Origin of the sequence: Psychrobacillus lasiicapitis, from assembly GCF_006861795.1 — a bacterium.
Lineage (GTDB): Bacteria > Bacillota > Bacilli > Bacillales_A > Planococcaceae > Psychrobacillus > Psychrobacillus lasiicapitis.
The window spans coordinates 1-57,671 of the sequence record NZ_VDGH01000002.1 but is presented as its reverse complement, the minus strand read 5'-3'; the positions used below and the strand labels follow the sequence as shown (position 1 = coordinate 57,671).

Here is a 57,671-nt window from a genome sequence, read left to right as displayed (position 1 = left end):
TACTGTAATGATGCGTTTCATTCTGGCTTCACTCCAATCATTTCGTGTAGTGCCGTACCTGGTACAACCATTGGGTATACTTTTTCTTTTTGAACTACTCTGCAATCGATCAATACCGGTTCGTCAGATTCTAGTGCTTCTTTTAATTGAACCTTTGCATCCTCGTACGATTCAATTTTATATCCTTTTAAATCGTAAGCTGCTGCTAGTTTCACAAAGTCTGGTTGAACAGGGATTAGAGAATGTGAGTACCGCTCGCCGTGGAACGTTTCTTGCCACTGACGAACCATTCCAAGTGCTTGGTTGTTCAAAATGACTATTTTTACCGGAATGCGCATTTCTTGAAGTAGCGACAATTCCTGCAGCGTCATTTGGAATCCTGCATCTCCAACGATGGAAACTACTTTTGCTTCTGGCTTTGCAAGCTGTGCGCCAATTGCTGCCGGGAAACCGAAGCCCATAGTACCCAGTCCGCCAGATGTTACCCAGTTATGTGGGTGATTAAATTTATAGTACTGCGCTGCCCACATTTGATGTTGCCCTACGTCCGTTGTAACAACTGCATCTCCGTTTGTATATTCGTGAATGAGCTCTACAACTTGCTGTGGAAGCAGACCTTTTTCTTCACTTGCTTCATAAAATAACGGATATTCCTTTTGATTAATTTGTAAGCTTTCTAACCACGCTGCCGTATTGCCATTTGGAGCATTTTGTTCTAGAAGCGCGAGTAATGCTTCTTTTGCATCTGCGACAATCGGAATTTCGGTTGGTACATTTTTTCCGATTTCTGCAGGATCTATATCGATATGAATCACTTTTGCATTAGGTGCAAAGTGAGCTAAGTTTCCGGTTAAACGGTCATCAAATCTAGCTCCAACGTTAATCAGTAGATCACAGGTTTGAATCGCCATATTTGCTGTGTATGTGCCGTGCATCCCTGCCATCCCGATAAATAATGGATGATTTCCTTCAATTGTTCCTAAACCGAGTAAAGTGTTCGTTACAGGAATTTGATATTTCTCAGCTAGCTCCACTAATTGATCGGATGCTTTTGCAAATAATACACCTGCACCAGCTAAGATAAGCGGTTGTTTCGCCGTCGAAATAGCATTTGCTGCTTTTTGAATTTGTAAAAAGTTCGGTGTTGTCGTCGGTTGATAACCTGGAAGATTTACTTCCCCAGTTGTTTCATCAGTTGGACTAAAAATCCCTGTAGCCATGTTTTTCGGAATATCTACGACGACTGGTCCTGGACGACCTGTGGAAGCAATATGAAAAGCTTCGTTAACTATTCTTGGTAAATCTGCTACATCTTTTACTTGGTAATTATGTTTTGTAATTGGTTGTGTAATACTGATGATGTCCGCCTCTTGGAAAGCATCTGTTCCAATCACCGTTGTTGCAACTTGCCCTGTAAAAACAACGAGTGGAATCGAATCCATCATTGCATCCGCAATCCCTGTGACAACATTTGTTGCTCCCGGGCCACTTGTTGCAATGACTACTCCTACTTTTCCAGAAACTCGTGCATATCCTTCCGCTGCATGGATTGCTCCTTGCTCATGACGCGCTAAAATATGTCTGATCGGGTTTTTGTGTAGCGCATCATAAATCGGTAATACGGCTCCACCTGGATAACCAAAAACTACTTCAACCTGGTGCTTTTTTAATGTTTCAATTAAAACATCTGCACCATCCAATTGCTTCGGAGCTGCCGAGGCTTCGGGCTCTTCATACATTTGTTCTGTTTCTTCAACAGTCATCTTCATCATAATTTCCTCCTTTTGATCAAATCGTCCAGTGTCACAGAAAAGCGTAAGGCGCCCGCTTTGCCGCGACGAGCGAATGGCGATTTCCGAGGAGGCAGCTCCTCAGCCACCGCAGGAAATTGACATTCGACCTCGAGCGGCAGGCGCCTGGAGTCTAGACAGTAACTGAATAGACAAGTCTTACTTTCTTACATGTTATTTATAGAAAAAGAAAAGAATTTCACCCCACACAAAAAAACTATCGTTCTTTTGTATAGGGATGAAATTCTTTTCATGGTACCACCCTAGTTCGCAGCGCAACCGCTACCTCGCAGACAACCAACCAAAACAGCCAACTGTCCATTTTTAACGAGAGTAGTCAGTAGTACTACACCCGGAAGTATCTAATAGGTTTCCCATTCAACACTTCACTCCGAGGGGATGTCGCTAAAGGTTGTATTGCCGGCTCCCAGCGCTACCGGCTCTCTGTAAATACAAGGTTCCCTTAACTTTTGCCTCATCATAGATTTCTATTATTATCTTCTTAGATTTTCATAACTCCGCCTGTACTAGCAGATGTTACGAGCTTCGAGTATCTTGCTAAATAACCTTTTTTAATCTTCGGTTCAAATGGTTGAAGTTTAGCTCTTCTATCTGCCAATTCTTCTTCACTAACCTGCAACTCTATTGTTCTATTAGTCAAATCAATTACGATAATATCGTCATCTTCGACTAACGCGATCGGTCCACCATCAGCTGCTTCTGGAGAAATATGTCCAATGGAAATTCCTCTTGATGCACCTGAAAATCTACCGTCTGTAATGAGTGCCACTTTCGTTCCTAATCCACGACCTTGAATCGCTGAAGTTGGAGCGAGCATTTCCGGCATTCCCGGTCCGCCTCTTGGGCCTTCGTAGCGAATAACCACTACATGACCTTCTTTAACCGTACCGTTATCAATTGCTTCTTGAGAAGCTTCCTGTGAATCAAAGACAATTGCTTTTCCAGTAAACTCTTTTATAGAAGGATCCACTGCGCCGACTTTAATAACTCCGCCTTCAGGTGCAATATTTCCGAATAAGACGGATAAGCCACCTACAGGACTATATGGATTTTCTTTTCGACGTATGACTTGATCATTAGTAATCTCAGAATCTTTTACATTTTCATAGAGTGATTTACCTGTAATCGTCATACGATCCGGATGAACCGCTCCTGGAATTTCGCAAAGTTCTTTTATAATGGCACTGACTCCTCCTGCAAGATGAACATCGTGCATCGAGTAATCAGAAGCTGGCATAATTTTCGATAAATAAGGAACACGCTTCGCTACTTCATTAATCTCTTTCACGTCGTATTCGATTTCTGCCTCATGTGCGATAGCTAATGTATGTAGTACCGTATTAGTAGAACCACCCATCGCCATGTCTAGTGCAAATGCATCGTCAATTGTTTCTTTCGTGACTAAATCACGCGGTTTAATATCTTCTTTTATCATTCTGACAAGATGTTGTGCTGCTTCTTTAATAAGGCGATGACGCTCGTCGGATGTAGCAACAATTGTTCCATTACCCGGAGGTGTCAACCCTAGCATTTCCATTAAAGAGTTCATCGAGTTAGCTGTGAACATCCCTGAACATGAACCACATGTTGGACATGCATTTTGTTCGATGTCTAGTAGTTGTTCTGCTGTCATTCCACCTGATTTATAAGAACCAACACCTTCAAAAACGGAAGTAAGTGAAAGTTGTTTTCCGTCAGCTGAAGTACCAGCTTCCATCGGACCACCTGATACAAAAACAGATGGGACATTTGTTCTTACTGCTGCCATTAACATTCCTGGAGTGATCTTGTCACAGTTTGGAATGTAAAACACACCGTCGAACCAGTGGGCATTAATAACCGTTTCCGCTGAATCTGCAATCAGTTCACGACTCGGAAGTGAATACCTCATCCCGATATGTCCCATTGCAATCCCATCATCAACACCAATCGTGTTAAACTCAAATGGAATTCCGCCAGCTTCACGTATTGCTTCTTTAACGACCTCTGCAAATTTATTCAAATGCATATGGCCTGGAATAATATCAATATAGGAGTTACAAACGCCAATAAATGGCTTATCTAAATCTTTTGTTTTGACCCCAGTTGCATAAAGTAAACTTCTGTGTGGGGCACGGTCTACACCTTTTTTAATCATGTCACTTCTCAATTTCAATCGCTCCTATACTTACCGCTTATCTAGCGTTTAGCTTTGCAGCTTCAGACTATTTTTAGTCTTTTTTAGTTTGTGAATTTTCTCACAATATTTAATATATTGTAGTTATCATATCGCCTTTAAAATGCCCCGTCAACACCCTTTTTTAAAATAATCTGTTAGTTTGGAATATTCATATTCTATGTAATCGTTTACATTTGCGATATATCGCACTTTACACGCTTGAAAAATAATTGTGAATTTTTTGTTCAAAATAAAAAACCTCCTCACATCGGCGGTGAGAAAGGTTCTCAAAGGGCTAATCTGTCTGTGTTTTAATGAGTTATTGGATTACTATTTGGAGGAGGGGCGAGTGGAATTATTTTCTATTAAATAACAAAATTAAGCTAAGGGAAACTAATTTTTATGAAGAAGCAACCAATTTTGACCTAAGAGCAACCAAGTGTATTAATTTGCAAAGAAAAAGCCCTCCTATAGACACAGGAAGGCAAATATTCACCATAGATTCGGCTTGGCTACCATAAACCAAAGCATGATGAGTAACAATAAAATATAGAGCCAAACAGAGCGACGTAATTTTACTACAAGCGTATTCAAATCTATCTTCTCATCCCGAAACAATCGAATATTCGGCTTAAAAGCTCGTGCCAGAAAAACGATCGAACTCACCATTACAACAATCGTCATAATGACCCACGACGTCGACCACGGCCAATTTCCTTGCCACATCAGCAAAATCCCAGATACAACAAGCACATGTCCTGCATGCTTCACAATACGGATAGCAGCCTGAAACACCTCTAAATGTGAATCTAGCACCTCTCTATTTTGGAGTTTCATCCTATTTAATAACGGAAAAAGTACAAAAAACGGACCAATAGACAAAATTGCGCTCAATACATGTGCAAATACTATAAATTTATACATAGAATAATCACCTAAGTATATTATACGGTATTGTGTCGGAGAAGGTTGTGTCTAGTTGAGGAAGATTTTATGGTATTCGGGGAGGTTCGCTTACGCGCAACAGAGAATAAGTTTCTCCCAACAATCTAGTGCTTACTCGCAATATTTGAAGTCAGTATAAAAATTGGACATGTTCAAATACGAACTTCATACTAACAGAAAATAAAGAGAGCGTGTCTTTGATTGCAGTTCAAACTAGAGAACATGCGAATAGTTAGCGAAGTTGAAAGTGGAAGAAGAGCTGCAAGAGGAAAGTGAAATCATAAAAAAGGTCATGCATGTCTTCGTCCAAGGTCACACATGTTATTTAAGCTCATGTAGGGACATCAAAATGAATATATATCGCGTGGTGAAGTTGTAGAGGATTCTTCCGTGGATATTACAAAAGGATTAAAGGCAAAAGCGAGACCAGATACTCGGGGAAATAAAAAAAATCAACCTGTGTTATAGAGGGTTGATTTTTTACTTCTAGATACACAAGTACCCAGAACTATTATTATTTTACTATGCTATAGGAGCTGGAACTCCCGCTTCTTAGAGATAAAAGACTAATTAGTGAAAATCCCTAATATTCCCTAGAGAAATTAAACATATACGTATTTGATTGCACATATACATAATAAAAGGGCTATCTCTATCATTTTACGCCCTAAAAAACTGCACCATTTATGGAGGTGAATACAAATGACAACATACGAATTGCTAAGCTTACTCATTCAACTATCTGGCGGTTGGATTGCTTTTATGTCGGTGGCGTTGTCAGTTATCTTTTTCTTATCAAGAAAGAAGTAACCGCCCCCATCGGCAGGAGTGTGGACAATTACTTCTTTCTTCTTTAGCCAAAAGCTTTTTCTGCCCAACTAATTACGTCGTCGTACGATGCACAAAATCGACCATGATTTTGTCTAGCAGTCTACCATTTAGGACTGAGTGCTGAAACACTCAGTCCTTTTTATTGTATGTTAGGTTTATAATTATATGATGAATTGTTGTTTGAAGTGTAATACGATATCACTAAATTCATTAAGAAACCTAGATTTCTTTATACTTCGTTATTGTGAAACAATAAAGCTTGCGCATAGGACTTACTACAACTCCATATGTGAGTAACTTTTATCTATAGTATGCAACAAGCACCAATAATAGAAACAATACTTTTAGTATTTTCCTAGAATCAGTAAAATGTGCTCAAAAAAAGTATTTATTTTTAGAAATCTGAAGAGAATGGAATTTTAGTAGTTATCTAGATCACTGTGATTTATTAAACCTGAAATGATATCATGGAGTGATTTCGAACAAAGGTTTGACATAGGGATCTGCCGCAATATGTTCCGGGAAAATAAAACCCATTGGATCGCGTGAAAGCTCTATTTCCAATTGCTTGTAGCATTCGTCTACAAATTCAGAACACATATATTCAAAATCCTCCGTATGTCTTACGATTCCTAGACTTATGCGTGCAACAATCTTGGCTATCTCGTCTTTGTCATAATTTCGATTAAGCAAATCAATCGCTTTTCCACACATACTTTTTATTTTTTCTTTATCAAAATCAGAACTATCAACAACTACATGTCGGGCTACATACATTTCTCCATTATACTTTTCCTTACTATTTTCATAATTGTAAAGATAATGTGATAATGGGACCACCCTGACACCGTCGTCTTCCACACTTTCCAATACAAGTACACGCTCATTCCAATATACTAACAAGGCTACATGACTGAATACAGAGTTTGATAGTTTTTTTATCATCTCACTGACTAAATAGCGACCGCTACAAAAAAGAATATCTCCTGTTTTTATTTTACTTTTTGCTAGTTGATAGGAAATCTGATTTATTCCATTAAATTTACTAGTCCCCATTTATAATCGCTCCTCAAATCAATATTATCTACCTATATTAAGGGTTATAGTTGGCCCAGTGGTAGAGCCGCTACCACTAGGGGAACAATAGCTAAATTTTAATGTTCAAATTTCAGAGTTTTATATCCTCGGGTGCATCAATGACATATCCTATAGTCGATTCTAATTGATTGATAGGATCGTAATTACGTAAATCTTCAAAATCAAGACCTGTAGTCTCCTCGATTTTTGAAATGGGCACTTGGTATGTTTTATATTCACCGAAAGCAAATTCCAAATCCTCAATAAGATTTTTTTGAGTCTGCAAATAAGCAGTTGCAGAGAGGTTTCCATCTTTCTTAACAATGACTGCTATTTTCCAAAATTCTGCCGGTATCTGAACGCCTCTGTAAATAATGTCATCCATCCTAAAAACTGGTCCAGTAAACACCGTTACTTTAAGATTCGAGTTTTCGGCATTATCTAAAATATAATTCTCCAGATCCAACCAGGTTTTTTGATTCAACTTACTTTGCTGAGGAGCACAATTGGTAAAGTGGAACGTATCCTTATTTGCCCTTTCCGCCGAATCTCCCCAAACAGGATCAAGCCGGCGGACAAGATGTCCCCGATCAAGCGGATTATTTTTATATAATTCAGGACCGCACTGGTACTCTATTTCGATGCGAGAATCGAGATACCACTTGTCATTACGACCAATCTTCCTCAACTGATTGCCGTCAATATTAACCACCGTATAATATGCTAAACGGCGTGATTTGCTCATGACAATTGAAAAATGCGTATAATGGAGCACATTGCTTCCGTCTTTTAACTGGGCAACATCCTGTTCAAGATCAGACCTGAATATCGGATGAGGAACTTCATAATCGTCACCAAGAAATTGAGTGTCATAGCCGGTCGAACCTTCATACCATGAATCGCTTAACTCCTCAACTACCATCTCTTCAGTAGTAGGACCTTGGACTTCCCACCCCTTCACAATGTCATTTATTAATAACTTTTGATCTTCACCCAAGTTGGCGCTTTGCTCCACGACAAACTGGATAATACTGCTTATGCGAATCCCTTCATTGGCAATAAATTTAGCCGCATCCTTTGGATCTGGAACGCCTGCATGGTGGAGACAGATTACAATCCATTCGTCATTATATACAGGTGAACCAGAGGATCCGGGCATGGTATCTGTGGAGTAATGAATATAGTCGTCAAATACATCCATAATTTGATTTTCTCTAATCGCCACAGCTTTAGGAGCCCCTGAAGGATGTTGAATAATTGATACATATTCACCAACCAATCCTTTGCCCGTTTGCGGAATGAGGGGTAAGAACCCAAAATCACTTACTTTGGCGCCATCAGCAGACATATCCTCTATCGCGACCAATGTGAAATCAAGCTTCTGATCCGTTATAAATAAACGCTCAGGTGTTAAACGGAAGGTTTTCATCGGACGTTCTTTCAAGTCAAGATCAACTTCATAGTTGAATTGTGCTCGACTAAACTGAGCACTATCGTAGTTCTCCAAAACATGATTATTTGTAAGCAATAACGAAGGTGATACAAGAAAACCTGTAGCATGTCCAAGAACCCTGCCTATTCGATCTCGAATTTCGATTCTACAAACTGGTCTTGCTGCTTGCAGACCTGCTTCAAGATAAGAGATAGGAAATAGATCATCTTGACCAATAATACGCTCTATAGCAAGTCCATCACGTGGATCTATAATTGCTTTACGAAGTGTAACTCGCTCAGGCGTATCTACTTCTAAAGGATTTTTAGTTTGCAGTTCACTAGCAATTCTTTCACGTTCACTAGAACGCGCGATATAACGCTTTAATGCTTGTTGTTGTTGCAAATCTACAAGATTCATATTATAGCTTTGAAACTTTTCAAGTCGTTTAATAGACATGTTTATCCTCCTTGAAGTATATTCATTTCGTTTTGATTATTCTAACATTTCAATTATTTCATTGGAAGTTACTTTTTACGGGTATTATAATAAATTTTTAGTCCAAAGACTCAATAGCTATTTATCGGTTACTCGCATCATCTAACATGTACTAGTTTTAGAGATATTTCTTTATATTTTAAACTTTAATAGTGAATAAGCGCTAAATAGGATATCTCTCAAATAAGTCTTCTGAATCTATTATTCAAACTACTCAATATTAATTTGACAGAATAATCAGACAATGATAAGATTTATTTTACAATACACTATCACTTCTAATAGAAACAAAACTATTAGTAGATTCCCCATAACAGTAAGTTAATGATAAAAGTTTTTGAATAAGTTTCCAATAATACTTTGAGGAGGTATAAAATGGATAATTTTGTTCACGTAATTCCATATGAAGTGATTGTACAAATGACGGAGACCAATGAAATTCCTACAGGCGTAGAATTAATTCAAGCACCCAAGATTTGGGACAAAACAAAAGGAAAAGGTATTACGGTAGCTGTCCTGGATACAGGATGCGATAGTAGTCATCCTGATTTACAAGAACGGATTATAGGCGGTCGGAACTTTACGGACGATGATGGAAGCAATCCCGATATATTCCTCGATTATAATGGACATGGCACTCACGTTGCCGGAACGATTGCTGCACAGAAGAACGATAAAGGTGTAGTCGGAGTAGCTCCTGAAGCAAATTTACTTATCATAAAGGTATTGAATAAAAAAGGCTCGGGACAATATGAGTGGATTATCAATGGAATCAATTATGCCATTGAACAAAAAGCGGATATTATCTCCATGTCGCTAGGCGGTCCAAATGATATGCCTGAACTTCATGAAGCGATTAAAAAGGCTATCAGTAACAATATCCTTGTAGTTTGTGCTGCTGGAAATGAGGGTGATGGCGACGATTCAACTGATGAATTCGCCTATCCAGGCTGTTATAACGAAGTCATTAGTGTAGGTGCAATTAACCTTGAGCGTCGCTCTTCCGATTTTACCAATTCTCATAATGAAATAGATTTAGTTGCTCCGGGAGAAAAGATCCTCTCTACGTATTTAAAAGGCAAGTATGCAACATTAAGCGGAACTTCAATGGCTGCACCTCATGCCTCTGGGGCACTTGCTCTCATAAAAAGCTTGGTCAACAACAATTTCGGTCGGGAACTATCAGAGCCTGAGCTCTATGCTCAGCTAATTAAAAGGACGATTCCACTAGGTTTCTCGTCCAAGCTTGAAGGTAACGGCCTCGTTTATTTGACGGTAATCGAACATTTGAGCGGTGTATTTGAGAAAGAGAGTAAAGAGTTGGTTTTGAGTTCACAATAATTATGATTAAAAGTGGTGGACTTCCTATTTTTCGGACATTTATAATCATAAAACGCGGCCCGAAGATTTCACGGAACGCGTTTTATTGTTTTTGATAACTTTGAACTTTTTATGTGTAACCTAGAACCCGTTTCTCGCAATATTCTCAAGAACCGCAAGATAGACTGACTGAATCGCAAGATCATAGCTTAAAATCACAAAATACTCGCCCCAAATCGCAAGGTAGCAACCCAGAATAGCAAGATACCCCCTCCGAATCGCAAGATACTCTTCTTCCATATAAAAAAGCGACCCCAATTTCTCGGAGTCGCTACTAAACTATCTATCAAATTTTAAAATGGCTTACTTCTGATTGAAGTGTTTCTGCTAGATCTGCTAATGTTTGGGCATTAGCTGTGATTTCTTCATTGGCCGCAAGCTGTTCTTCGGTAGCCGCACTTGTGTCGTTTGCCCCGTCTGCAGCTACAGATGCTAGCTGTTGAACCTGATGAACACTTTCTGTTACGGACTCAGTCATCGCATGAATTTGCTCAATTGCTACAGAAACAGATTCTACTTTAAATACTACATCGCCCACGCCGTTTTCAATTTCTTTGAATACTTGAATGGACTCTGTTGTTTTAGATAGACCTTCTTCTACTTTTGATCCGCCTGTCGTAATTGCTTTTACAGCTTCACCAGAGGCAGATTGGATTAATTGCACCATGGATCCAATTTCAGATGCAGAGTTTTTTGATTGCTCCGCTAGTTTACGCACTTCTTCTGCTACTACTGCGAAACCTTTTCCGTATTCCCCAGCACGCGCTGCTTCAATTGCTGCATTTAGTGCAAGAAGATTTGTTTGCTCTGAAATATCAGTAATTAGTGATGTGATAGATTGGATTTCATCGGAATGCTTCGCCATGCTTTTCATGATTTCTGTCGTTTCATTAAACGTCGTGTGTATTGTATCCATTTGACTGGCAACGTCTGATACAACAGATGATCCTTTTGTTATTAGGTTTTTCACACCATCTGTCGATTGCAACATTTCCTCGTTGTTTTTCGCGATTTTTCCAATACCTTGTTGCAATTCTACGATAGATTTTACAGAAGAATCCATGTGATTCATTTGTTCTTCACTTGCAAGCAGTTGACCTTCCGCAGATTTCGCCACCATTTGAGTAGATGCTAAACTTTCTTCAGAACTTGCAGAAAGTTCCTCCGCGTTTGCGGCAAGTTGCATCGAAGAGTCTCGGACATTAGAAACAATATTTCGAAGGTCGGTAATCATCTTATTAAAAGCAACAGCCATTTCGCCAACTTCATCTTTGTTTTTAATCTTAATAGTTTCAACTACCAAGTTACCATCAGCTATATCTGCAAGACCTGCAGTAACCTTTGTAATTGGTTTGGAAATGCTTCTACTGATGAAATGAGAAACGAGTACACCAATAATAATGCTTAAGATAGTTAGTATCATTGTGACTGTATTTGTAAGTTTTACATACTCATCTAGATTTTTTTGTGCCTGATCCACGTTTGCTTGTTGTATTTGTTCTAATTGTGCCAATGTATCCAATATAGTTTTGTTAAGTTCCTGAGAATTTGCTGCATATTGAGCAAACATACCATTTTTTCGTTTCAAATCAATTATTTTATTATTCGATTCAAATAATTTAACTGTATCGTTTTTAAGATCTTCCATTAATTTTAATGAAGCTTGATCATCAGCTAAGCCATCAATCAGTTCCTGTGCAACTTCAGATCCCTCTTTCATTTGTCCATCTAATTTCTGAATGGAATCTTCTTTGCCGAACATAACAAATTCTAAAACAGAGCTTGACATATCCTTTTGAATAATTTCTATTTCTTCTAAAAGATCTACTCTTCTCATATCTTCGTCAATAATTGTTTTATATCTATCCGTAATATCAATAGTTGAGAAGATAGATAAAGCACTTGCAATTATTAATAGGAGCAATACCGCCAAAAATCCAAACCACATCTTTCTACTAATCGTAAATTTCATCCTATGACTCCCTTTTTTCCTATAAACTTATTTTATATATTAATTACTTAGTAACTATACTATTATACATTTGGAAAGGTATTTTGTCATATTACATAATCACAAAAATAGCCTTAAATCGAATTCTCGACTTAAAGCCATTGATATTTCTTTGTTAGATTTTAAAATGGCTAACAGTACTTTGAAGCGCTTCCGCAAGGTCTGCTAATGTTTGAGCATTGGAGGTAATTTCTTCGTTGGCAGCTAATTGTTCCTCCGTTGCAGCACTTGTATCATTTGCCCCATCTGCAGCACGTGCTGCCAAACGTTGTACTTCAAGTGAGCCTTCTGACACAGATTCCGTCATCGCTTGGATTTGCTCAATAGCTGCAGATACTGATTCAATTTTAGAACCAACAACTCCGACCGCTGTTTCGATTTCATTGAATACATCAAGTGAATCATTCGTTTTAGCAAGACCATCTGCCACTTTGTCTCCACCAATCATGATTGCTTTCACTGCATCATCGGAAGCAGTTTGAATGATGTGGATCATCTTTTCTATTTCAAAGGCAGAGTTTTTAGACTGCTCTGCAAGTTTTCGAACTTCTTCTGCTACTACTGCGAAGCCTTTACCATACTCACCGGCACGTGCTGCTTCAATAGCCGCATTTAACGCCAACAAATTCGTCTGCTCAGAAATATCCGTTATAAGTGCAGTAATTGACTGAATTTCATCTGAATGTTTCGCCATGCTATGCATTATTACCGATGTATCTTTGAAAGTCGAATGGATCGTGTCCATTTGACCAGCAACATCTGAGACTACATCTGAACCTTTTTTCACTAACTTAGTCACATCATCCGCAGCTTGCAACATTTCTTCATTATCAACAGAAATCTGTTCGATTCCTTGTGCTAATTCAGTCATTGAGTTAACAGAGGTGTCCATATGGCGTACTTGCTGTTCACTTGTCGCCATCTGTGATTCTGCAGATTGGGCAACCATTTGGGACGAAGCTAAACTCTCTTCGGCACTTGCTGAAAGTTCTTCCGCATTTGCTGCAAGCTGCATTGATGAATCGCGAACATTGGAAACAATTTCACGAAGATCCACAGACATCGCGTTAAACGCTGATGCCATCTCTCCAACTTCATCCTTATTTTTAATATGGATTGGCTCAACGGTTAAATTGCCTACTGCGATTTCCGATAAACCAGCAGTCACACGCTTTACCGGTCTAGAAATACTTCGACTGATGAAATAAGCTAATATGATTCCTAATAATACTGCTGCAACTGTCAATAAAACAGCAAAAATTTTAGCTCCTCGTTCATAACCTGTTATTTCAGTTCGCATGCTTTCCATATCATGTTGTAAAAACTGTTCCATTTCCCCTAGGATACTTATTATACTCTCACTAATCGACTTTGCTTCCGTAGAAAGCTTACTAACCTCCACGGTATTGTTATTCATCTTCGCCGCAATAATTTCTTCATTATTTTTAGCATAAAGCATCATTTTTTTATCAAAATCATTTGACAGCTCAAGCATTTCGGGAGAAAAAAGAATACCTTTTAATTGTTGCGCGAGTTCTGTTGTTAATACATGATTTTCAGATATGCTTTTCTTCGATGCATCCGTATTAGATAGTAAATAATCCATTACACTTCTAGTAGTGTCCTTTTGAGCCATTTCTATATCTTTCACAAGATTCACTTTCACAGCCTGGTCATCTAATAGAAATTGATATTTACTACTCGTGTTCATCATCGCCATAATGGTAAGCACAGCAACGACAATTAGTAAAAATAAAATAGCAGAAAAACCAAGCCACATCTTTTTCCCAATCGATATTTTCATAGGAAATCTCCCTCCAACTAATCCGCTACTAATTCACTTACTGCATGAAAACGTTTAAAGGATACAAAATGCTCTTTCCAATAAACATTACTTAACTTTGTAATCTCAACGCCTTTTGAACCCGCATGTATAAACTCATCGTTGCCTATGTAAATGCCCATATGAGAGATTCCCTCTTTATATGTATTTTCGAAAAACAATAAGTCCCCAATTACAGGAGTCGAAACAGGTGCACTTTGAGTAAAATAACTTTCACTGCTTTGTCTTGTTATATTCAGACCTGCTTGTGTATGTACAAAATAAATAAATCCGCTACAATCAAACCCGGCAATCGTATTACCTGCATACAAATACGGAGTGCCTTCCAATAGTTTTGCAAAATCTACAAGCGTACTGTAAACAGCTTGTCCACTCGTTGAAAGAGCTTTTGCTTCTCCTTCTAAAGGTGTAGGAGATGTTATTAGTGTTTCTGCCTTCACTTGCACTGGTTGTACAACCATTTCTGTTTTAACTTGTGTTACAGGTTTTGTTGCTACGACCGGTTGTGTCACTTTTGGCGTTGTCTTTGCTGCCACCGGCTTTTTTACTACCAATTTCTGCTTCACATAAATACTCTCTTTTGTGAGCTTATTCCACGTTTGCAGGTCTTTCACGGAAACTTTATTTGCTTTTGCAATTTTCGTTAAAGTATCCCCTTTTTTCACTTCATACAAGGCAGTAGTGCTTGCAGAGGCTATGGATGTAAATGAAAATAAAAGAACTGTTACTAAAAGCACCTTTTTAAACATATATACTCTCCTCCTATAAGACTAGTAATTTTATCATAGCATTAATTTACTATTTTCTCACTATTAATTTTGAAAAGATATTTCCTGGGAAATAGCCTTTTAAAAAGCTCCAAGAAAAGGGATCTTCTTGGAGCTTTATTATTAACTAATGTAAATAGTTTATTTTTTCTTATCGTAAAAAGTGCCATCTCGATAAACTTGATTATAAGGATCCATATAGGCATTTACGGACACTTTTTTCTTTTGCTGCTCAGATATATCTAAACGGATATCTTTTAGATAAACTTTAAGCTTCGCTTGAAGTTTTTTTTCTAAAGGAAGCAGCTCCTCACCGAACATTTGTTCCTCATCAGTGAACGGAGCTTGAATAGCAGGCTGCAATTCTTCGCGTTTAGTTAGAAGTTTATCAACTTGTTCAATTACCGCATCTCGCTTATCTTCTTCTCGAACGTCTAATATCCTAGTTAAAAGCTCTGTAACCTTTTTCCATTCTTTTAAACTTTCTCGAATCATACCTCACCTGTTTGACCATATTGCTTTTGTCGATTAATTTGAATGACTTGTTTCCACGTATCACGGAACTCAGTCGTATATCCAATCACTTCATCTACCTTAGCAGTATCATTTTGAATATTAGCCTCTACTAATCGATTAATCATATATTCATATAAAGAAGCCATTGATGCAGAAACCGCAACCGACATATCTAACGTAATCATCAATTCACGTAAAATATTTTGCGCTTTTTGGATATTCGTATTTTTTAGTTCAATGTCTTTTGTTTCGATTCCTTTTTTCGCTTGGTTCAAAAACTTCAAGCAACCATTATACAACATTAGTGTCAATTCACCCGGTGTCGATTGGGTTACACTATTTTGTTGATAAGCTTTATATGGATTATTTACAGCCATGTTTACACTCCTTATTTTTTCACGCTTTGTAAATTATTTATTATTGCCCACCGAATGCATTCATTAAATAAGATGATTGGTTATTTGCTCTTAAGATCGCTGATTCCATTGCAGAGAATTGTTTGTAGTAGCGCGTTTCGATTAACTGAAGACGATCTTCAAAACGTGAAATTTGATCTTCAAAACCTTTTAATGTACGGCCAAGCGAAAACGTAGTATTTACTGCTGTATCCGTACCAGCCTTTTCAATCACTTTTTTACGCGTATCATCTAAAGTGGCGACTAATCTTCTTGCCAGCCCTTTATCTGAATCATTAGGACCATCTGCAGCAAAAAGTTCATAAACTTGGTTAGGATCATCTGAAATTGCTTTCCGTAATTTCGTTTCATCAATAACTAATTTACCGTTTTCCATATAATTATTAGAAGTAGTGATACCAATCTCACTTAATCTATCGGCACCAAGAACTCCACCCACAGCTGCATTTAATGCAGAACGCATTTGACTTAATGCACTGGAAATAACACTATCATTTCGAAGTGTCCCACTCTTCGCCTTTTCTTCCCAAAGTTCGATTTCTTTCTCCTTCATATCTGCTTTTTGCTCGGTAGAAAGTGGTTGGAAATCTCTATATTTCTTTTCACGAATCTCGCTGTTTAAGTTTTCGATTAGCTTGTTATATTCATCAACAAATTTAACTACTGATTCAAGTATTTTATCAGTGTCTGGAGAAGAACTAAAAGTAATGTCTGACTCGCTTGCTTTTTTCAGTGAAACTTCGAATCCATTGATTTGGAACGTGTTGGTTTGTCGTTGTGTCTCTAACCCATTGTAAACAAAAATAGCATTTTTACCTTCTGTCGCAACTGCTCCAGTAACTTTCAAAAAGTTATTAGTGTCCCCTTCAATTACGATTTCAGGATGATTTATGGTATTTCCGCCTGCATCAAGTGTATTTGCAATTTCACCACTATTTTTTGCAGTAAAAGCCATCTTCCCCGTAAAAGAATCATAGAATGCGTTAACGCCTGAATTTTTATTGATGTCATTCAACACACTTTGCATTGTGGAATTTTCATCAATTTTAACTACATAACCATCTTTATCTAAAGAACCGTCTGTTTTTATCGCCTTAATAGTAAATGAAGATGGTACCTCAACTTTCAAATCTTTTAGTTTTTTTGTTAAATCAGCATCAGAAGCTAAAACTCGATCAGTACTTTGCATAGTTGCTGATTCTGCAAGCTGTTTTACATTAATCTTCCCTGTAAAATCACTTGTCGAACTAATATTTCGTACACTAATTTCGTCAGGAGCTGAACTAGTAACCGTTTTTTGTATATATGTCGATTGACGTAGCATTGTATCGCTTGTTAAATTACGAAAATCAAACAGTTTTTTATTCGCTGCTCGATAATCATCACGTTGCCACTCCATGTATTGTTTCTTTTGCATAATTTTATCTAAAGGAATCCGTTGTGCATTCATTAATTCCTTAATCATCGTATCTGTATCCATACCGCTCGCTAATCCGGTAATACGCATGAAATCACCAACCCTTTAAATTTTCTTATCTACAAAAAGACCCATAAAATCCTGCATAGCTGCATACATATCCAGTATTTTTTTCGCCGGTATCTCTCGTACTACTTCTTCTGTTTTTGTGTCTATTAATGTCATATAATAAGTGTCTAACTGTTCATGATACTTAAAGCGCAATTCAGTGCTAGTGGTTTCTAGAAATTTGTTCATACTTTCTGTCATTTTCTTTGCTTTTTCAGCTAACAAGAGCTCATTTCCAGTTGTTAAGTTTTCACTTTCAATATGGCTAATAACATGAGTAATATTTTGAGAAGCGTTTTCAGAAGTTGTTGTTTTAGAAATAGAATTGTAATTTGTGGCAGATTCAGCAACTCGATTCACCAAATGGATCTTCCCCCCTAGTATTATATATCCTATTGTTTATATCGGTTACGAGTAGAAGAGTTTAATAAAAATTCTTAATTAGAAAGAAATGAAATTATTCAACCTCGACGGGTTCTAAATAAGGATTTAGTTGTATTAAATAACAATCTTAGACTCCTTTCTCTGATTTCTTATTAAACCTTCTAGTTTAACGATTAGTTAAGAACTTTATAATCTTTTTCATATTAAAAACACAATCCAGTAATCGGATTGCGTTTCGTTAACTCTTTTCACTTAATAATTGTTTTAGAAAATCGACTATACAATAATAGTTTATATAAGCCATATTTGTTTTTTACTTTGGACACACAGTTAATTGATAATCAAATTAATTCCACAATAATTTCAATTTTTAGGTCTTCATCAATTGGTAGCAAACAATTTCTTCACGCTCTTCTATTCGCTCTTCCATACTAGCGCTCTAATCTCTGTTGTTCGACTTTAACCAAGAGCCTCATTTATTCTTATCATGATGTTTTCATTATTTGAAAATATAGTAAGCTGTACTATCCTGTTTTCTGCATGGTATACAACAACAAGCTATAGTACTAAAACTTTGTCTTAGACATATTGTCCATGTTAATCCAATACAAAAACATTTTATTGAACCAAGAAAAAAGATAAAAGTAGCAACAAATAAAATAGAAAAAAGAGGACTGACTTAGTTCAAGTTGTTCAAAGATAACTCTATACAACTCAAGATTGCAATATTTATAAGTTCATCTCTTTAATTTGTTTTTGAATTTTCTTTGCTATAATTATAGCATCTTTTGCATCATTTATATTAGAGATACTTTCATCTGTTAATCTATGTAAACAATAATTTACAAATGATAATAGTTCACTTAACAATGCTTCTTGTGTTGATACATATACAGTTTCTTCTACTGATGATAAGGAAATGTTTTCATATGATTGTTCTATCGTTTGTTTACTGATATAGATTTCTTTCTTAGCCAAATTACAATCTACATACATATCACTACAAGTTATGGAAATTTGTCTAATTCTTTTTTCAGTAACTCTACTTGCAGTTAACCTTGAAAATACACCATTTTCATGTGTAAGTAATGCACTCGAGAAAACAATCATGTTATCTTCCAATACACCGTATGCAGAAATGTTATTTACCTTACCATTCAAAAATATAGCCATGTCAATATCGTGAATCATCAAATCCAAAATTACATCTACATCTGTGATTCTGTTACTTAGTCTATTGGTTCTGGTAAAATCAATATTTATCACATTACTACTTGAATCTATTATTTTTTTAATTTCTAATATAGTTGGATTAAAGCGTTCTATGAATCCAACCTGGATGTATAGATCGTTGTCTATAGCTAATTTTTCTAAATCTAATGTAGTTTCAAGTGAGTCAGTTAAAGGTTTTTCGACAAAAATATACTTGACATAATTGCTTGCAAGCTTGACATAATCATAATGAGTATGAGTAGGTGTTACAATCACTAACGCATCAATTAATTTAAGATCCTCTAGTAAATTATTAGATAGACGAACACCATACTTCTCTGCAGTTTTTACAGCTTCCCCTATTGAAATATCGTAGGCGAAAATAATTTCAACTGCTTTTAATGTAGATAATACCCTTAAATGATTTTTCCCCATATTACCAATACCAATTATACCAACCCTCAAATTTTCAACTTTCATTTCTGAAAACACTCTTTTCTTCATTAGATATTAAATTTTTTATTTCTTTGATTTCTACGGGAAGATTTTGATACTGTAGATTTGGTATATAATTCTCTTGTACTATTTCGATAAATTGTTTAAGTTCAATATCATTATTTAAGAAGTCCATGATATGTTCTAAGAGACCACTATTAGTAGGATATAAAGAATTTATTAATTTTCCTCTTTCACTTATAGTGTGTAATAAATCTTGTTTTGTCATATTATCATGGACAATGCAATAATAACCAGAGACAATCAGTGAAAGCAGATGTAAAGCTATTTTTTCATTAGTGATCGTTTTACTTAATGTATCTTCCGAAACTCTTCTTACATATACATAAGTATCAAGAACTTTAATTTTTTTTGATGGCATTTTAGAAAAATATCTAGATAGTGCAACATAATCTTCAGAAACTCTAAATATGGAATTTGGAAGTGATTTCTTCATAATCTCTGTTGAAACAATAGCCCCGCCTATCATGGCAAGCATTTCACCTGTTTTAAAAAAATATTTGATTATATCAACTGAACTTAATCCTTCAAATTTTAAGCGATCATAAGAAATATTAATTGCTCCTGTCGAATCTAAATTAACGATATACCTTGGTACTACAATTGAATATTCGTCCCCAATTTTATTAATAGAATTTTTAAAGTCTTCTTGCTCATAACAAAAAATGAGATCATCGTCTCCCAGAATTTGTGTTAGTTTAGTATTAATTTTTTCTAAAGCAGTTTTATATGTTGTAGCAACGCCTTTATTTTCAGGTTGAATAACAATATCAATATTATTAAAGTTGTTCAACCCATTTTTGAGTAATTTTTGATTCTCGGTGTTTGAACAATCATCAATTATTATTTTCTTTTGGTTACCCATCTTATACCCGTTTTTAATATCGGAAATAACCAATTGAGCTCTATTATATGTTGGAATAAATAAAGTCAATTGATCAATTGAATCTAAAACAACTTCTTCTGTTAAATTTTTTTTAATCTTCTTTAATACATTCATTTGAGAGCTTTGCTCAATTTCCAAAAGGAACATTTTAAGCCTTTTGATTTGTTTACTAATTGAATAGTTTTCTTCTATATAATTTCTATACTCCTTTGAGGAATACGATTCCTTAGTGACTTGATGTATGGCCTCTTTTATAGTATTAAAGAGATACTTACTATCCCAGATTTCATTAGAATACGGGAAATTATGTACTAATGGTTTTACTCCTCTTGCCATTGCCTCTGCGATTCCATATCCAAAACTTTCATGTATACTAGTAGATAATAAATAATTTTTGTCTTCCAACCATTTATCAATTTCTTCTTGCCATCCCTCAAAGACAATATTATTCTCTAATCCCATAGCGTCTATCTGATAATCCCAATACATTTTAACTAAAGGATCCTGAAATTCACCAGCAATATATAATTTATAATTTTTATCTATAGAGACCAATTCACTCATTAATTGGAGAATTAATACCGGATTCTTTCTTAAATGAATATATCCGATATAAGCAATATTATACCCAGGGTTTCTTTCCTTCAATTTGAATCTATTTAGATCAACTCCATTTTGTAGAACACTAATTGATACGATATTTTTTATATTAGGAATTTTCTCTTTCAATAGATTCTGTAAATGACTTGTTACGATAAATAGCTTATCCACGTTTCTCCAATTAACTTTTAAAGGAGCATCAGTAAAAACTTCAAACCGATGAAGCCTACATATTATAATTTTGTTAGTATCTTTAGTTTTAGAACTCCCATATATAAGTAACTCATCACACCACTCAAACCAACAAATATCCGCCCATTCCATCCCTTGATCAATTTGCTCATAAGATTCAACTAAAATTTTGCGAATCCTATACTCATCTGAAAGTCCATTAATAATATCATCAATAAAACTATCTAAACCAGGTTTAACGAAGATTGCTATTTTTTTCTTTTCAATTAGGTTTGAAGATATGCTTCTTAAATGATTAATCGCTTTTATTGCTATTTCCTTATCGCTTAAATTTAATACGAATTTAGCATCTAAATAATAATCATAAGCTGATTGAAAATCACGTTTTTGTTCATTCAAATAGGCTAAGTTGAATAAAATGTCTGCATTATAAGGATATTTTAACAAGCCGTTTTTTAAGAGTTTTTCAGCTTTGTCTATTTCCCCATTTAGAAGATGGATCACTGACTTGGTTGTAAGAAGCCATTTCTCATCCTGAAAGAGTTTTTCATATTTCATTAAAATTTCATTTGCTTCCTTGGAAAACCCTTTATTAATCAATTTTTCTATTTTCTCTTTTATTAAGAGCTGTTGTTCATGATTCAAACTCATAGGATTATCTCCTTAACATACTATTTAATCTCTTTCTTTAACTTTTTAGAGACATATCTTTTCATTAAACTTGATAAATAAGGATACTCTTCAGTTGCCTCTAAAACAAGTCTATTATAGTTTCTAATATCTCCTTTTTGGAGCATATCATCTGCAAGATGCAGTAGTACAAAGAACTTATCTTCAATATTTCCAAACGTATTATAAGTAATACGGATATGATCAATATTATAAAAATACCTTACATAGTCAATACCTTTAGTCACATACTTTTCAAAAATATAAACTAGCTCCAAATCAACATCTTTTTTATTTCTCTCTTCTTCAATCTCTGATAACAATAAAATATTTGCTATCGCTATATATACTCTATTAAGTTGAAAATCATTAAACTCAAAATCATTATTAAGACTCTTTAAAAAATACTTTTTTGAACCTTCATTATCAATTAAAACCTTAACGATTTTCTTTATTGTTAAGCTATCAATCTTCTTAAAATATCTTGTTACGTAATGATAGTCCATTAAATAGGTAACAAATTCAATAATCAATCCATCAGTAAATTTAATAATATCGTAATTATTGATAAATTCCGTCAACATTTTTTTACGATTTTGTGTTATACGAATTTTGTTTAATAGACCGTAGTCATCCTCTGAAATTGAAAAAGTAAACTCAATGAGTTTCTTTTTCTCTTGATCAAGATCTTTTTTTAGCGTTTCGAAATAATTTATGAATGGATAACGTTGGTCTTCTTCAATATTCTTATATAAATCATACAACTCAGTTTCGTTTTTCTCTTTAATGAATATTTTTGTTAACAGTTTCACTTTTAAAGCACTGTCGATGTACTTAATTTCATTCAAAAATGACTTGTACTGTCCTATATCCTCATTAATTTTAGACTCTTTATAAAGAATTGATACTACTCTATCTAACGTTTTTTCAAGTGCAGTTTTATCAAGAGAATACATCTCGACTGCTGTATAATTCGACAAGTCTAATTTATTTTTAGTATATTGTATATTTAATTCAATATATTTACTTAACATTTCAATACCCTTTGAGTATTCTTCTAATGAAAGGTAGGCATGACCTAAATAATAATACAAATCAAGATAATGCTTATTATATGATAGTCCCTCTATGCAAATGTTAATAACTTGTTTGAACTGATTAGTATGAAGGGCCATACGTGCATATTCACCAAATACATAATACCGGTGAGTAATTAATCTTTTATCTTGTCTTTTCATTGATTCATATGCTTTTGTAATTTCTTCTAGCGCAATTGCTGAATCTCCGTGCATCATGTATGAACGCGCAAGCTGGAATCGATAATACACATGTTCAGAATCTACTTCGAGCTCTTTCTTTAGCATATTTGCTGTGCGCTGAAACTTCTTTTCCATTAAATCTTTATCTTCATTAATATATCCATAGTGCATAAGCTGAATATCATGGGCTGTCAATACAGGTTGTTGATAGATTGGTTGGTTATGTACAGTACCTTTATATTGAAACGCTCCACCATTTTTAAATATTCTCTCTTGAAAATGGTAAACGTGTTTATTCAATTTTATTGATAATAAGTTTTTTTCCCTAATTCTAATCGTGTTATAATTATTGATTTTGACACCTTCAAACAGATAAAGCAATTCGTTTGGCGTTTCAAGTTCTTCGTCAGCATCTATAATAAAAATCCATTGCCCCTTAGCATAAGAAATCGAAATATTACGCATATCTGAAAAATTACCATTCCATTGATGAAAGTAAACATTATTTGTATATTCTTTTGCAATTTCTACTGTTTGATCTGTTGAACCAGTATCAACAATAATCAATTCTGCGTGATTTCCTTCTAACAAAGGCAATAAGCTATCCAAACATCTACGTAAATTTTTCTCTTCATCCTTAACAATCATACAAATACTTAACTTCTTAGTCATTAGTCATACATCCATCCCAATAAGAGAATAATGGTTTTAGTTCGTACTTTAAAAGGTCACTAACAAATAAATAATCTTTCTCCTCCACTTTATCAAGAAGTGATTCCACTTTCTCGTTGAATAAATCCATATCAAAATCAATCATATTATTTTGCGATAAGATTATTGTCGTCTCTGTGAACATAGATAAATCCTCTAACCAGAATAGTAAACGATCAATCTCTTCCCCATTCTCTAAACTTATGCAAATAGAATCAATACGAGAGATTAAGTTTTTAGTTAATGTTTTTAGCGTGTTTTTTAGTTCAAATAATTGTATATCCATGTTATCTCCCTTTTAAAAAAGGCCGACTAATATAATTAGCCAGCCTTTTTATTAATTTTGCTTGAGTTTCAATTATCTTAGTAACTGAAGAACCCCTTGTGGTTGTTGGTTTGCTTGAGCTAACATAGCTTGAGCTGCTTGAGAAAGGATTGAATTTTTTGTTTGATTCATCATTTCTTTCGCCATATCCACATCACGAATACGTGATTCAGCAGCAGTTAAGTTCTCTGAAGCTGTACCAAGATTGTTAATAGTGTGTTCTAAACGGTTTTGGAATGCACCTAATTTAGAACGTTGTGAAGATACATCTTCAATTGCTTTGTTTATAGCAGAAATAGAAGCTTCTGCTGCTGATGAATTACTAACATCAATACCGTTAACATTTAATGCTGATGAACTCATATCTTCAATAGACACTTTCATTGTTTGTGATGAATTAGCTCCAATTTGGTACGTTAAAGAATTATCAGCTAAATTCTTCACTGCTTCACGTGTTGTGAAAGTTGCTTCTTGACCAATTGAGCCAGTGCTCAATGCACCAATTGTAACGCTAGCATCACCAATTGATACAGCGCCACCACCAGAAGTCGTTACTGTTCCAGTAACGCCTGACTCATCAGTATAACTTAATGTATAAACACCGCTACTATTTGCAGAACTGATTTTAACATTATATGTTTTATCTTCAGTTATTGTTGCAGCCCCTGCAATACCTGTAAATACAGTTTTATCTGAAACCTCATTAAATTTCGCAGATTGAGCTTGATCACTAACACCTTTTAAATCACCGTTCAACAGTTTCTTAGTGTTGAACTCAGTTGTATTAGCAATTCGATCAATTTCTTCAACCAATTGATCCATTTCTTTTTGAAGCTCAGCACGGTCTGTGTCTGTATTTGTATCATTAGAAGATTGTACTGCTAATTCACGCATACGTTGAAGGATGTCATGCGTTTCATTTAAAGCACCTTCTGCAGTTTGAATTAAAGAGATACCATCTTGAGAGTTCTTAGAAGCCATATCCAAACCACGAATTTGTCCACGCATTTTTTCAGAAATAGCAAGACCAGCTGCATCATCTCCAGCACGGTTGATACGCATACCTGATGCTAGCTTTTCCATAGATTTAGATTGTGCATTTGTTGCACTACCTAATTGACGGTGTGTGTTAAGTGCGGCAATATTGTGATTAATAATCATTATTAGTTCCTCCTTGGAATGTGTTGCTCACATCCTTGTGAGCAGTGTTTGTTTTTTGTATGAGACAAGAGAACCGAGCCGGCCGGACCCCGTTTTTCTTGCTTACATAGATATTATCGGAATGGAAAGATAATGTTTAATAGTTTTATTAATATTTTTTTGAACCACTTTTGAAATTAGTCTTTATCGTTTTTGAAAAAGTCTAGATTGTTGATTACTGATTCCGTATTAGATGTTGATACATCTTGTCTTAACTCTCCACGGATTACATCAATACTTCTTGGAGCACGTATACCGATTTTCACTTGTTCTCCTTTTACTTCAGAAATAATAATTTCCACATCTTCGCCGATCCAAATTGTTTCTCCTGCTTTTCGAGATAATACTAGCATTTTCTCACCCCTTTTGACTTTCTGATGAGATGAGATGACGAATGGCATATTCTTCGTTATTTAAAATAACTTGTTTTGCTTTTTTGTTTATTGTATTTAAAATAATTGGTGCTTTTAAATTGATTGTTGATCGAGCGATTGTTTCTTTCAAAGAAACAATTGCAAAGACTGCAACTTCTATTTCGTCTTTTATTTGAAGAGCGTGTACTGTTGCTTCCTCTAACTCGAAATTGTAGTTTGTTGTAATTGTATATGGATTGGTTACAATAAATGCTAAAGCTTCTGTTTGTGTTGATTGCAATACATGAAATGCATCATTGTCTTCAATCGGAAGTAATGCAAAGTCTCTTTCTTCTTCAAAACCTGGTATGCCATGTTCGAATGTCATGAGGGTGGAGGGTTCAATTACTATTTCGCCCATATAAGCTGTTTTGATTTTCATTTGTTTAACTCCTTATGTTAAGTTATACAAGCCAGTCGATTGTTAGTGATGCATGGTGGAGCATTTCTACTTTTACTTTTCCTGGTGTGTAGTTATGAATTGGTTTATTGGTAGACGTGTTATTGATTACTTTTTGTGGTTCTATTTGGATGTCGACGCTTCCTGGTTGAAAGTTTACTTTGACACTCCCTTGCGACGGAATGAATTTGATACCTAATGAAGAATAGTGTTGTCTTCCTGATTGTTTTGCTTGACTAGCAATGGGATTTCCACCATTTTCAATTCGCATTAGTTCGGTGCCTTGTTGTGCACGTCTAACAGTTCCTTCTGATACAGCTTGATGTCCTTCCGCAGCGAAATCTTCCATTCTTTTTCTAACGCTTTTTAAATCTACGTCCGCACGTGCTTGTTCAGTGTCTATCGAAAGCTTTGGTTTTGTCGTTTTCATCGTTTGTACTGCTTTTGGTTGTTGAAGATCTAGATCGGCACTTGGTTGTTCTATTTGCTGCACTGGTTTTTGTATATTTAAACCGATTTGTGCTTTCGTTGAGTTTATTTGGAGTTTTGGGATATTCATCTTTTCTCACCCTTTAAAGAAAGCGTTTGGAACAATTTGTCCAAACGCTTTTTATTATTAACGTAAAAAATCTGTAAGTGTAGGTTGAATAATTCGAGCACCTACTGATAATGCAGCACGATGGATAGATTCTTGAGTAATCATTTCAGTGATTGCTTTTTCATAGTCGATGTCTTCGTTAGAAGAAAGTTGCTTTGTCACAATAATTTCTTGTGCTCCTAGTCTGTCTTCCATCATTTCTACTCGATTTTGACGTGCACCGATATCTGCACGGGCCGCTAAAACAGTATCCTGATTTCCACTAATATCCTCTAAGTATTTCGCAATCTCTGGTCCTGTTGCTACAGGAGTTTTTGAACTGTCAAGTACTGACTCAATATTTTCCATCATTTTATCAATATCTTCAAACATTATTTTTCCATTTGTATTTACTTTGATTTCTACCCCATCGTAAACTTCAATATTAACGGAACCATCGACTCCAGTTTCTCCTAGGAAGTTTCCGTTGTTATCATATAATGGTGATAATGTCTTCGTTCCCGAGAAAATATATTTATCTCCCACTTTCGTGTTAGCTAAATCACGTATTTGTGCTTTTAGTTGAGTTATCTCAACTTTTATCTTTTCTCGATCTTCAGGAGTTTTTGTATCATTCGCAGCATCCGTTACTAGTTCTTGTACTCGCTTCAGTGCTGATCCAACTTTATCAAGTGCATCATCAGAACTGTCTAACCAATTGTTTACTTCACCTAAATTACGTTGATATTGCTCTACTTTGTTTAAATCCGTACGGTAGCCAATTCCTTTAATAGCTACTACTGGATCTTGAGAAGGACGTGTTATTTTCTTACCTGAGTTGATCTGTTCTTGTAGTGTTGCCATTTTGTTATAGCTATTTGATAAATTACGAAGCATATTAGTTGAAAGCATTGATTGTGTTACGCGCATGTGATTGACCTCCTATTTCTTTGTCTAGCTCCAACGCCTTGCCCCTCGGGATCAAATGTGAAATTACTGTGGTGGCTGAAGAGCTGCCTCCTTTCAATTCTCCATTTGCCTGTCAGGGCAGAAGTAGACGCTTACGCTTTTCTATTTTATAGTCCTACTCGGCCCATGCCGTTAATAATTTTATCTAATGTTTCATCTACTACTGTAATCATTCGTGCAGAGGCATTGTATGCTTGTTGGAATATAATCATATTTGTCATTTCCTCGTCTAAAGAAACGGAGCTGACGGCAGCACGATTATTTTCTACTGTTAATTTAATAGTCGCTGAATTATAAGCCAACCGATTTGCCTGTTCTCCATCTACTCCAAGTTTACCGATGATAGATTGATAGAAAGATTGCACTGTAGTATTGGTTGTGGAACCTATCGTTAAAGGAGCAAATTTCATATTACTAAGTAATAATGCATTTGCCCCATTACCTTCCTCTTTTCCAGTGGATGAAGAAGCAGCCAATAGAGATGGGTCGCTTTCAAACATTGAATCCACAGAAATAGTACTTGCTGAAATTTGACCACTTGTTTTAGAAACAAAAAAGCCTTTTCCAACATCCCCGTTTAGATCAGTACCACCTTTGTGTATCTCATTAAATTTTTCCGCGAAAGCTGCAGCCATATCATCAAGGTTTTTAAGCATTTCTGGATAAAATCCTTTTGTAGTTCCATTACTTGAATAACCATAGGAATCAATTGTTGCTAACAATTTACCCTTAGTTTTTTCTAAATCACTATAACTAATCGTTCCTCCTGCTGCATTCCCCTTACCTACTACTGTAAACTGGGTAAAAGGTTCAAAGCTATTATCTTCATTTAAGCCATCTGCCTTTAAAGTTGCAGCATCTTTTCCATCTACAACCTCAACTAATCCGCTGTTTGTTTTAATAGATACCTTCACTGCGCCTTCAGCAATTGCCAATGCATTTCCACCGGATTTAGAATATTCTATTTCAATTGGGAAATAGGTGTTTAATTCATCTAGTAAAGTATCTCGAGCGTCATATAAATCATTTGGCAAATAACCGTTCGGTTCAATTTGTTGAATTTGCTCGTTGATGGATGCAATTTGATTCAATATAGAGTTCACATCATTTGTTGATACCCGTATTTCATTCTTTAAATTTCCTTGAATATCCGTCAGTTGTTTGTTGATATAGTTAAATGATTCTGCAACTGCAATCCCCCGTTGAACAACTACTTTTCGAGCACCAGCATTTTCTGGATTAGCACTTAAATCCTGAAGCGATTTCCAAAATTGATCTAATGAAGTATTTAGACCAAATTCGGATGGTTCTGATAGGATATCCTCCATTTGGGAAATTGCATTAGATTTCGCTTCCCAGTACCCTAGTTTATTGGTTTCCTGACGGTATTGACGGTCAATGAACTGATCACGAATACGTTGTACAGATTGCGCTTGTACACCCGTTCCAAGATGACCTGGTATTTTCGGAGCATTTAAACCTGTTCCTGGATAACCTAGTGTCGCTTCCATGTTCACTCGTTGACGGGAGTAGCCGAGTGTGTTGGCATTCGAGATATTATGTCCGGTTGTATATAGTGCGGATTGTTGTGTGTATAGTCCGCGTTTACTTGTTTCTAATCCCATGAATGTTGAGCCCATGAGGTCGCCTCCTTATGCTTGTGAATCGAAGTAGGCTTTACCTTTGGAAGGGGCTTGTACTTCGGATTTTGAGTAGTTTATTTGGTCTGGCTTTGGTCGTAATGTATCTAAGGTTAAGTTGACGAATTGTAGTGATTGTAGTGTCAGCTTTTGGTTTAGGTCGTTTTGATGTTTGAGTGTTTCAAGTGTTAGGAGTAGCTTGTTGCGTGCTATTCCTAGCTGCTCTTTTTCTTCGTTTATGTTGGTATTTTCTAAGACAAGTGCAACAGTTGGGTTGTCAGTAGGAGCAATTCCTTTTGCTCGAAGGTAATCCGTTACCTCTGTTTGACGCTGTTGTTCCAGCTGAGAAATGCCTGCTACGTGTGCCTGCTCATCCTTGAGCAGTTGGTTTAGACTGTCCATGTCGCCAGTTTTGATTGCTTCTGTTTTTTTGTATGCAATTTCTAGTAAACTTGTGTGTAGCATGTCAAGTTTCGTAAGAGATTGCAATATCTTTTCGATGGACATTTTTTAAGCTCCTTTTAGAGACGGTAATAGTTAAGGATATTCGATGCTAGTTTCTTGGCATCTACTTTGTATGTGCCCGCATCAATTTGCGCTTTGATTGCGGCAACTCGTTCTTCTTGGTTTACCTCCACTGGAGATTTTGTTTGCATGCTTTTTGCAGCAGATGAGATTTCTAGTTGATCGGTAGTTGGTTTCGCCACCTGCTGTGTTTTTTCCACTTGTTGTTGGTTGCGTTTGTATGGGTTTACTTGGTTTAATCCAATGTTGGTGATTTTCATACGGTGATGTCCTCCCTTCTTCGATAAAAGTGTCTACCGTATATTTCGGTTTGATCTGTAAAGTGTTTAGAGTTTTTTTATAATCACGAAAAAACTCCCACATATAGTGAGAGTTATCTATAGTCCTTATGGTATGTATTTTCTTCTGTGTTTACTTTTTCACGGAATTCTTTAGCTGCTTCGAATTGGCGTAGGCTTGTTTTTAGTTCTTCTGTACAGCCAGTGCATAGTTTTCCTTGAGTAGTTAGTTTGCCGCAGTTATCGCATGGGTAGCCAAGGTTTGGAAACAAGGCTGGCTGCAAGCGACCTTTTCGCACCCATTTGTGTAACAGTGATTCTTCTACACCCGTTGCTTCGACGATTCGTTCAACGGTTGCTGCACGGTTTTCCCTCTTTCGCAAGAAACGATACACTGTTTCGTATAATTTTTCTTCATTTGTGGCGCAGTTATTGCACACATCTCTTATCCCTGTATAGTTAAAAAAGTCGCCGCAGGATGGGCAATTTTTTAGTTCTCCCATGAGGATCCCTCCAAGTTCAGTTGTCTCCTCTTTTATATCGGCAGATTATCCTTTTATTAAAGTAATTGCTTCAACCCTTGTTGCTCCTACGTCTTTTAATAACTTTGCTGCGTGGTGGATGGTTGCGCCGGTTGTGTAAATATCATCGTATAAAATATAGTTTTTTGCTTCTACACTAGCCCTAACTTCAAAGAGCGGGCTCGCTTCTAAACGTTCCTTTCGTGTCTTTTTTCCTTGTTCACTAGTTGCCGTTTTAGTTAGCAGATGTTGAAAAGGAATGCCTGCACTATTTAATAGCTCGTCGACTTGCGCAAATGTTCTTTGCACTAGCTTTTCTGGATGCATCGGGATGGGGACAACAATGCCTTCTTTACCTTCGAATGTTTCGTGCAATGTTTTAGCAAATACTTGAGCAAGTGCTACGTCTTGTAAAAACTTATATTGATGCAAATAGCTTTTCATCGCTTCGTTGTATGAATAAAGTGCTGTAACGGCATCCACTGCTCCCTCGTAGTGAGTACCTTGGAAATCACTGAAATCGATTGTTGTATCTGATTTTGTAAATTTGCTGAAACACCTATTACATGTAGAGGACTCTTTCTCATATAGAAATAACTTTCCCCATGTCGGGACTGGTTGGAATGCATCTCCACAAATCAGACAGTTCATTAACGATTCCACCCTTCTATTGCAGCTTGTGCTTTGTCCATTTCACGGGAGATACCGTGATGGAAAAAGACGATATCCCCATCGGGATATTGAAAAGAACGGCCGACACGACCGCTTATTTGGATAAGGGCACTAGATGTGAAGATTTTTTGTTCTGCTCCCACTACTGCAACATGTACATTTTCGATTGTTATTCCTCGTTCTAAGATGGTTGTTGTGAGTAAGCCAGGTATTTTCTTTTCTCTTAGATGCATGACTAGCTCTTTTCTATCTGGATGTTCTGCATGTACTCTTGGTAAATCGCCTGGGAAATTTTCGAGCATTTCGATGGTCGGTAGGAATACAAGAAATGGAGTGTTTGTTTTTGTTTTCTCTTCGATCCATTGCTGGAGTTTTAGTGGGACTTTTCCTTTGTTTAGTTGCCTAGCGTAACCCCATAGACTGTCGAATCTAGGGACGGGCAGGTCGTGTCCGTGATATCTTCTGGAAAGAACAGATTGGTTCGTTGTTTGGAGTGATTTTGTTGGCGTTGCGGTAACATAGTGAATGCCTGCGTCTTGTTTAGCTGCTTTTTTCACTGCGCGTTGGAGAGTTTCATCTGCGTAATATGGAAAGGCGTCTGCTTCGTCGACGAATATGACGTCGAATGCTTGTTCAAATCGGTAGAGCTGATGGGTTGTTGTGAGTATGAGTTCGGCGAATCCTTCTTGGTCTGGTGCTCCGCCGTATAGAGCATGAATAGTTGTTTTCGGAAATACTTTTTGGAAACGTGAGAATAGTTCTAGGATGACATCGGTTCTTGGGGCTGCTACGCATACTCGCTTTCCCTGCTCAAGACATCGGAAGATGGATGGGAACAGTAATTCTGTTTTACCTGCCCCACAAACCGCATGCAAGAGGTGGGATTTATTTTGTTGGACACTTGATAGTAGTTCTTCGCTTGCTTTTTGCTGGAGAGGGGTCAGCCTACCGCTCCATGCAAATTCATGAGCGTTCGCGCCGCGAGCATGGTCTCCTTTCCATAGGAGCAACTCAGAACAACTACTCACCCTCCCCATCCGAATGCAGTGGCGGCAATAGGTACAATTTTGGTTACAGCGTGCGCAGTGAAATGTGTGAAATAAGTGCTGGGTTGTGTTGTGGCATCGGTTGCAGAAGTACTTCTTTAATTGACCAAAAAGGGCTTGGTTTTCGTCTTTTTGGATGCCGGGTTTGAGGTGGATGTGGCCACTTTCGATGTGGGCGTCGATGGCTTCGCGCGGGAATGGGGTATGTTCGCGAAGCCAGTTACGGCCAGTAAGAAATTGTTGTAGCTGTTTGTCCATGGGCATTCTCCTTAGTTGGTTTTTACCCATCCTAGACCCATCGAGCCTTCGCCAAGATGTGTGCCGATTACAGGACCGAAATAGCTGATCGTGAACTCAACGTTTGGTAGATTTGCTTCTAACTCAGTTTTCCATGCGATCGCTTCTTGTTCATTGCTTGCGTGGATGATGGTCGCTTGCAGTTTTGTGTATTTGTTTGCATCTTCTTGAAGCAGGTCTGCAATGCGTTTCATCGCTTTTTTACGTGTTCGAACTTTTTCGAATGGGACGATGATTTTGTTTTCGAAGTAAAGGATTGGTTTTACTTGCAGTACGTTACCAATGACACGTTCGATACCGTTTAGACGACCGCCGCGGTGCAGATGGTCGAGGTTGTCCACCATGAAATAAGCGCGTATTGTTTGTTTCATCGTGTTTAGTTCTTGTAGGATTTCTTCAGGATGTGCCCCTTCTTTTGCCATTTGTGCGGCTTTAAGCACATAGAAGCCTTGTACCATGCAGGAAATTTCTGAGTCGAATGTATATACGTTAAGGTTGTCCACTATTTCTCCGGCTTGTTTGGCACCTGCGAGTGTTCCGCTAATGCCGCTCGATAGATGGATGGAAATGACTGCGTCGTAGTTTTTGGATAGTTCTTCGAAGGTGCTGACAAAATCTCCAAGGGCAGGCTGCGATGTTTTTGGTAGCGTGCGCTCGTTTCGAACTTTGTCGTAGAATTCGGTTGCGTTAATGTCGGTTTCTTCTTTGTAAGTGTCATTTCCGATGACAACGCTTAGTGGCACCATTCGAATGTCGAGTTGTTCGCGAATTTCTTTTGGGATATAGGCGGTGCTGTCTGTTACGATTGCTGTCTTCATTTTGTGAATCACACTCCTATTGTTAATTTTACTGAATTGGGGTAGGAAATGGAAGCAAAAAAATGCCCCAGACATGATATTTGTCATATATGCCTGGGGTGTGATTTATTCTGTTGCTGTGTCTCCGATAAAGTATACGCTTGTGACAAGCCATTTGCCGTCTTCTTTGACGAATACGGTTACTTGGCGACCATCACGTTCGAGTTTTGCACCTGTATCTGGTTGTTCTAATGCGATATGGATGTTCGCGAATACTTGTGCATGTGTTTTGTCGTATTTGATGATCGTTGGGTTGTCGGCTGTTCGGATTGTGTCGTAGTCGTTGAATGTTTGTTCGACCACTACTTTTTCATCGTCATAGTTGAAGCCTTCTGGATTTTTAGAAATGGTGTTCATGTAACGATTGATGTCTTCTTCGTTGAACGCTTCCATGTATTCATCGAAGGCTTTTAGTATTGCTTCTTTTTCTTTTGCTGGTACGTTAGTTGCTTCTTCGATATTGCCGCCAGCCATTTCGAAGCCGACTTCGGATTTGTCGCTTGCACCGTGGTCGGTTGTTTTTTGGGTGTTCGTTGGTGCGACGTCATTTACGGACCCTGTGTTTGTGTTTGTATCTTCATTACTATTGCATGCTGCTAGAAGTAGTGCAATAGTTGCGATGGCTAGTGTATGGATGATTTTCATATGTGCAATTCCCTCCTGCTAGTGGATATTTTGTCATACTTAAGACGAAAACTCAATTAATTGGTTTCATATTAGAATAGGTGGAATGTTCTGTTAGTTTGTTGTATGATTTTGAGGATGGAGGTGAACTGAACAATTGGTAATTAAACAATATGCTTTAATGAAAAGATTGCGTACCCCACATTTAAAAGAGGAGGATATTCGGAAAGATATCCACCAAATAGAATCTGGTATGAGAGGAGAAAAACGACTATTACAAAAATTAAATGAATTGCGCTTGCCTGGACCATATCGAATCTTCTCAGATTTGAGTTTACAATCTGGTGAGTGGAAAGTTCAGATTGATTGTTTAGTAGTTACTGACCGCTGTTGCATCGTGTTAGAGTCTAAAAATATTAGCGATGACTTGTATTTTAATGAGAACTCTGAAGAATTTTATAAAGTAGATAGAGCCGGTCAGGAAATAGTTTATCGTAATCCATATTATCAACTCTTAAAACACATTAGATTTATGAAAGAGTTCTTCCAATTATCTAATTTCCCCGAAATGAAAGTAACAGGTGCCGTGGTATTAACCGCCAAGTCCTGCAGGATCCGCCAAAAACCAGCCCATTATCCCATTTTCAAATTAGAAAGTATTATTGAGAAAATCCTACACATGTATGAATCTCCATCTTCTATTAGCTTGACCAATAATCAGATAGACTCTATTGAGCAAACATTATGGAAAAAGCAATCAACTTTTATCCATCGCCCTCTTTGTGAAAGCTATCAAATTTCCCCAAATGAATTGATCCGAGGAGTAGAATGTCCGAAATGCGGCATGCTAGGCATGAAGCGAACAGGTAAAGTATGGACATGCACTAGTTGCAAGCAAAAGTCTCGAGATGCCCATAAACACGCTGTTGAAGAGTACTTTTGGTTGGTGAGTAAAGAAATGAGAAATAGAGATTTCCGTGTTTTTTGCAAGGTAGATTCTGTTTATGCAGCTTCCCGCATGTTGAATAGTATGGATTTACAGATTCATAGGGCCGGGCCAAAAACATTTTATACGCAGAAAAAGGATCGATAAAAATCGATCTTTTTTTGGTTGAATGGTGGTAAGGTAGCATGTGGAGAATTGCCGGGTAGACTTACTATATTGCAAGTTTCTCTGTCAATTTTTATGAATCGCAAAGTAACACCTTCGAATCGCAAGATACTAGGACAGAATCGCAAAATAGGGACTGCTTATCGCAAGATTGGCTCGACAAATCGCAAGATCCCCTGACATTTTTTGTGAATCACAAGGTAGCACCTTCGAATCGCAAGATACTAGGACCGAATCGCAAAATAGGGGCTATTAATCGCAAGATCCATCTTCTCCACCCAAACAAAAAATCCCCTCGCCCGCAGGCAAGAGGATTCATTATCTGTTTATCGTACTTCCACCCAGCCATTTTTGATGCCGGTTACTACGGCTTGAGTACGGTCATTAACATTCATTTTTTGCAGAATGCTTGAAACGTGGTTTTTTACTGTTTTTTCGGAGATGAAAAGTGTTTCTCCGATGGTGCGGTTACTTTGACCGTCTGTTAGTAGTTGGAGTACTTCACATTCGCGCTTTGTTAGTAAGTGGAATGGGCGGCGAATTTCTGTTTGATGGAAGTTTCCTTTGTTTTCACGTTCGCTTAGGCGACGGAATTCTGATACTAGGTTGCGTGTTACTTTTGGATGTAGGTATGAACCACCTTTTGCTACTACTTTAATAGCAGAGACGATTGCGTTTGCATCCATTTCTTTTAGCATGTATCCGAGTGCACCAGTTTTTAGGGCATGAGATACGTATGTTTCATCATCGTGAATGGATAGGATGATTACTTTTGCATCAGGAAATTTTTCTAATAGCTCTGCTGTTGCTTCTACACCATTTTTGGTCGGCATATTAATATCCATAAGTACTACATCCGGCATGTATTGTTCGTAAAGGCGAAGCACGTCATTGCCGTCGTCACCTTCTGCTACTACTTCGAATGTGTCTTCGAAATCTAGAATGCGTTTTACTCCTTCACGGAATAGTTGGTGATCATCTATAATTATAATTTTTGTCATGTACATTTCCTCCTAATTAAAACCCAATAGTTATTCTTCTTTTATGGGAATGCCGAACAAAATAGTGGCGCCTTTGCCTGGGGAAGAAATGATTTTCATCGTTCCTTCTAGCAAGTCCACACGTTCTTGCATTCCGATTAAACCAAATGATTTTTCTTTTACAACTTGGGGATCAAAGCCGACCCCATTATCTTTGACGATAATATTCATCTTTTGTTGCAACCATTCTACTTTTACCCATGCTTCCGTAAACTTTCCGTGTTTAATACTGTTCGTCAAACATTCTTGAACCAGTCGGAAAATGGCTACTTCGAAATTGGTTTGCATTCGTTTTTCTTCTCCGAAAGCTTGGAAATTAATCTTTTTCGTTGGATTGTATTCCTCAATAGTAGATATGTATTTTCGAAGTGTCGGAATTAGTCCTAAATCATCGAGTGCCATTGGGCGAAGATCGTATATGATTCGACGAACTTCTGAGAGTGCATTTCGGACCATTGACTTTAGATCGATAATTTCTTTCATCGCTTCGTCTCCACCACGCTGCTCGTATGTAAGATTGATCAAATCAGTTCTAAGTAATACGTTGGCAAGCATTTGTGCAGGACCATCATGTATTTCGCGAGAAAGTCGTTTACGCTCTTCCTCTTGAGCTTCGATAATTTTTAAAGTAAAATCTTGTTTAATCTTTGCGTTTTCTAAAGCCTCTCCTACGTCTTTTAAGTCAGAAGTTAAATAGTTCATCACTATATTCACTTGGTTGACGAGTTGATCGGCACGCTCAATCATTTCTAAAAGTCCTTGTAATCTGCGTTCTAATTCATCTCTTCGTAGCCTTAACTGCTTTTCTTCATTGCGTTTAATGAGGAGCTTTATTTGAATTTCGTTGGCAGTTTCGTAAGCACTACGTACCTGTGGCTCATCGTATGAGTCAAAGTTTTTTGAGACTTCCGCTAATCGGTTGCGCGCTATTCTAGAATTCGCTTCGAGCGTATCTCCTTCTAAAATAACAGCTTCGATGTTGCTTCGAATTATTTCTAGCTCAACTTTCATTTCTTCGAAGCTTTGTCGACTTTGTTCGCTTATAATGAATATATCCCTTTTCGAATGATCCATCACTTCGACCATTCGATCGAAAATAACATCTAACGATTGAGTATTCAAATTCTTTTTCGTCATCTGTTTTTTTCTCCTTTAAGCATGTAAATGAGTCTCCATTCATAAATGCTGACAAACTTTATTATAGCACTTAATAACTAAAAATAAATTAAAATTACTTTACAAGTATATTTCAAATGATACAGGGAGGAAATTTTTATGAGAAATGATTACCATACAGTCAAAGGTTATGGGGAGAGCGAGGTCCTCATTCAAAAGTCACGCTTCCTCACATATGTCAACCGAGCCGAAACCGAGCAAGATGCACAGGATTTCATTAATAATATCAAACAACTGCATAGAGATGCTACTCATAACTGTTCAGCATACATAATTGGGGAGCATGATAATGTCCAAAAAGCGAACGATGACGGGGAGCCAAGTGGGACTGCCGGTGTACCTATGCTAGAAGTGCTAAAAAAACAAGGGTTAAAAGATACAGTAGTAGTCGTCACACGTTATTTTGGAGGGATCAAACTTGGTGGCGGAGGCCTTATTCGGGCCTATGGAAAAGCCACAACAGAAGGGATTGCCGCAGCAAAAGTAGTAGAGCGAAAGTTGCACCATTTGATGAAAGTACAGGTAGATTATACATGGCTAGGTAAGGTAGAAAATGAAGTAAGAAATTCTTCCTATCCCCTTAAAGAAATAAATTATGCAGATTCCGTCGAATTTTTAGTTTATACGAAAGCAAATGAGGAAATGACATTTACTAACTGGATAATAGAAATGACGAACGGCCAAGCAAAAATAGAAGTTATTGAAAAAGAATTTTTGGAATTTGATGTGAATTGAATTATACTTTTACATAAGAGGTGATGAAATGAAAAAGTTGTCCATATTAATCCTATTGCTTTTTAGTTTAAGTGTAGCTCCTATGATTTCATCGGCAGCCTGTACAACTCCTGTGTACTGGGATGGTGTAGAGCTGAAATCTGGTCAAATAGGGCGAGTGCTCATTCAAAAACCAACGACTATTTACAAAAATGTAAACGGAAATTTCGAGTTTTCAAGAACTGCTCATCCTGGGGAAAATTACCGCGTCTATGCAAATAAGTCTACCTATTACCATCTTGGTGGTGGCTTAGTTATTAAGGATGAAGCATCGATTTTGTATCAAACTCCTTCCAAGCAAAAATTGAGTTGTGTAAAGAATGTCTCTACTTCGTTAGCGATTGGAGATTCAGCAACATCTGTTTCAACGAAGCTAGGAACAGCGCAAAAAAAGGTGACCAATGAATTTGGGGCTTCCACTTCTATTTATCACCAAAACTATCAAAACTTTTATGCGATCAGTTTATTAAACAATAAAATTGCGTCTCTTTATACAAAAGATAAGCAGTACAAGGTGAATGGTGTTGGAATTTCGAATACAGTTAGCGAACTAGAAAATAAATTAGGTACGAATTATCAAACGACCGGCAATACTTATCCAGTCGAAATCATTACCTACCAATTACCAAAATATGAAGCTAACTTTTTTATCGATGTACATAATGACAGTAAGATTTCTGCCATTCTCCTAGTAGATTATCAATTAATGAATAAAAATCCGAATTTATATCCGAAGAAGTCCGCTTCTCTAGAAGCAAGTTATGAAACGTTATTATTTGAATTAATCAATGCAGAAAGAAAGGTTCAAGGAGTTCCTGTTTTGCAAAATGCTACGAAAGTGGCAACGGTCGCTAGAAAGCATAGTGTAGACATGGGAACGAATGAGTATTTTAGTCATGAGAATTTACAGGGGCAGTCGCCTTTTGATCGACTCGCAAACGGTGGTGTGACTTTTAGAAATGCTGGGGAAAATATAGCAACCGGGTATACGAATGCTTATTTTGCGCATGAGGCGTTGATGAACTCGCTTGGACATCGTAAGAATATTGTAAGCACTGCGTATACACATGTTGGCGTGGGTGTCTTCTTTGCTAAGTGGACATATGGGTCTATTCCATATTATACGGAGAATTTTATTAAGCCTTAACTAGATTATTAATAGAAGAATGCAAGCAAGTCATAAATGCAATTTGTCTTCTGCGCTACTAGCATGATTTGGACAGAACTTAGGCAATATTATTACCAGATAAGTTTTTTTGAGGGACGTGAAGTGGCAAGCCACTTCACGTCCCTCTTTTTTTGGTAATAATATTGCTGTTATTTGTCTGTCGCCTGCTTGAAACGAGTGGAGTCAGATTGCTTCTAGTTTAGTTTAATGAAAGAAGAAATACATACATATATAGAGAATGGTGCCTGAAGATACAATTTCGGGCACTCTTTGCTACTCAATTTTGCGATACTCCTCCTATTTCTTCAAATACACCGTCTATAAAAATCTCTTATCGCTCATCTCACTGAAAACACTTATCTCTAACATACCAAGTACACCTGGCTCTAATTACATCAATTCTATATACATATAAAAAAGTAGAGCTAGAGAATCATCTAGATTCTCACTCTACTTTTTGGTTTTAGAAATATATTTTTAGTACTTCTCTATCGTTGTACCTTGGTAATAATGCTTCAGAATGCGGTCGTATGTCCAGCCTGCGTCGGCGCGGGCTTTTGCTCCCCATTGGCTCATGCCGATGCGGTGACCGAAGCCTTTACCTTTTACGGTAACAGTATCGATACCGCCGGTTGTTCCGGTTGTTGATACGATTCCTTCATTTGTTTGAATGTTAACATTACCACTAGGAATAGTTTCCACACCCGTTGCAGTTTGTACAGATGCACCTGTTAAGGAAGAGACATCGGTTGTTCCATTTGTTTGTTGTACGGAAACTTCAGTTACGCCGGATGGTTTTGTGAAACTAATATCATACCAGCTAGATTTTAAGGATGCATTATTTGCATCTAAAAATACGTTTCTCATAACTGTTTCGTTGCCCTTGATGGTTTTTTCACCAGAATTAGTGATAGCTGTTACAGCTGTTACTTCTCCGTTAGAGCCACCTTTTGTTAGCTTTACATCTAACAAAACATCGGTGCTACTAAATCCGAACTTCTTCAGGATATTTGCTTTCGGTATAGAAACTGTCCAGTTATCGTATGGCGATTTTTCAATAGAATCATCTACAGATACGAATTGTGGTACTTGAGCAGTGTCCCAAACCTCGCCGATATTCGCTGTTTTACCGCCGCTCGCAGCGTAGTAATATGCTTGTACGAGTTTGCCGTTTGATTTCACTACTAAATCTTTTGTTGCATCAACAGCTGAATTGGTGCTTTTTTGTTCGGATGTATAGCCTTTGTACATTTGGTCTTTTGTTGTGCTACTTAAAATGCCTGCTTTACTTAATGTATAGCTTCTAGCTGCAACCGTTTGTGCTTTAAGTGCTTCTTGGTGCCAGGAAGCATACGATTCGTTTGGAATAACTCCTTTTAAGTAGTTTTCCAAATCTAGACGATTTACTATTTGTACAGTTGCACCAGATTTTACAACGTTAAAGCTTCCACGAAACTGCGTGCCAGTCGGTGTTTTTCCAAGTGGAAGTGATGAAACTTCCGCTACTTTTGCATACGTACTCGGTACCCATGATGAGACACCCTGGTCGTCTGTTATCGAATACCATACTTCGCCGTTTGCATTTGTGAATTCATTTACAAAGTTTGCGCCTTGGAAAGCTTTATAGGATTTTACTGTTTCATAGTCAGCAGTTGCGCCTTTTTTTCCATCGACATCCGCTGTGAAGACGACCATTTTTTCATTGCCAGTTAACGCATGTAAAGCAAATCCGTTCGCTGAGAACATAGAAGCTCCAGATTGATAAATCGATACTTCACCGTTCACTTGCGAAAAAGTAACCGGTGTATTCGGTAATGCGAAAAACATTTCTTTTGTGGTTAAGTTTTCTAGTTTATAAATACCTGTTAGATTAAGCGAAGTGGTGGAAGCGTTGTGTACTTCCACTCGAACCTGCTTTGAATAGCTTTCTTGCTTGTAGGCAAATGCAGTATTGGAAACTGCTAAACTAAGTGCCACTACTGATAGACCAGTTATTAGTTGTTTTAACAATTATTTCACCTCAGTAAGCGTACTTAGCACCCAACCTTTATTTCCTTTAGCGGTTTGCACATTGTACCATATTTCACCATTAGCATTTTTGAAGGAATCCAAATATTTTAAAGAAGTTCCTTTCGCCACTAATTCAAGTGATTTGTAGTTCGTTGTAGCACCTTTTCTAACATTCACTGCTTGTTTAGCCACGACTTCAGATGGTACGACATTGCTTGGTTTTGTTGTTGTAACATCACCTGAGAATACCCAGCCTTTTACTGTAGCAGATACTTCTACGCGGTACCAAATACCGGTAGCCGATTTATGTTGATCGATAACTTTTAGTCCTTTATTTGCTCCGAAAGTTGCTAATACCTTGTAGTCACGAGTTGCACCACTATGCACTTTTACACTACTGCCAGTCGTATATACCGTTGCTGGTAGATCAGTAGAAGGATCTGGTGTAGTGGTTGGTGGCGGCGTTACAACCGCTCCACCTTCTGCAACTGCTTTTTGTAATTGTTTAATAATCGCATCTTGTTCAGCCACTTTTTTTTCTAGTGCAGTTACTTTTGTATTAATAGGATTTAGTTGGGCTTGTACCCATTCCACAGAAGCAAGTAAAAGGTTGGAACTTGCTTTTGTCGCACTAGGCACTGTAATTGTAAGTAGTAAGCTTAAACCTAGTACTGCACCAACCGTTGCTAAAAGTTTCTTTTTCATCGTATACATTTCTCCCTCTTATTGTTTGAAATAGTTTTCTAATCCTTTTCGAATTCCTGCTGCTGCTTTTTTCTGGAATGCAGCTGAAGCTAGTTGTGCTTCTTCTGTTGGGTTCGATATAAATGCAAGTTCTACAAGAACAGAAGGAAGTTCGTTCATACGATTTACATAAAATACTTGTTCTTTTACTCCACGATTATACGTACCTATTGCTTTTACTAAATCCGATTGAATGCTTTTTGCTAGCGTCAAGCTACGCGGACCGTTAAAGTTAACCGTCGCATTGTAATACGTCGTCGTGCCTTTTGAAGATGCATTAAATGCATCAGCATGAAGACTAATGAATGCATCATAATCCGATTTATTTGCAATATCTGTGCGTTGTTTTAACTCTAAGAAGACATCTGTACTTCTTGTTAAGACTACTTCTGCTCCAGCAGCTTCTAGCTCTGCTTGTAATGCTTTAGCAGTTGCAAGCACAACGTCTTTTTCTCTTTTTCCATTTGGTCCGACTGCTCCAGGATCTTTTGCACCGTGTCCAGCATCCAAGATGATTTTCTTACCTGCTAATCCTTTTTCTACAACTTTAATCGTCAATTCTTTATCATAATCTCGAATTGTATAAGTGTAATTAGGGTCAAAGGTGATCAATAAAACCGAAGTTCCACCAGATACTTTCTCTACTTTCATACTTTTCACGCCAGTAACAGAGGATTTAATCTCGTTAATATCTGATAGATTACCAAATATGCGTAAAACATTTGCAGAAGGCGTTGAATAAGTAATATCGAATTTAGAAGGCTTGGACCATACCATATAGTTTTGTCCATTTCTTACTTCTGTTCGACCATTTGATAATTGGATCGGTGAAATATCGGAAAGCATAGAAGCTTGAATCCAACCACGTTTTTCACTTTGTGTTTCAATATTTACCCATCCATTCAATGTACGAAGTACCCTAACTGGTGTACTTAAATAAATCGTATCTACTTTTTTCGCAGTAGCACTTGCTCCGTTGTAGACAGTAGCTGTTTTTGTTCCATATTTAGTTGGGATATTTTCATTTACTTCGAAGTCTGGAATCCAACCTTCTTTTCCACCAGCATTAATTTGGATCCAAGTAGTTCCGTCTGAAGCCTTCAATTTGTTTAATACGGTAAAGCTTGTATTTTTAGCAAGACCCTGTAGAACTGCCGAATTATAATTGCTGTTCGCGTATAATAAAGCATTCGCTCGTTTAATCGTTCCTTTTTCACCTGCACCAGGTGTAACGATCGGTGCTTCTCCAGCAGAATCTCCTATGGACACAACGGATTGATGTAACCAAGCTTCCCCACTTGTCGTGTTCACTTTATACCATTTTTCCGATTTAGCGTCCGTTGCATATTGACTTGAATCAAATACGTCGTTTTGTCTTGCTTGTGTCACCACATCGAATGTAATTGCTGGGCCTGAACGCATATTTGCTACAGGTACAGAAACTTTTAAACTATTTTTCTCTTCTACAATATTTGCATCAGTAGAAGGTGTTTCAGGTGTTGGATTTTCGGGTACAGTAGAAACAGTTTCAAATGCATCTGCAGGTATCCAACCTTTTTTCCCTACTGCATAGGTCACTTGATACCATTTTTCTTTGGAAGCGTTTGTAAACTCTTGATGGATAGATAGTTTCGTTCCAACTTGAATTGTCGCTACCGTTTTATAGCTTTTCGTTGCACCAGAGTGAACAGTAGATGTTTTACTCACTACTTTGCTTGCTATCGATGACTCTTCGAATGCAGAAGCAAGTACCCAGCCCTTTTTGCCAGTTGCATAAGTAACCTGCAACCATTTTTCTTTAGATGCATTTGTAAACTCTTGATGGATTACAAGAGTTGTCCCAGGTTTTACTGTGGAAACGACAGCGTAACTTTTAGTTGCCCCTTTATGAACAGTTGTTTGTTGTACAACTTTCATAGAAGTTGCTGTTTCGCCAGCTGTAGCGTTTAATGCAAATAAATCCGATGTTACCCAACCTTTTTTACCGTTATATTCAACGTTAAACCATACTTCGTTTTGTGCATTTGTAAATGCACTTAGTACTTTCAATGAAGTGCCAGCTGGAATTGTAGCAACTACTTTATAAGAAGTTGTTGCACCACTTCTCATATTCGACGCATTTTTCCCTATTCTTTGTGTAGTTCCCACATAAGAAATACCATTAGATGTGGATGCTGCTTTTACAGCAGTTTGAGCGATTGGTTTAACTGGCTCATTAATAACTACGCCACTTTCACCAGCTGTAACATTTATCTCGAATAATTCCGATGTTACCCAGCCTTTTTTACCGTTATATTCTACATTAAACCACACTTCTTTTTCCGCATTTGTAAATGCATCTAGTATTTCCAAAGAAGTGCCTGCAGGGATTGTAACAACTTTGCTATAGGAAGTTGTTGCACCACTGCGCATATTCGCAGCATATTTCCCTATTTTTTGTGTTGTACCTGCTATTTGTTGAATTTCGTCTAATACTAGAGATGAATTCGAAGCGGCATATGCAGTTGGTGATTCACTCGCAAGAAGATTAAGTGGCAAAAGAACAGAAGTTGCTAAGACAGATGATGCGATTACTTTTTTCATTTGTTCCTCCTTGAAACCTGTGTTTTCTCCATTTTAATGCACCAATCCCCATAAAACAATCCAACTAATGTAATTAAATCCAATGTCATAGAAATGTAATATATTTAATAGAATTCTGTCATAATGTCTGCTGACTGGATTTCTAGCGTAACAAGATTCTAAATCGCTGAAATATATTTCCAAAAGTACTTGTAAAAATTAACACAATTTAGGTTGACTCAGGGCCAAAATTTTCCAGCTCATACCCTTTAGACAATAAAGTATGAGTGAATCTCGAGAAGAGGTTCCGCAAATCGCAAGATAGGGATTCCCAATCACAAGTTCCTCTCTGGGAATAACAAGATAGGAACTTGTAACCGCAAGTTCCACCTAGAATCGCAAGATGCACTCTGAGAATCACAAGATAGGGATCCCAAATCGCAAGTTCCTCTCTGAGAATCACAAGATAGGGACTTGTAACCGCAAGTTCAACCTAGAATCGCAAGATAAGGGTTTCAAATCGCAAGATGCACTCTAAGAATCGCAAGATAGGGGTCCCAAATCGCAAGTTCCTCTCCGAGAATAACAAGATAGGGACTACTAACCGCAAGTTCCACCTAGAATCGCAAGATAAGGGTTTCAAATCGCAAAATGCACTCTGAGAATCGCAAGATAGGGGTCCCAAATCGCAAGAACCTTTACTCTATCGACTACTATATTTGCCCACAAAAAAAACAGCCCATTACAGGCTGTTCGTTTTACTGTCCTATCGTTAAATCTGAGACAGTTTTTGTTTTAATTTCACTTTGTGCGTTTTGACCAAAATCATCTAGGTTAAGCTGCAGTTGTTTCTTCACTTCTTCCAGCGACTCTTCGTCTATCAGGAAATAAGAGGTTCCTCTTATCATGGTGTCCACACCTTCTAGTTGAAGCTGCTCGATTGGTGATGATTTGATGTTTTGATAAGTCTTGATCAAACCAAAATAATCCGAAGAAGGAATATTTGTTTTGACGTTATTGCCGACGTCTTTAATCATATCATCAATGTTGGCAATGTTGCTTATGCTTGTCGCTTTGTTAATGATCTCTTGTATAACTTGTTTTTGTCGAATATTACGTCCGGCATCCCCTTGAGGATCTTTTTTACGCATACGGACGTAAGCAAGCGCTTCGTTCCCGTTTAAGTACATGGGACCTTCTGTATACTTCTTCCATTTTAAACTACCTGTCAGCTGAGCGCTGAAAGTAAATGGAACATCTACATCGACACCGCCTACTGTATCTACGATATCTTCAAATCCTTGAAAGTCTGTTGAAACATAATAATCGATTGGAATATCTAATATTTCTTCCAATGTATTGATTGTATAGTTAATCCCTCCGAAAGCGTAGGAGTGATTAATTTTAGTCTGGTATCCTAAGTCAGGCACATACACTCTGGAATCTCGTGGAATACTAACCAACGAGATTTTTTCTGTCTTAGGATTTATTGTTGCTAAGATTAAAACATCTGCTCGACCATATTTTGCTTTTTCTTCATTTTCGATACCTGCTAATAATATGGTAAATGCAGAGTCTTCTGCTTTGGCACTTTCGATCTTGTTTTCTGCCTCTTCTGTTGGATTTGTATCCTTTTCCAAGGGCTCGTATATTTTATTTATTGCATTTTTTGTCTGAAGCGATAGATTTGTGGCAAACACAATAACTCCAGAGAAAAGAACCATCGAAATAATAAGTATTGTATATAAAATTTTTCTTCTCGTCTTTGTTTTTCGCTTTTTTTGACGTGAAGTAGTCATAATACTTCCCTACTTTACTGTTAAAATATAATCTCACCAATTATACATAAATTTTTACTCGATGTATATGGAAAAGACCATTACTTCTTCGTAAGGTTTTGCAAAAGATCTTTGACAATAGAAACCCAGCTATACTCATTTAGCGCAAGTTGTCTTCCGCTTTGTTTCATTTCTTCCCTATTTTCTTCATCCATTTCGACAAACTGGAACATGGTTTCTGCGATAGAATCGACATTTTCCGGTTTTGCGACTAATCCAATATTGTTATCAGTCACGATTTTCGCACTCTCTCCTTTTCCACAGTAGAGCACCGGAACACCAGAAGATGCTGCTGGGAAAATTTTGGATGGGCGTGCGCCTTCAAATAAAGCAATATCACGTAATGGCACGATACTTACATCTGTCACCGAAAAGAGCTTTGGCATTTCATTTAAAGGTAAATGGCCTAAAAAAGTTAGATTTTGCAGGCCTAATTCTTTCGCTAGCTGATGAAGTTTTTCTTCTTCTGGGCCTGCTCCCGCGATTAAAAAATGTGCGTGGGGAACAGTTTCCTGCATTTTTTTCGCTGCATGTAATATAAACTCTAATCCTTGTGCATAACCAAGATTACCACCATAGGCAAAGACAAATTTATCCTGTAAACCGAATTTCTCTACATATTCTGCATTTTTTTCAGCTGGTTGGAAAAAGTTTGTGTTTACGCCATTTGGTAAAACAAATACTTTCTCCTCTGGCTGCGAGTGATTAATAATATACGATTTAATACCATCTGTAGCAGTAGCAATTTTCCAAGAATGTTTGTATAAAAACGACTCTAAAATCTCCGCAAGCTTTATAAAAAACTTATTTTTTACAAGTCCTAGCTTCACAGCAGATTCCGGCCAAACATCTGCCACGTTGAATACAAACTTCGCTCCTTTTAGTTTGGCACTAAGTAGGCCAGTTAACCCTAAAAAGATTGGCGGAGAGTTTACAATGATAACATCCACTTTTCCTGCTTTCATTAGCCCGTAAAAGGAGCTAAAAGTGAAGGAAAAATAAGAGACTAATCGTTTATAGAAAGTTCCCTTTTTCGAGGGATAAATCCAAGTTCGATGGACAGGAATCCCGTCCCATTTTTCAAATTCATATTTTTTCCCTTGATACTCATCCGGAATAATTCCATGCGGATGATGAGGAAAAGCAGTCACTACTTGAATATCATGCCCTTGAGCGAGTAGTTCCTTACTAACCTCATATACTCGGATTTGTGGAGCACCTGTTTCAGGTGGGAAATGTTGACATAAATATACGATACGCATAGCTTTCACCGTTTTAATCTTTCAATTTATTCTTCAAGTACGCAAGTAACGGCTCTCTTAAATTGTCCCGTTTTAATGCGAAGTCAAAAGTTGCTTGTAAAAATCCAAATTTGTCTCCAACGTCATATCGTTTACCTTCGAATATGTAAGAGTAAATAGATTCTTTTGCTAACAATGAATCAATTGCATCCGTTAACTGGATCTCACCTTTTGCATCAGGTTGTACCTTTTCTAGTTCATCGAAAATGGCTGGTGATAAAATATAACGACCTACAATCGCTTGGTTAGATGGTGCATCTTCAATGGAAGGCTTCTCCACTAAGCGCTTCACTGTAAACAAATTATTATCTGATTCACTATATTCAACGATTCCGTATTTATGAACGTCTTCGTCTGGAACTTCATTGACTCCTAAAATACTACTTTCCACTTCTTCGTACTTTTCAATCATTTGTTTTAAAGCAGGTACTTCTGCATCGATAATATCATCCGGTAGCAGAACAGCAAATGGTTCGTTGCCGATGAATTTTTTCGTACATAAAATAGCATGTCCTAGTCCTAGTGGTTCCTTTTGACGCATATAATGAATGTCCACTAAGTTAGAGATATTTTCAACTGTCTCTAGTAATTCATGTTTCCCTGTATTTTTCAATAGAAGCTCTAATTCGATTGATTTGTCAAAATGGTCTTCCATCGATTTTTTGTTGCGTCCAGTTACGATAATAATATCTTCAATTCCCGAAGCAATTGCTTCTTCAATAATGTATTGTAAATTTGGTTTGTCTACGATTGGTAACATTTCTTTTGGTAAAGCTTTTGTTGCAGGTAAGAAACGCGTTCCAAATCCTGCTGCAGGAATGACTGCCTTTTTTATCATATTCCATCACCTTTCGAATTATCAGACTGTCTTGAAAACGCTTTTCAGTCGAGGCACGCAGAACGAGGCGGAAGCGAATTGAACTAAAAGTTCATGAGCTTACAACGATGTGCAAGTAACGAAGAATGAAAGCGTTTGTCAACAGTCTGATCAGTATTTTTCATACAATGAAAGCATATAATGCGCATTATCCACCCAGCTATAATGCTCTTTCACATGAGCTACTCCGGCTTTTCCCATAACAGCTCGTAAATCGCTGTTTCTCGCCAGTTTTTTAAATGCCGTTGCTAGTTGGTCTGGACTATTTTTATCGACCACGATGCCAGTAACATCTTGAACGACTACTTCTGGTAAGCCGCCGACATTCGATACGACAACCGGTACACCACAAGCCATACCTTCCACCGCTGCAACGCCGAAGCTTTCACTGTCCTCTGTAGATGGTACAGCAAAAATCGACATTTTACGAATAATAGCAGGTACTTCTGTATTTGGAACTTTTCCAGTAAATGTAGTAACGTCTGCTATTCCTAAATCTTTTGCTAGTTGCTCATACTCGGCTCTTTGTGGTCCATCACCTGTTATGAGAAGCTCAGAGTTTGGAAACTCTTTATGGAATAAAGCAAAGCCTTTTACTAAATCAGCAATTCCATATTTATCTTCTAACGCTTTGACCGTTCCGATAATAATTTTATCATCGGTCTCTTGCCCTTCTGGGGCAGGATAAAATTGCTCGATATCTACTCCAAATGGTGTAACTTCTACTTTTTTATTTGTATATAGATTTGTTTCTTTCGCCATGACATAGCTGGTTGAAAAAATGGCTGTTGCTTTATCTAATGTAAATTCAATCAGTTTTTGATTGAGCTTGCTTTTTTTAGGAACGACGAAAATGTCTTTACCCCAGACGGAAACGAAATACTTTTTGTAGTTAACCATCGCACCTAATAATCCGTAGCTGGATACATAATGTGCGTGTAATACATCTGGATTCCATTCCTTTAGCATTTTTTTCAAACCAGGTGCCGCTGCTAAATAGGAAGCTTTGCTTGGAAGTAGTTTTGGTAGGATCTCCGTTGGTACGAGTTTAGCATTGTCCTCCGAATAATGATCTTTGAATGTATATACTTTTACCTCAATGCCTTGTGATTGATAAAACAATGCCCATTTTTGCGTATGGATTGATCTGCTTGGGGCTAATAATGCAACTTTCATTGTTGACCTCCTATAAGCGCTTGTGCAGCTTGTTCGGCACGTTCGTTCCATGCATGCTGCTGTAAAAATGATTGCTCGATATTTCTTTTATACGTTTCAAAATGTGGCTGGATATCTTGCATCCCTTGGACAAGGCTCGCTGCATCGTCTTCGGTGATTACTCCGTAAGGACCTGACAGGATAAAATCTTCTTGTGCAGAACAATTAGTCGCAATAATTGGAAGTCCTGCTGTTAAATATTCTACTAACTTGATAGGAACCGCAAAATCGTTATAAATCGATCTTTTTCGCGGTATAAACGCAAAATCTACTTCTGTATAAACTTGCTGAAGCTCTGCACCACTTACATGCTTCAAATCGATATACGGTTTTGCTAGTTTTTCTTTATCTGAATCACTAAGCTCTGTATATTCATCTTCTCGACAGACGATGACTAGCTCACCTTTTATGCCGTCTTTATTTAGCAATGCAAACGATTCTACTAAAGTAGGTAGACCGTAATCATCATTATTAATACCACCAACGTATATGCCTTTAAACGGCTTTCCGATAGCATTACTATTCGTTTTGATCTCCGTGAATCGTCCTCCAGGAGGTAACGCCATTTTAGCTGTGTTTATATTCACATATTTGCCCATCGCGTCACTCGGTAAAAAGATAGTATGCATATATTTGCCGTAAAATTTTTCTTCCTTTTTATAAATAGTTTGCATGATGAATTTTTTCAAGCCCTTTAACGAATACAACTCATCGAACTTCCAATAGACATCACGATAAAAGACGCCAATCGGGACATGATGTTTCTTTAAAGTTTGAAAAACATCTTTATCGATTTTCCAGTCTTTCGGTATATGTCCAGGATCAGTCAGCCATAATGGAATCGTTTGGTTTTCTGAGTAACAGAATAATGTCTGCTCGTATTTTTTCTCTTCTACTAATTTGTTCCACTGCTGGCGACGTTCCGTACTCGTTCCAGATATAATGTGAAGCTCTAGGTCATTTTTTTTCGCGTATGCTTCAAATGCTTTGATCATCTCCACTGGACGAATCGCGGAACCACTTTTTGGATTCGCTGCAACCGTAAAAGGATAATAAATAATGATATTTTTCATGCCTTCACTCTTTTCTTCCTGATATTCATGACGAAGCGCCAAATGATGTGAAAATATCCTTCTAGTACGAACAATCCACCTAAAACAACGGTTAACATGATCCAAATCGGATTAAAGAAGAAGTCAGAAACTCCTCCAACAAGCGTTCTTGGAATGTTAATCGTGAAATAAATGAATAATGCAAGGACAACTGGTGTTTTCGGTAAACGTAAAAATACAATATAAAGTAATTGGATGACGATGGCAATGTAAATAATTGCTATAATAACGCCTAAATAACCAAAAGAGGCAAACGCTTCACCTAAGAATATCGTGTTTAGCACTCCGCCAGTACCTTTATCTATATTTTCTGGGAAGACATTTTCCATTACCATACGCGCGGAACGAACTTGTTCCACATCAAAGATTTTAGCGATAAAGGAAGGTAACCCTTTTACTTCCAGTAAAGCGATAGAATGAGAAAAAGTATCCAAATGTAAAAAGAATGGAGAAATTTGCGCTAAAATAATTCGACCGATTGGACCAGAATTATATGACAAGAAGCTTTTTACTTCTGTCACGCCTTGAATAGCAACATACATAACCACTAATAGGCTACTACCTGCTAATATATATCCGCTTATTCTTCTCCAGTTCAATTTTAAACGCCCCGTATACACAGCTGCGAGTAACAGCATAATGATATAAAAGAAAATAGGCGATTTAGCTAAATCATAAATGGAAATTAACACAGAAGAAACAAACAGCATGAAGAATACTACTTTCCAATATAATGCTTTTGATTGCGTAGCATACACAAAAGCAATAATGGATAATACAGGAGTGAGAGCAATCCCGAATATATTACGAATATAGACGGAAATTCCGCTAAATCCTCTAGCTGCATCGATTCTCATCTGTGCAAGATCTTTCACATTTCCTTTTAGCAGCTCGAATATTGGAACCGTATTCGTTTTTAATAAGGTAAAGGCAACTGCCAAAACAGAAATGGCAGCAAGTGCCGAAAAAGCAAGTCTAAAAATACGTTGGTTCTTATCTACACTTGTACGAACGGGTTCATGTAGGTAACGATCAAATTCTAATGGTGCATTAAAACCTAAAATTCTTCCTACAACCAATTGCGTAAGTGGGAACAAAATCATTAATATCGTCAATAAAACAAATCCAATGATTCGATATTCCTCATGGTCCATTCTTTTGATCATATAGTAATCATCTATTCCTAAAGCTATTAATAATCCGCCAATATAACTGGAGATAAGGAAAGAATAATAATATATAATGGTAATCATATTTGGCTTTACAAGAGAAAGGCTTCCAGAAACCTTCTTAAAAAGGTATGTGGAAGCCACCACAGTAAAGAGCCATATGCTAAAAATTAACAATGCTCACACCTACTTTATTTTCATCAATTACGTCTCGGCGTAATTGTGCCTAGATTTTAACGAGATCGTGGCCTTAGACTGCATTCCTTAATCCCTCAAAAAAATCTGTGGCATCCGCCGGAGGCTTCCATTTAATTCGGCTGGGGTTTGCCCCATGCCGAATTAAATAGATTTTTCCTTCAGTAAAGCTAATACTTTCTCTGCTGTTTTTCCGTCTCCGAATACAGGTGTATAAGAAGGCGAAACTTGTTTTTGTACAGCTTCTACAATTTTGTTTGTATCTGTACCTGTTAAAATATTTGCATCCTCGATCAATGTTTCAACCCATTCCGTTTGGTCACGAACAGTGACACAAGGAACTTCTGCAAAATATGCTTCCTTTTGCACTCCGCCAGAATCTGTTACGATTTTCTTTGCACTTGTTTCTAGTGAAAGCATATCTAAATATCCGACTGGTTCGATAACTTTTAAATTAGGAATTTGATCCAGCTTAAAGCCGTAATCCTCTAATTTTTTCTTCGTACGTGGATGGATTGGCCATACTTTTGTTTCTGAAATTTGACTAAATGCATCTAAAATAGATTGCATACGATCTACATCATCTGTGTTTTCAGCACGATGAATCGTGATTAATAAATAATCTTTTGCTTTTAAATTTTCACGGTCTAAAATAGTGGAAGTAGATTCTGCAAGTGTTTTATTGTATAAAACTGCATCATACATAACGTCTCCCACATTATAGACGCCATCCGTGATATTCTCGTTTGTTAAGTTTTGGATAGCTGTTTCTGTTGGACAAAGAAGTAATGTTGATACATGGTCTGTTAAAATGCGGTTTACTTCTTCTGGCATTTTCTTGTTAAAGCTTCTAAGTCCCGCTTCGATATGAACAATCGGAACATGTAATTTAGCCGCGGCAAGTGCACCTGCAAGTGTAGAGTTAGTATCACCATAAACTAGCACATAATCCGGCGTTTCAGTTAAAATAATATCTTCAATTTTAGCTAACATTTCACCTGTTTGTTTACCGTGATTTCCTGAACCAATTCCTAGATGGTAATCTGGTTTTGGAATATTCAACTCTTCAAAAAAGATATCCGACATATTGGCATCATAGTGTTGCCCTGTGTGTACGATAAGCTCTGTCACTTCTTCGCGGATTACGCGGGAAACTGCTGCAGCTTTTATAAATTGAGGTCTTGCTCCTAATATTGTTAAGACTTTCATTTCGCCAGCTCCTTCATCATTTGAATCATATCTTTGGCTATAAATGCATTTATATTATATGGGTGTGTATACTTTGTACCATTTCTTTTAAAAGAAAGAGATTGTTTATATTGTTTATAGGTTGGATAGATTCCATACCATTCCATAGGTTCTTCGAAATATTGTCTATACAATTTTCGTTTACGATACACTTTCCTTAAAAGAGGGTATAATACGCCATATTTATTTTTCAATGAATTTTCAGCACCTGGTTTTGGTGGTAACGGATAAAAATCGGGATACATTTTATGTAATGCGAAGTCATACAAATACTTTTTATATTTCAAATCAGCAGGTATCTTACTAAAGAAGTAAATTAACCGATCATCCCATAAAGGCAGCGTCCAATCTTGATCGAAATATTCATACACTCGAACAGAGTTAATGATGAATTTAGCTTGTCTTTCTTTCCAGTTCCATTCATCTATTATAGAAGTTACTCGTTCATTCGTTAGTGTTTTGTAGGATGAGACGTCTTTTGTTACCGATTTACCGATATCGCTAGTTGTATGGCTTAGCCCGTTTTCTAATTGCCATAATCGAAAATGCTTTGGAATTATGAAGTCCACTACTTCCTGTGAAGTAAATTCTTTATCTAGAATTGCTTCATAAGGCAAATGACTGCCCCCTAAAAAATCGAGAGAATGACCAGGTATGAATACTGCGTTTTCCAAGCCCTCTTCTTCTACCAATAATTTTGTGCTTGGGAAGTCCTGCAAGTGGGCTACGGAGGTTCCATTACACGCATACACTACGTAGTCTTTCCAAAGCTTCGATTTATATAATTCTTCCCACATTGCCTTATCGTAAGCAAAGTACTTCCACTGTAAGCCTAAACGGTCGGCAATTTGTTTACTAACCGTCGCTTCTCCATTTCCTGGTCTGCCATATGTAAACGTAATAATAGAATCAGAAAGACCTTTATCCTTTAATAGTAAAGCGACGATTCGAGAATCATACCCACCACTTAATGGGAGAATAATTTTGCGTCCGTCTAGTCTTTCTACTAAATCGTCGAATATATGATGTAGAATATGAGCTAACTCTTCAGCAAAATTATCTAAGGAATCCTGATCCTTTTCTGTAACGTACGAGTAATAGCAATACTTAGAAGCATTTTCTTTTAAATGAACAATAGAGGCTACCTCAAGTTGATACCATCCATCAAATAATGTTTTATCACCGCTCACAAAGCCAGCTAATAAAAGTTCTTCTTCCGAGTCTTTGCGAATAGACATTGATGGTTTTGGTTCTATAAAATCTTGCACGATCCAACTGTTTGTTTCATGTTTCGAATAAAATAATGGAATGGTTCTTTTCTTATCTGTAACCAAAGTAGTTTCGTCTTCCGTTTGTAGAATAAGCGCAAATTCACCATTCCACTTTGTAATTTCTTCAGATGACGCTTCTTTCACTATATCTACAAAATTTTCATGGGTGACATATTGATTTTCATAGTAGAAATAACCTCTAAAAAAACCTTCATACCCAGCGCCTTGTATAGGATAAAATTCTTTATGCCTAAGGTTAAGTTTACATTTGTTCGCCATGTCTTTATCCCCCATTATTTTCTTTTCACAAAATATTTGTCCATTCGAACGATCAATACTAGGATCATGAATACAATCCATACTCCTAAGATTAGCCAACTATTTAAATTCTGTAATTGAATATATACAATTGACAGGGTTGCTGCTATTAGCCATACAATGGTCCAAGCCATTTTAAACCCTGAAAAAGGCACGTAATATAGTTTTTGACTTTTACGGAATACCATAAATAAGGCTAAGAAATACGCTGCAATATAAGAAATGACAGTTCCCCAAATAGTAAATTGTGGAACAAACACAAAATTCAATATGATCGATACAGCTGCAGCAATTCCAAATGCTATAGAAATATGTTTTGTCTGTTTAGAGTAAAATATCCCTGTGGAAACAATCATATAGTAAAAACTTAAAAATGTTGCAATGGATATCGGTGCTACGTATTGAAAGGCAATTCTAAAATTCTCTGGCATGACTAGAATAATCCATGGCATAAAGGTTGCTAAAGCTAAAACTCCAAAACTACCAATTAATAAAAATGCCGCATATAAAGTAGCAAATAATTGGGGGCTATCTTTTTTATCCTTCAATGACATAGAAAATGGTCTCCAGGCTAGCTGTATCCCACTAGTCAATAAGGTGATAAAGGTTGCAAACTTAATAGCTGTCCCATAAATCCCCACATCGTCTAATGTCCCATAAGCTCGTATAAAGAAGTTATTGGCATTAGCAATAATCCAAAAGGCTAAAGATGCAGGCACTAACGGAGCTGCGTATACTAAGATTTTCTTTAAGATAGCCTTATCAAACAATGGCTTCAAATATACTCTAACAGGTTTTATAAGAACTAAGACGATCATAGCTACACTGAGTAAACGAGCTACAAGTATACCTTCTAAAGAAGTCCAAACAAACATCAAGAAAAGGACGGAAACAACGGCTATTAATAGCATTTTTCCGATTGTTGTAAAGACCACTCTTTTAGTATGAAACTCATATCTTAGAATAGTTAAAACTAGTGTAACAATTGTATCTAAACCTAGTGTACCTAGAGCAATATAAAATAGCTGAGAATAACCCGATGATTCTAAAATTAAAGCAGAAAGCCAATCTCCACCGATTAAAAACACGACAAAAAGTAAGACAACTATGGAGAGACGGAATGTCATAACCGAGCGCACATACTTTTCACGTGTTGCTTTATCTTTATACTCGAAATAATAAAAAGCTAAAGCAGAGTCAGTTCCGAATATCACTAGGAAGGTAAGCATAGATACAGTCGTATCTACCATTTGAAGCAAACCAACTAGCGATGTATCAACTAAATAATGGGCGTACAACGGAAAGAGGATAAAAGCTATTAGTTTCGTGCCTACATTCATAAATGCGTAAAGGAGCGAATCCGCTCCTAAACGTTTTAGCTGAGAAAACACTTAGAGAAGTTCCTCCTCAGGTACATTTTTCATAAATTTTGCAGGGAACCCTTTAATCAATGTTTTTTCTTCTGTATCTTTTGTTACTAACGCGCCAGCAGCTACAAATGTTTCTTCTGCTACTGTAATTCCTGGAAGGATAATAGATGCCCCGCCAACTCGCGCTCCTCTTTTCACAGTTGCACCTTTGATCTTGTCAAAACGAGCTTCTGTTCTACCCATGAAATTATCATTTGTTGTTGTCACACAAGGTGCGATGAACACATGATCTTCTAAAGTAGAGTGTGCTGTAATATAAGAGTTCGATTGAATTTTCGTACGGTCACCAATTGTTACAAAGTTTTCTACTGTAACATTGCGTCCGATTATAACGAAAGATCCAATTTCTACATCTTCACGAACAGTTGCTAAATCAGCAATTAATGTACTTTCTCCAACTATTGCTCCACGGTAGACAATTGTGTTTGCTCCGATTGTGCATTCTTTGCCTAGCTTAAGCGGAGGAATTTCTTTTGTAATTTGCATCGTACTAGTTTTTGCTGGTTTTGGTTGTTTTCCAACTACCGCTCCATCATCAATTGTCGTACCATCTCCAATAATAGAGTCAGCATGGATTGTTACTCGATTACCAATGCGAACATTGGCACCAATTTTTGCCCCTTCTTCTATTACAGAAAAATGACCAACTGTTGTATTTTCTCCTAGTTCAGCAGTTTCATGTATAAAGTTCATATTAACAGCCCCTTACAGTTTGATATAACGATTTGGCATTTCAATACCTTTGAATGCATTACGCGTATCAAAAATTACTTTTGATTTTTGAGCGATATTCGCATAGTCAAATGCAGTATGGTCTGTCGCTAAAATAACGATATCTGCCTCTTCCAATAGTTCATCTGTTAATTCAGTTGTTTCTAATGTTTCGCCGTTCACTCTGAATTTTTCTACATGTGGATCAACTGTTTTGAAATCTGCACCTTGTTGGATTAATAGTTCGATTAATTTTAATGATGGAGATTCACGCATATCATCGATATCTTTTTTATAAGCTACGCCTAGTAAAAGTACTTTTGAATTACGAAGTGCTTTTCCGTCATCATTTAAAATTTGCATTGCACGGTTAATAACATAATCAGGCATAGAGTTATTAATTTCACCAGCAAGCTCG

The 57,671-nt window shown here is 37.0% G+C and carries 51 protein-coding genes (1 of these 51 running past the window's edge); 5 read left to right on the top strand and 46 right to left on the bottom strand.

All coding sequences use genetic code 11. The features are described 5' to 3' along the window. The 6 genes from ilvN to FG382_RS03215 all read right to left on the bottom strand — a co-directional run. Positions 1-21: the 5' portion of an acetolactate synthase small subunit gene (ilvN, locus tag FG382_RS03240; RefSeq protein WP_142537461.1), read on the bottom strand. Its footprint begins 492 nt before the window's first position; only the first 21 of its 513 coding nucleotides appear in the window; its start codon is at positions 19-21; its stop codon lies off the left edge, out of view. Continuing rightward, the gene (gene ilvB, locus FG382_RS03235; protein WP_142537814.1) at positions 18-1,739 is read right to left on the bottom strand and encodes an acetolactate synthase large subunit; all 1,722 of its coding nucleotides are present in this window, start codon (positions 1,737-1,739) and stop codon (positions 18-20) included. The genes ilvN and ilvB overlap by 4 nt, the downstream gene beginning before the upstream one ends. 553 nt (positions 1,740-2,292) lie before the next feature. After that, positions 2,293-3,960: a dihydroxy-acid dehydratase gene (gene ilvD, locus FG382_RS03230; protein ID WP_142537460.1), complete on the bottom strand. Its 1,668-nt coding sequence runs from the start codon at positions 3,958-3,960 to the stop codon at positions 2,293-2,295. A gap of 501 nt (positions 3,961-4,461) precedes the next feature. Beyond that, positions 4,462-4,893: a hypothetical protein gene (locus FG382_RS03225; protein ID WP_142537459.1), complete on the bottom strand. Its 432-nt coding sequence runs from the start codon at positions 4,891-4,893 to the stop codon at positions 4,462-4,464. A 1,317-nt stretch (positions 4,894-6,210) separates the two neighbouring features. Continuing rightward, positions 6,211-6,801 carry a YiiX/YebB-like N1pC/P60 family cysteine hydrolase gene (locus FG382_RS03220; protein WP_142537458.1) on the bottom strand — a complete coding sequence of 197 codons (591 nt, stop codon included), beginning with the start codon at positions 6,799-6,801 and terminating at the stop codon, positions 6,211-6,213. 112 nt (positions 6,802-6,913) lie between these two features. Continuing rightward, on the bottom strand, positions 6,914-8,713 hold the full coding sequence (locus FG382_RS03215; RefSeq protein WP_142537457.1) for a DNA/RNA non-specific endonuclease: 1,800 nt from the start codon (positions 8,711-8,713) through the stop codon (positions 6,914-6,916). Positions 8,714-9,127: 414 nt separating this feature from the next. Here FG382_RS03215 and FG382_RS03210 point away from each other — a divergent pair, with 414 nt between their 5' ends. Beyond that, the gene (locus FG382_RS03210) at positions 9,128-10,093 is read left to right on the top strand and encodes a S8 family peptidase (RefSeq protein WP_142537456.1); all 966 of its coding nucleotides are present in this window, start codon (positions 9,128-9,130) and stop codon (positions 10,091-10,093) included. Between the two features lie 325 nt (positions 10,094-10,418). On the opposite strand, the gene FG382_RS03205 is transcribed toward FG382_RS03210, so the two are convergent. From FG382_RS03205 to FG382_RS03100, 22 genes are all read right to left on the bottom strand, one after another. Continuing rightward, complete coding sequence (locus FG382_RS03205) at positions 10,419-12,104, bottom strand: methyl-accepting chemotaxis protein (protein WP_142537455.1); 1,686 nt, start codon at positions 12,102-12,104, stop codon at positions 10,419-10,421. A 154-nt stretch (positions 12,105-12,258) separates the two neighbouring features. Beyond that, positions 12,259-13,947, bottom strand: coding sequence for a methyl-accepting chemotaxis protein (locus tag FG382_RS03200; protein ID WP_142537454.1), 1,689 nt, complete (start codon positions 13,945-13,947; stop codon positions 12,259-12,261). A 17-nt stretch (positions 13,948-13,964) separates the two neighbouring features. Next, positions 13,965-14,735: a C40 family peptidase gene (locus FG382_RS03195; RefSeq protein ID WP_142537453.1), complete on the bottom strand. Its 771-nt coding sequence runs from the start codon at positions 14,733-14,735 to the stop codon at positions 13,965-13,967. A 159-nt stretch (positions 14,736-14,894) separates the two neighbouring features. Then, the gene (gene fliT / locus FG382_RS03190) at positions 14,895-15,248 is read right to left on the bottom strand and encodes a flagellar protein FliT (RefSeq protein WP_142537452.1); all 354 of its coding nucleotides are present in this window, start codon (positions 15,246-15,248) and stop codon (positions 14,895-14,897) included. Further along, positions 15,245-15,646 carry a flagellar export chaperone FliS gene (fliS, locus tag FG382_RS03185; protein ID WP_142537451.1) on the bottom strand — a complete coding sequence of 134 codons (402 nt, stop codon included), beginning with the start codon at positions 15,644-15,646 and terminating at the stop codon, positions 15,245-15,247. Before fliS ends, fliT begins: the two co-directional genes overlap by 4 nt. A gap of 40 nt (positions 15,647-15,686) precedes the next feature. Continuing rightward, a complete protein-coding gene (locus FG382_RS03180; RefSeq protein WP_142537450.1) occupies positions 15,687-17,192 on the bottom strand; it encodes a flagellar hook-associated protein 2 in 1,506 nt (501 codons plus the stop codon). A gap of 15 nt (positions 17,193-17,207) precedes the next feature. Continuing rightward, positions 17,208-17,570, bottom strand: coding sequence for a flagellar protein FlaG (gene flaG / locus FG382_RS03175; RefSeq protein ID WP_229677298.1), 363 nt, complete (start codon positions 17,568-17,570; stop codon positions 17,208-17,210). Between the two features lie 753 nt (positions 17,571-18,323). Further along, positions 18,324-19,286 (bottom strand): Gfo/Idh/MocA family protein, encoded by a 963-nt coding sequence (locus FG382_RS03170; protein ID WP_142537448.1) that lies wholly within the window; start codon positions 19,284-19,286, stop codon positions 18,324-18,326. Continuing rightward, on the bottom strand, positions 19,276-21,651 hold the full coding sequence (locus FG382_RS03165; protein ID WP_142537447.1) for a glycosyltransferase: 2,376 nt from the start codon (positions 21,649-21,651) through the stop codon (positions 19,276-19,278). The genes FG382_RS03170 and FG382_RS03165 overlap by 11 nt, the downstream gene beginning before the upstream one ends. Positions 21,652-21,671: 20 nt before the next feature. After that, entirely contained in the window at positions 21,672-23,600 is a 1,929-nt protein-coding gene (locus FG382_RS03160) for a tetratricopeptide repeat-containing glycosyltransferase family 2 protein (RefSeq protein WP_142537446.1), read from the bottom strand. Continuing rightward, positions 23,593-23,925, bottom strand: coding sequence for a hypothetical protein (locus tag FG382_RS03155; RefSeq protein ID WP_142537445.1), 333 nt, complete (start codon positions 23,923-23,925; stop codon positions 23,593-23,595). The genes FG382_RS03160 and FG382_RS03155 overlap by 8 nt, the downstream gene beginning before the upstream one ends. A 72-nt stretch (positions 23,926-23,997) precedes the next feature. Then, a complete protein-coding gene (locus FG382_RS03150; RefSeq protein WP_142537444.1) occupies positions 23,998-25,125 on the bottom strand; it encodes a flagellin N-terminal helical domain-containing protein in 1,128 nt (375 codons plus the stop codon). A 176-nt stretch (positions 25,126-25,301) separates the two neighbouring features. Then, entirely contained in the window at positions 25,302-25,517 is a 216-nt protein-coding gene (gene csrA / locus FG382_RS03145; RefSeq protein WP_142537443.1) for a carbon storage regulator CsrA, read from the bottom strand. Between the two features lie 4 nt (positions 25,518-25,521). Next, positions 25,522-25,959 carry a flagellar assembly protein FliW gene (gene fliW, locus FG382_RS03140; protein ID WP_142537442.1) on the bottom strand — a complete coding sequence of 146 codons (438 nt, stop codon included), beginning with the start codon at positions 25,957-25,959 and terminating at the stop codon, positions 25,522-25,524. A 22-nt stretch (positions 25,960-25,981) separates the two neighbouring features. Next, the gene (locus FG382_RS03135) at positions 25,982-26,536 is read right to left on the bottom strand and encodes a DUF6470 family protein (RefSeq protein ID WP_142537441.1); all 555 of its coding nucleotides are present in this window, start codon (positions 26,534-26,536) and stop codon (positions 25,982-25,984) included. Positions 26,537-26,593: 57 nt separating this feature from the next. After that, positions 26,594-27,484, bottom strand: a complete 891-nt coding sequence (gene flgL / locus FG382_RS03130; protein ID WP_142537440.1) for a flagellar hook-associated protein FlgL — start codon at positions 27,482-27,484, stop codon at positions 26,594-26,596. 146 nt (positions 27,485-27,630) lie between these two features. After that, on the bottom strand, positions 27,631-29,163 hold the full coding sequence (gene flgK / locus FG382_RS03125) for a flagellar hook-associated protein FlgK (protein ID WP_142537439.1): 1,533 nt from the start codon (positions 29,161-29,163) through the stop codon (positions 27,631-27,633). 12 nt (positions 29,164-29,175) lie between these two features. Then, positions 29,176-29,670 (bottom strand): flagellar protein FlgN, encoded by a 495-nt coding sequence (locus FG382_RS03120; protein WP_142537438.1) that lies wholly within the window; start codon positions 29,668-29,670, stop codon positions 29,176-29,178. 14 nt (positions 29,671-29,684) lie between these two features. After that, the gene (gene flgM / locus FG382_RS03115) at positions 29,685-29,948 is read right to left on the bottom strand and encodes a flagellar biosynthesis anti-sigma factor FlgM (protein ID WP_142537437.1); all 264 of its coding nucleotides are present in this window, start codon (positions 29,946-29,948) and stop codon (positions 29,685-29,687) included. Between the two features lie 113 nt (positions 29,949-30,061). After that, positions 30,062-30,469: a TIGR03826 family flagellar region protein gene (locus FG382_RS03110; protein WP_142537436.1), complete on the bottom strand. Its 408-nt coding sequence runs from the start codon at positions 30,467-30,469 to the stop codon at positions 30,062-30,064. A gap of 45 nt (positions 30,470-30,514) precedes the next feature. After that, complete coding sequence (locus FG382_RS03105) at positions 30,515-31,138, bottom strand: ComF family protein (protein ID WP_142537435.1); 624 nt, start codon at positions 31,136-31,138, stop codon at positions 30,515-30,517. Continuing rightward, on the bottom strand, positions 31,138-32,169 hold the full coding sequence (locus tag FG382_RS03100; RefSeq protein ID WP_342354586.1) for an ATP-dependent helicase ComFA: 1,032 nt from the start codon (positions 32,167-32,169) through the stop codon (positions 31,138-31,140). Before FG382_RS03100 ends, FG382_RS03105 begins: the two co-directional genes overlap by 1 nt. Positions 32,170-32,307: 138 nt before the next feature. On the opposite strand from FG382_RS03100, the gene FG382_RS23420 reads away from it, so the two are divergent. Further along, on the top strand, positions 32,308-32,451 hold the full coding sequence (locus FG382_RS23420) for a hypothetical protein (RefSeq protein ID WP_342354585.1): 144 nt from the start codon (positions 32,308-32,310) through the stop codon (positions 32,449-32,451). A gap of 23 nt (positions 32,452-32,474) precedes the next feature. Here the strand turns inward: FG382_RS23420 and FG382_RS03095 are convergent, their stop codons facing one another. After that, positions 32,475-33,320: a DegV family protein gene (locus FG382_RS03095; protein ID WP_142537433.1), complete on the bottom strand. Its 846-nt coding sequence runs from the start codon at positions 33,318-33,320 to the stop codon at positions 32,475-32,477. 105 nt (positions 33,321-33,425) lie between these two features. Continuing rightward, positions 33,426-34,004: a DUF4440 domain-containing protein gene (locus FG382_RS03090; RefSeq protein WP_142537432.1), complete on the bottom strand. Its 579-nt coding sequence runs from the start codon at positions 34,002-34,004 to the stop codon at positions 33,426-33,428. A 136-nt stretch (positions 34,005-34,140) separates the two neighbouring features. On the opposite strand from FG382_RS03090, the gene FG382_RS03085 reads away from it, so the two are divergent. Next, on the top strand, positions 34,141-35,076 hold the full coding sequence (locus tag FG382_RS03085) for an NERD domain-containing protein (protein WP_142537431.1): 936 nt from the start codon (positions 34,141-34,143) through the stop codon (positions 35,074-35,076). A 344-nt stretch (positions 35,077-35,420) separates the two neighbouring features. On the opposite strand, the gene FG382_RS03080 is transcribed toward FG382_RS03085, so the two are convergent. Further along, a complete protein-coding gene (locus tag FG382_RS03080; RefSeq protein ID WP_142537430.1) occupies positions 35,421-36,095 on the bottom strand; it encodes a response regulator in 675 nt (224 codons plus the stop codon). A 30-nt stretch (positions 36,096-36,125) separates the two neighbouring features. Further along, on the bottom strand, positions 36,126-37,271 hold the full coding sequence (locus FG382_RS03075) for a sensor histidine kinase (RefSeq protein WP_142537429.1): 1,146 nt from the start codon (positions 37,269-37,271) through the stop codon (positions 36,126-36,128). A 138-nt stretch (positions 37,272-37,409) separates the two neighbouring features. On the opposite strand from FG382_RS03075, the gene FG382_RS03070 reads away from it, so the two are divergent. Further along, entirely contained in the window at positions 37,410-38,045 is a 636-nt protein-coding gene (locus FG382_RS03070; protein WP_142537428.1) for a YigZ family protein, read from the top strand. 28 nt (positions 38,046-38,073) lie between these two features. Continuing rightward, positions 38,074-39,231, top strand: coding sequence for a CAP domain-containing protein (locus tag FG382_RS03065; RefSeq protein ID WP_142537427.1), 1,158 nt, complete (start codon positions 38,074-38,076; stop codon positions 39,229-39,231). Between the two features lie 498 nt (positions 39,232-39,729). On the opposite strand, the gene FG382_RS03060 is transcribed toward FG382_RS03065, so the two are convergent. From FG382_RS03060 to FG382_RS02995, 14 genes are all read right to left on the bottom strand, one after another. Then, positions 39,730-41,262 (bottom strand): SpoIID/LytB domain-containing protein, encoded by a 1,533-nt coding sequence (locus FG382_RS03060; protein WP_142537426.1) that lies wholly within the window; start codon positions 41,260-41,262, stop codon positions 39,730-39,732. After that, a complete protein-coding gene (locus FG382_RS03055; protein ID WP_170206438.1) occupies positions 41,263-41,967 on the bottom strand; it encodes an SH3 domain-containing protein in 705 nt (234 codons plus the stop codon). An 18-nt stretch (positions 41,968-41,985) separates the two neighbouring features. After that, the gene (locus FG382_RS03050; RefSeq protein ID WP_142537424.1) at positions 41,986-44,589 is read right to left on the bottom strand and encodes an SH3 domain-containing protein; all 2,604 of its coding nucleotides are present in this window, start codon (positions 44,587-44,589) and stop codon (positions 41,986-41,988) included. A gap of 737 nt (positions 44,590-45,326) precedes the next feature. Next, a complete protein-coding gene (locus tag FG382_RS03045; RefSeq protein ID WP_229677272.1) occupies positions 45,327-46,367 on the bottom strand; it encodes an LCP family protein in 1,041 nt (346 codons plus the stop codon). 80 nt (positions 46,368-46,447) lie between these two features. Next, a complete protein-coding gene (locus FG382_RS03040) occupies positions 46,448-47,668 on the bottom strand; it encodes a glycosyltransferase family 4 protein (RefSeq protein WP_142537423.1) in 1,221 nt (406 codons plus the stop codon). Between the two features lie 13 nt (positions 47,669-47,681). Next, the gene (gene galU / locus FG382_RS03035; protein WP_142537422.1) at positions 47,682-48,545 is read right to left on the bottom strand and encodes a UTP--glucose-1-phosphate uridylyltransferase GalU; all 864 of its coding nucleotides are present in this window, start codon (positions 48,543-48,545) and stop codon (positions 47,682-47,684) included. Positions 48,546-48,695: 150 nt separating this feature from the next. Then, positions 48,696-49,760, bottom strand: a complete 1,065-nt coding sequence (locus FG382_RS03030; RefSeq protein ID WP_142537421.1) for a glycosyltransferase — start codon at positions 49,758-49,760, stop codon at positions 48,696-48,698. Further along, positions 49,757-50,872, bottom strand: coding sequence for a glycosyltransferase (locus FG382_RS03025; RefSeq protein ID WP_142537420.1), 1,116 nt, complete (start codon positions 50,870-50,872; stop codon positions 49,757-49,759). The genes FG382_RS03030 and FG382_RS03025 overlap by 4 nt, the downstream gene beginning before the upstream one ends. Then, positions 50,869-52,164, bottom strand: a complete 1,296-nt coding sequence (locus tag FG382_RS03020; RefSeq protein ID WP_229677273.1) for an oligosaccharide repeat unit polymerase — start codon at positions 52,162-52,164, stop codon at positions 50,869-50,871. The genes FG382_RS03025 and FG382_RS03020 overlap by 4 nt, the downstream gene beginning before the upstream one ends. Positions 52,165-52,419: 255 nt before the next feature. Further along, positions 52,420-53,484: a non-hydrolyzing UDP-N-acetylglucosamine 2-epimerase gene (wecB, locus tag FG382_RS03015; protein WP_142537418.1), complete on the bottom strand. Its 1,065-nt coding sequence runs from the start codon at positions 53,482-53,484 to the stop codon at positions 52,420-52,422. Further along, positions 53,481-55,073, bottom strand: coding sequence for a 7-cyano-7-deazaguanine synthase (locus FG382_RS03010; protein ID WP_170206437.1), 1,593 nt, complete (start codon positions 55,071-55,073; stop codon positions 53,481-53,483). The genes wecB and FG382_RS03010 overlap by 4 nt, the downstream gene beginning before the upstream one ends. 14 nt (positions 55,074-55,087) lie before the next feature. After that, a complete protein-coding gene (locus FG382_RS03005) occupies positions 55,088-56,503 on the bottom strand; it encodes a lipopolysaccharide biosynthesis protein (RefSeq protein WP_142537416.1) in 1,416 nt (471 codons plus the stop codon). Further along, on the bottom strand, positions 56,504-57,235 hold the full coding sequence (locus tag FG382_RS03000; protein ID WP_142537415.1) for an acyltransferase: 732 nt from the start codon (positions 57,233-57,235) through the stop codon (positions 56,504-56,506). Positions 57,236-57,247: 12 nt separating this feature from the next. Continuing rightward, on the bottom strand, positions 57,248-57,671 hold a 424-nt coding region (locus tag FG382_RS02995), incomplete at its 5' end, for a UDP binding domain-containing protein (RefSeq protein ID WP_280525880.1).

Excerpts from the sequence above, each read along its gene's own strand:
- ilvB (WP_142537814.1), bottom strand. The coding sequence starts at position 1,739 with ATGTATGAAGAGCCCGAAGCCTCGGCAGCTCCGAAGCAATTGGATGGT.
- FG382_RS03225 (WP_142537459.1), bottom strand. The coding sequence starts at position 4,893 with ATGTATAAATTTATAGTATTTGCACATGTATTGAGCGCAATTTTGTCT.
- FG382_RS03220 (WP_142537458.1), bottom strand. The coding sequence starts at position 6,801 with ATGGGGACTAGTAAATTTAATGGAATAAATCAGATTTCCTATCAACTA.
- FG382_RS03215 (WP_142537457.1), bottom strand. The coding sequence starts at position 8,713 with ATGTCTATTAAACGACTTGAAAAGTTTCAAAGCTATAATATGAATCTT.
- FG382_RS03210 (WP_142537456.1), top strand. The coding sequence starts at position 9,128 with ATGGATAATTTTGTTCACGTAATTCCATATGAAGTGATTGTACAAATG.
- FG382_RS03205 (WP_142537455.1), bottom strand. The coding sequence starts at position 12,104 with ATGAAATTTACGATTAGTAGAAAGATGTGGTTTGGATTTTTGGCGGTA.
- FG382_RS03200 (WP_142537454.1), bottom strand. The coding sequence starts at position 13,947 with ATGAAAATATCGATTGGGAAAAAGATGTGGCTTGGTTTTTCTGCTATT.
- FG382_RS03195 (WP_142537453.1), bottom strand. The coding sequence starts at position 14,735 with ATGTTTAAAAAGGTGCTTTTAGTAACAGTTCTTTTATTTTCATTTACA.
- fliT (WP_142537452.1), bottom strand. The coding sequence starts at position 15,248 with ATGATTCGAGAAAGTTTAAAAGAATGGAAAAAGGTTACAGAGCTTTTA.
- fliS (WP_142537451.1), bottom strand. The coding sequence starts at position 15,646 with ATGGCTGTAAATAATCCATATAAAGCTTATCAACAAAATAGTGTAACC.
- FG382_RS03180 (WP_142537450.1), bottom strand. The coding sequence starts at position 17,192 with ATGCGTATTACCGGATTAGCGAGCGGTATGGATACAGATACGATGATT.
- FG382_RS03170 (WP_142537448.1), bottom strand. The coding sequence starts at position 19,286 with ATGAAAGTTGAAAATTTGAGGGTTGGTATAATTGGTATTGGTAATATG.
- FG382_RS03165 (WP_142537447.1), bottom strand. The coding sequence starts at position 21,651 with ATGAGTTTGAATCATGAACAACAGCTCTTAATAAAAGAGAAAATAGAA.
- FG382_RS03160 (WP_142537446.1), bottom strand. The coding sequence starts at position 23,600 with ATGACTAAGAAGTTAAGTATTTGTATGATTGTTAAGGATGAAGAGAAA.
- FG382_RS03155 (WP_142537445.1), bottom strand. The coding sequence starts at position 23,925 with ATGGATATACAATTATTTGAACTAAAAAACACGCTAAAAACATTAACT.
- FG382_RS03150 (WP_142537444.1), bottom strand. The coding sequence starts at position 25,125 with ATGATTATTAATCACAATATTGCCGCACTTAACACACACCGTCAATTA.
- csrA (WP_142537443.1), bottom strand. The coding sequence starts at position 25,517 with ATGCTAGTATTATCTCGAAAAGCAGGAGAAACAATTTGGATCGGCGAA.
- fliW (WP_142537442.1), bottom strand. The coding sequence starts at position 25,959 with ATGAAAATCAAAACAGCTTATATGGGCGAAATAGTAATTGAACCCTCC.
- FG382_RS03135 (WP_142537441.1), bottom strand. The coding sequence starts at position 26,536 with ATGAATATCCCAAAACTCCAAATAAACTCAACGAAAGCACAAATCGGT.
- flgL (WP_142537440.1), bottom strand. The coding sequence starts at position 27,484 with ATGCGCGTAACACAATCAATGCTTTCAACTAATATGCTTCGTAATTTA.
- flgK (WP_142537439.1), bottom strand. The coding sequence starts at position 29,163 with ATGGGCTCAACATTCATGGGATTAGAAACAAGTAAACGCGGACTATAC.
- FG382_RS03120 (WP_142537438.1), bottom strand. The coding sequence starts at position 29,670 with ATGTCCATCGAAAAGATATTGCAATCTCTTACGAAACTTGACATGCTA.
- flgM (WP_142537437.1), bottom strand. The coding sequence starts at position 29,948 with ATGAAAATCACCAACATTGGATTAAACCAAGTAAACCCATACAAACGC.
- FG382_RS03110 (WP_142537436.1), bottom strand. The coding sequence starts at position 30,469 with ATGGGAGAACTAAAAAATTGCCCATCCTGCGGCGACTTTTTTAACTAT.
- FG382_RS03105 (WP_142537435.1), bottom strand. The coding sequence starts at position 31,138 with ATGAACTGTCTGATTTGTGGAGATGCATTCCAACCAGTCCCGACATGG.
- FG382_RS03095 (WP_142537433.1), bottom strand. The coding sequence starts at position 33,320 with ATGAAGACAGCAATCGTAACAGACAGCACCGCCTATATCCCAAAAGAA.
- FG382_RS03090 (WP_142537432.1), bottom strand. The coding sequence starts at position 34,004 with ATGAAAATCATCCATACACTAGCCATCGCAACTATTGCACTACTTCTA.
- FG382_RS03080 (WP_142537430.1), bottom strand. The coding sequence starts at position 36,095 with ATGACAAAAATTATAATTATAGATGATCACCAACTATTCCGTGAAGGA.
- FG382_RS03075 (WP_142537429.1), bottom strand. The coding sequence starts at position 37,271 with ATGACGAAAAAGAATTTGAATACTCAATCGTTAGATGTTATTTTCGAT.
- FG382_RS03070 (WP_142537428.1), top strand. The coding sequence starts at position 37,410 with ATGAGAAATGATTACCATACAGTCAAAGGTTATGGGGAGAGCGAGGTC.
- FG382_RS03065 (WP_142537427.1), top strand. The coding sequence starts at position 38,074 with ATGAAAAAGTTGTCCATATTAATCCTATTGCTTTTTAGTTTAAGTGTA.
- FG382_RS03055 (WP_170206438.1), bottom strand. The coding sequence starts at position 41,967 with ATGAAAAAGAAACTTTTAGCAACGGTTGGTGCAGTACTAGGTTTAAGC.
- FG382_RS03050 (WP_142537424.1), bottom strand. The coding sequence starts at position 44,589 with ATGAAAAAAGTAATCGCATCATCTGTCTTAGCAACTTCTGTTCTTTTG.
- FG382_RS03045 (WP_229677272.1), bottom strand. The coding sequence starts at position 46,367 with ATGACTACTTCACGTCAAAAAAAGCGAAAAACAAAGACGAGAAGAAAA.
- FG382_RS03040 (WP_142537423.1), bottom strand. The coding sequence starts at position 47,668 with ATGCGTATCGTATATTTATGTCAACATTTCCCACCTGAAACAGGTGCT.
- galU (WP_142537422.1), bottom strand. The coding sequence starts at position 48,545 with ATGATAAAAAAGGCAGTCATTCCTGCAGCAGGATTTGGAACGCGTTTC.
- FG382_RS03030 (WP_142537421.1), bottom strand. The coding sequence starts at position 49,760 with ATGAAAGTTGCATTATTAGCCCCAAGCAGATCAATCCATACGCAAAAA.
- FG382_RS03025 (WP_142537420.1), bottom strand. The coding sequence starts at position 50,872 with ATGAAAAATATCATTATTTATTATCCTTTTACGGTTGCAGCGAATCCA.
- FG382_RS03020 (WP_229677273.1), bottom strand. The coding sequence starts at position 52,164 with ATGATTACCATTATATATTATTATTCTTTCCTTATCTCCAGTTATATT.
- wecB (WP_142537418.1), bottom strand. The coding sequence starts at position 53,484 with ATGAAAGTCTTAACAATATTAGGAGCAAGACCTCAATTTATAAAAGCT.
- FG382_RS03010 (WP_170206437.1), bottom strand. The coding sequence starts at position 55,073 with ATGGCGAACAAATGTAAACTTAACCTTAGGCATAAAGAATTTTATCCT.
- FG382_RS03000 (WP_142537415.1), bottom strand. The coding sequence starts at position 57,235 with ATGAACTTTATACATGAAACTGCTGAACTAGGAGAAAATACAACAGTT.